A 57019-nucleotide genomic window follows, 5' to 3' on the forward strand; every position below is an offset into this window, starting at 1 on the left:
GTGCCCGCGTACGCCTTCGGCGTCAGGGTGAGCAGGTACCGGCCGGTGGGGTGGGCGGGGGAGGGACGGGCGGCGTGGATGGCGTGGACGGCGGCGAAGGAGTGCCCGAAGCGCAGCAGTTCGGTGGCGGTGACCGCGGCGTCGGTGTCGAACGCCTCGATCCTGATGTACCGCAGCCCCTTGATGTAGCCGAGCAGGCCGGGCCGCTCGGCGTCGCCGGCCGTCAGCGACAGCACCGGCGCGTACAGATCACCGAGTCCGCCGGAGGCCTGGACGTAGAACGCGGCGACCGCCTCGTTGTACGGATCCTTCGGGTCGAACAGCGCCGCGGCGGTTGTGTGGTCCAGGACGACCGCGATCGCCGCCACTACGCGGCCGCCCGCGGACCGTGCGCGGCGGCCCCCAGGCGCTCCAGCAGCGCCCGGGCCTTCGCCTCCGCCTCCGGGCTCGGCGCGCTGCCGAGGGCGGATGCGAGCTCGGCGCGGGCCAGCTCGGCACGCTCGGCGTACTCGGCCTGGGTCGGGGTGCTCCGCGCGAGGTCCTCCACCAGGCTGCGGATGGTGGTGCCGTGCTCGGCCGCCAACTGGGCGAGCCGGTCCCGCGCGGCCGTGCTCACCTTGATGCTCGTCTCGTCTGCTGCCATATATCTCACTCTACCGCGTTCCTCTACCGCTGGTAGAGGAACGCGGCGGGACGGCGACCTGCTTGGCAGCCATGCCCATGCCCGGAAAGCCGCCCTCACAGAGCCAGCAAGCCGTGCGCCGTCCGGGCTGGGCGCCCAGGAGCGCGGCCAGGGCCAGGCCTTCGCCGGCGGCGTGTACGAGGAGCGCGGCCATCACGGCGATCGAGGTGGTCAGGGCGAGGGCTGCTTCTTCGACGAAGCGGTGTACGGCGAGTCCTGCTGCCGCGCCGATGCCGCCTGCACGTTCCCGCCTGCACGGGCAGCCGGTGCGGCCGAGGGCGCCCATGAGGGCGAACGAGGCGAGCGCGGTGAACGGCACCGCCCACGGCGGCATGCCGGCTCGGCGGCCTCGTCCCACGCGTCGGGCAGCAGGTCGAGGACGGCGATGACCAGCAGGATCCCGGACGCGGCGGCCGGCACGAGCACGGTAGGGCCTGGTGCTCGCCGCGCCGCCCAGGCTCCTGCCACCGTGGCCGGAGCCACCAGCGATGCGGCCACCAGCGACGCGGCGGGAGGCAGCTGCCCGGCCGAATTGCCGGCGGGGTGCGTGCCGGCCGCTTCCAAGGCGCACAGCATGGTTTCTGCCTGGTCAGCGGCGGGCGGCGGCCTGGCGCACCGGCGCCGGCCCGGACGTAGTCACCGGCCCTGGGGTCAGCGGCGGTAGCAGTAGGAGTCGGAGGAGGCGTCACCGCCCTGCAGGCGTGTCTGGTGCACGCGCAGGCCGGCGAAGTCCTCGCCGTGGGGGAAGAAGCGGCCGTCCACCGACAGCCCGCCGCGTGAGGTATCGGCGTCCAGCTTGACCATCCACGGCTCGATGCCCGCGGGGTAGAACTGCTCGTCCCAGGCGGCGTACAGCGAGTTGGTCAGGTAGACGCGCTGCCCGTCGCGGCTGACCTCGACCATCTGGGCCCCGCCAGTCAGAGGCACGTCGGGCGCGGCGGGGTGCGGCCGGCGGGCGGTGATGCCGCCGAGCCGCACGGCCGCGGTCCGCCTGGGTTGCCGCGGGTCGCTGACGTCGTACTGGATGAGGTCGCCGGTGCCCCACGCCGAGACGTACAGCCACCGGTCGTCCACCGAGAGGTCGATGTCGGTGATCAGCGGGGGCACGGCGCCGAACGGCTTGAGTGCCGGGGGCAGGTCCTCGGTCGGGGCGGGCTCGGCGGGGAGGGTGATCACCTCGGTGACGTGGAAGTCCTCGCCGTCGCGGTGCCAACGCCACACCGAGGCCGACAGGTCCTCGACGTCGACGACGGTGTTGGTGAATCCCCAGGTGGCCTCGGGGTCGTGCGCGGGACGCAGTTCCAGCACCATCTGGTGGGCGTCGCCCAGGTCGACCTGTTGCAGGTGCCGGCCGGTGTCGAGTTCCCAGAAGTGCAGGCAGTGGCCGTAGCGGCGCTCCAGCAGCAGGTCGGGGACGACACCGTCCTCGATCATGGAAGGGGTTCCCCACTCGCTGGTCACGGCGATGTTCTGGGCCAGGTGCCACCAGATGTCGTAGGCGAGGTACTGCGGCCCGCGCTCGCTTTCCCAGCCGCGCAGCACGTCGAAGCTCTCGTGGTCCAGCAACGCCACCCCGCCGGGGCCGTCCGCGCCGTCCGCGCCGCCCAGGCAGGACAGGAAGACGCCCTCGGGGCCGCAGTGCAGGGTGTGGGGGCGCGAGTAGCCCGCTTTGGCGGCCAGTTCGCCGGGCTCGACCGTCTTGACCAGGCGGGGGCGCGCGGGATCGGGGACGGTGTCGAAGACGTGCAGCCTGGAGGAGCGCAGTCCGGGGACGATGAGATAGCGGCGCGCGGCGTGGTGGTGGCCGGCATGGGCCAGCGCGCTCGAGCAGGCGTTCCAGCCAAAGTGGTGCAGTTCGTTGCCCACGCCGGGCACCTCGGCGTGGGCGACGACCCGGCCGTACGCCGCGGAGCCGGGGTCGGTGCCGACGGTGAACAGCGCGTCCGGGCGCGCTCCGGCCGGGTCGAACCCGACGACGTAGGCGAGTTCCTCCCCAGGCGCGGCGACGGCGTCCGCCGGGGTGCGGTACAGGGTCGGATCCTGATGGCCGTCGTCGTCGTGCGGGTGCTCGGTCGTCGTCATCGTGTGTTCCTCACTCGGCGAACACAGGGCCAGGGACCGGGTGCGCCCCGTCACGGACGGGCCGGCTCTCTCGTCCGCCGTCGACGTGCGGTGAAGGACGGATATGCCACTGTTTCCGAGCGTTTCACAGTCCCCGGGGCTCTGCCACGGCGCCCGCCCGCGACAGCGCTGCCGGCCACCGAAGACCAGGGTCGATGATCCGGGTGCCGGCGCACTCCTGGTGTCGACGCGGCCGCCGGCGGTCCTGCTCGGTGGCGTACGCCAGCGGGCGGTGGCGGAAGATCTTGAAGCGGCCGCGAGCTTCCCCCCGTCTACCCTGGTGGGTGGGTTGCGGCCCCTGCGCGCGGTCCCCCTGCCGCTCGGTCTCACTCACGACCAGCGGCTCCAGCCTGCTGTCACCCACAACCGACAGCAGACCGAAGCCAACCGACACCCGTCAGGCACACCCGCGAACCGGTGCGCAAAACGACTCACGTCGTGCTCGACGAACTCACAACCAGATCACTGGCCGGCTTGCAGCGCGGCGAGGAGTCTGGATCGCAGGAGCTGCACGGCTGGGGAGTGTTGACCTCGGCGGATGATGAGTCCGAGCCGGGCGTGCGTGGTGGCGTCGGTGAGCGGGATGCTCCGCAGACTGGCGCCTTGTGCGGAGGACGCGCTGAGGACGGCAACGCCCGCGCCGCGTTCAGCGAGGCGGAGCAGGGCGACCGGAGAACTGGCGGCGATGTCCACGCGTGGGCTGAGACCGATCCTGCGGCAGGAGTCCTCGTAGGCGGCGCGGATGCCGGTGCCTGGGGAGAGGCAGAGAATCCTCTCGCCCCGTAGGTCGCCGAGGCTCAGTTCCGGCCGGTCGAGGGGGTGCCCGGCAGGGACGGCTGCGGTGATGGGCTCGTCGATGACGATGCTCTCCTCCAGGCCAGGGGCGACGCCGCTCGCGTAACCGATCAGGGCGAGGTCGAGAGAGCCGGCAAGGACCTGGGCCTGGAGCTCGTCGGAGTAGCCCTCGTGAAGGTTGACCTCGATGCCGGGGTGGGTGTGGCCGAGGTCGGCGATGATGTCGAGGAAGGCCGGGATCGAGCACCCCATGATCATGCCGAGACGGACACGGCCGCGGACGGCATCGGCGAACTCGGCGGCGGCGTGCTTGATGGCCTCGAGAGTGGCGAGGACGTTTTTCGCAAGAGGGAGAACGGCCTCGCCGGCCGTGGTGAGGCGGATGTGACGGCCGGAGCGGTCGAGCAGTTGTTGGCCCAGTTCCAGCTCCAACTTGGCCACTTGGGTGCTGATGCCCGACTGGCTGACGTGCAGGCGATGGGCGGCAGCGGTGAACGTGCCCTCGTCCACGATCGCGGCGAAGTAGCGCAGCTGGTGCATCTCCATATCCAACGATGATAGGTGCTATCTGATCCATCTGTTGGACGGATGGGTCAGATGATTGAAGGATGGAGGCATGACGACGAGGGCTGCGCGAGAGCTTGCCGAGACCTACTTCACCGCCTGGGAGGCGGGCGACTTCGATACCTTGCGGGGGGTGCTGGCCGAGAATGTCGACTTCGTCGGAGCGCTGGGAACGGCGTCGGGGGTGGAGGAGGCGCTCGCTGGGCTGAAGGGGCTTGGTCAGGTGCTGGAGAAGATCGACGTGAAGGTGCGGGTGGCGGAAGGTGGTGAAGTGATTACCTGGTTTGACCTGTGCACAAGCGTTGCGCCACCTACCCCGACGGCGAACTGGATGCAGGTGGAGGACGGGAAGGTCACCCGGATCCGGGTGACCTTCGACCCCCGGGCACTCCTGGCGGGATTCGAGGCGCAGAACTGACCGAGGAAGACCCGGGCGCCACGTTGATCAAAACTCGACATGTGCCCCTGCCTCGATCTTTCTTGATGGTCCGCCGACGGAGTCGGCGGACCATCTTGTTGCGGGTGGCGGAGGCTGGGCAGGCTGAGGGCCCGAGTGTCGTCTCGGGGTGGCGCCGGGTTCCACTGCTCCGGGTGTTGAGGTGCTGTCGTAGGGACGGGGAATTCGCTGGTCAGCCGGGGTTCGGCAGGAGCGACTCCGGCGCGATCAGCCTGTCGGGAATCGCGAAGGAACCCGGGCTGAACCGTCGAACGGTCCGAAAGCACCTGTCCGGGCAAGCCCCGGTGGCGCCGCCGCGGCGGGCGGCCAACGGCCGGCCGCGGAAGCGGGTCGTTGACGAGGTCGCCCCGCTGATCGACGCGATGCTGCAGGCAGAGATCACGATCAAGGGCGTTGCCATTCACGAACGGCTGGCCCAGGAGAACGGATTCACCGGTAAGGAGATGAACGCCTCCCGGTCCTTGCGCCCGGCGGCCGGCCGGCGGACCCGGATCTCGGTGCCGTCGATGATCCCGGTCTTCCCACTGGCACCGAGGTGGTCGACGAGTTCCCCACCACACGACCGTGACCAACGATCAGGAGCTCGACGCCTCACCGCCTACCGTGCAAGAGCTCGTTAGCAGCGCAGTAACTGGCCTGCATCTCGGCCCTATTCGAGGCTAGTGGACACCGTTCAGGCTCCGCCCGGTTCAGGCGTGATGGAGGCTCTGCGGGAAGTCCAAGAGGTGGTCGGGGTCGTAGTCCTGAGCGATGGAGCGAAGGCGGCGGAGGTTGGGGCCGTAGTAGGCGGTGGGCCAGTCGGGAAGGTCGGGGTCGATGTAGTTGACGTATCCACCACCGATACCCAGGGCGCCGAGTCCAGCGACGATCTCGGCGACATTGCGGGTGACGTCGGGTTCGGAGGCTGTGGTGGCGGAGGCGTAGATCTGGGCGGTTGCGAAGGCGTCGCGGTGCGGGAAGGCGGTCTGGGCGGTGACGGTGTCTGCGACCGCGCCGCCGAGCGGATCGATGATGAGGCTGGTGCCGGGCCGGCCGGTGAGCAGGCGCGTCACGGCCTGGGGGTCGAAGGTTGGAGTGCTGAGGATGCGGGAGGAGGCGACGAACGACTCGCGAAGGGGCTTGCCGGCGAAGAAGCGCATGCCGTTGAAATAGTCACGGTCCTGGATGTTGCGGCGGGTGGGCACGACGCCCGCGCGGAGTATCAGGTCGTCGAGTAGCGGGTAGCAGGCGGCGCTGGGGCCGACGAAGCAGCCGGCTACCCGACAACTGGGCGGGTTGCCGCCGGAAATGTTGAGGTTGGCCCACATTTCCCTGGAGGCACCGGCGATCCAGGGCTGCCAGGCGGTGAGGATCTCAGTCACCTTGCCCGCGGGGAAGGTGAGGACGAAGACCGTCAGAGCGGGGGCAGGGTCGGTGGCGAAGGTGAAGCGGGTGACGATGGCGAGGTTGCCGCCGCCGCCACCACGCAGGGCCCAGAAGAGATCGGGGGTAGCGGCCGCCGTGGCCGTTAGGATGCGGCCGTCGGTAGTGACGGCCTCCGCGGCAGTCAGATGGTCGCAGGTCAGGCCGAATTTGCGTTGCAGGACCCCGATGCCGCCGCCTAGGGTGACGCCGGCGATGCCGACGGTGAAGCACGATCCTGCGGGCAGGCAGCGGTTGGCCTGCCCCACGACGCTGTAGACAGTCCGCAGCGGTGCGCCAGCCCCGATCGTCACGCTGCCGTCCTCGGCGGCGTCGACCTGGGACATCCGGCGCAGGTCGATGACCAGGCCGTCGTGCGGCGCCGAATAACCGACGTAGGAGTGGCCGCCGCTACGCGCCGCCAGCGGCACCCGGCCGCCCGCGGCCACCACGGCCTCCGCTACATCCGCCGCGGACGCGCACTGCGCCACCGCGGCCGGAACTTGGTCGTCGTGCAGCGGGTTGAAACTTTTGCGGGCGTCGTCGAATCCGACATCGTCCGGCCGGAGTAACGTCCCTTCGAGCCGCCCGCGGAGGCCCTCCCAGTCCACCGCCGCCGGGTCGTAACTCCCGGCGAGTGCCCCGTCCCAAGACGAGGTCTCTGCGCCAGTCGGAGCCGAGGAACCGGCCCGCGGCGCATGGAACACGGAGTCCCGCGCCATGGTCACCATCTCCGCTGCGAAGGAATCAAAACGCCGCGACGCGACGGACGTCATCGACACCCGGAGCGTCGGAAAGCGGTGCCCCAAATCATGCGGACTATTTAACGCTAGTACGGAGTAATCGCCCGCTCCACCGGAGGGAATGCCCCACCGCGACGGGTGGTCGGCAGCGGCCCCCGCCGCAACGTGTGCAGGTGGGAGCCCTCTCTCGCGCAGCCCACCGCTATCGAAAGTGCATGTCCTCGCGCCGCAGGCCCGCAGCGCCTCCAGGCCCAGCAGCGGCACGATGAACCGGGTCCGCGCCTTGCGGCACGCCAGGAACATCCAACGGAACCGCGCGCGTCTTCCGGACCGGCGCTCCTGCCGCACCGATAGGATCGTCGGCATGGAGCCGTTGAGTGTCCAGCGGGTCAGGGTTCTCGCTGACTACTACGGGCTGTGCCTCCAGGATGCCGATGACGCGTGGCTTCCTGCGATGTTCCCGGAGGACTTCACGGCCGGGGACTTCGGTACGGAACGGCCCGGGCGGATCGATTTGACGACGGCAGCGCACACGCAGCACGTTGTGGTCACCGCGGAGGTCTGGGAACACGAGCCTCCGCTGCTTGAGGGCTCCTGGGACAAAACGGCGGCGGCGCGGATCGAGTGTCGGTCCGGTGTGTTGAAGCTGTGGTCGATGGGCGGGCCCGGCCTGGAGGACCTCACGCTGCCGTCCGCTCCGGCGACGTGGAATGCTCGGATCTTTCGTACGGGGCGTCAGGAAGCCGCCGCGGCGAGCAGGGACGGCGTGCCCGACGGGGTGGAGCAGTACGTGGTGCAGTTCTGGCCGGTGAAGAAAGCAGGGTGAGCCCGTTTGGGCTCACCCTGTTTGGTGCTTGTGCTCAGTCGGTGATCTGGACGAGGTAGCCGTCGTCTGGGCCGTCGAGGAGTCGGGACTTCGAGAGGAACTGGCTCCGGAGGTTGCCGGCGTTCCCGTTCTGGGCCGCAGCAGGCACTGCCACGCTTCTCGGGGATCAGCTGGGTTCCGCGGACATCGCCGGGCGCGATGACGATCGCCTCCGGCACACCGTCGGACAGAGCGTAGACAGGTGCGTAGATGCCGCGTGCCTCCGTCTCGCGCGGATCGATCTCGTCCCACATCCGCCACGGCCGGCCCCAGGGTTCCGGGTCCACGGCGAACGTCCCTGCCTCCATGAGCACCGGAAGCTGGACGCCATTTCCGTAACTCTGACGGGCGTGGACCGGAAGGGAGACCTGGGAAAGCGGGGCAGTCAGCTGGGCCCCGCACCTCGCACAGACGAAAACGAACAACAACCCTCCGCGTGGGAAACAGCTGCATCATGGCAGCTAGGCGACGGTCAGCCAACGCATTTTCTCGTCCCTCGTGGCACGGCGCTCGGCATCGTCGGGGAGCATCAACGTCACGCCACGTAGGGCAGTAGACGACGCATCCGTCAGCTCACTACGACCCACCACAAGATCGATTATTGGACAGTGCCAGGGCCCGCCGCCGCTGAAGGCCGCCCGGCCGCCGAGGGCCCGCCAACTGCGACCGGGCATCATGTCTGCCATGATCCCGAACGACCGGCACGCGCCCGAGGCACTCCCGCAACATCCGGACGTCACCGAGGCGATCGTCCGGGAGCGACGCCTCCACGACCCCTCCGTCCGGCTCTCCAGCCCCCTCGCCGAAGCCCTCTTCGACCCCGACTTCATCGAGGTTGGCGCCTCCGGGCGGCGGTGGACGCACGCGGAGATGGTCGCCGCCCTGCCCACGCTCCACGGCGGCGCCGAGAACAGCACCCCCATCACCGCAGAGCACTTCGAGGGCACGGTCCTCGCCTCCGGGATCGTCCACCTCACCTACGAGACCCGCATCGAGGACCGATACGCCCGCCGTTCGTCGATCTGGCGCCGCGACGCCGCCGGGGAGTTCCGGCTCTACTACCACCAGGCCACGCCGGTGCCGGACGGGACGGCCCGGCCGTAGGGTCCGTCGTGGGGGCCTGTCTGCCCCTTCCCGTCGGGCCCGGCCCGCCCGGCCTGATCCGACGCGAATTGTCAGATGGACATCGACAGAGACCTGCACGTCTCGCACACCGAGGACCGCCCGGGAGCCCGGCGCCGACGCGACCGGACCACCCCGGGAGGTCTGCTGCGCTCGCTGCGGTCCGGCGAACTGCGGGGGTGGTGGGGCGGTCGCGTGATCCGAGCAGGAGCTGGTCGTCCGGCCGCTCCGGACGCTGAAGGCACATCGCGAGCTGGGCGAACGATGCGGAACCGGACACTGAGCAAGATCGGCACACAGCTGTTGCGTCTGCGCCACGACTCGACACAGAGCTCACAGGACCGGGCGACACTGGACCTGGCCCAACCGGGTCGCGGAGGAGATGTCGCAGATCAGGGACCACGTCGGTGATCAGCGCGAGCTGATGGCCTGGCTGGATCGGTAGCCCGGCCTGCCGCGGCTGGTGACCCGCCTGTACGTCTTCACGGGCCTCCTCGACAGGTACAGCGCGATGCCCGCGGTCGTGACCGCGCTGCGTGGGTACCGGGAGCGGACACTGTGTCCGCCGGGCCTGGAGCCCCACTTGGTGCCTGCCACCGATGACAACACGCTCGCGAGCATTGCTTTCAAGGGCGGGAAACTGCTCCGCGAGGAGCGGACCCGGGAGGCCGTCGAACGGGCCCTGGCCACTCGGCATGGCTGCAGCAGAGCGCGCCGCGCGCGGGAACTCACTCCTGAGGTCGGCGACCTGAATGAGCTGATGGGGCAGGCTTGACAGGATACCCGGGCGGCAGCACCCGACATCTGAACACGACTGTCGATGGGGCGGTAAACAGCATGACGGTGAAACTGAACGCGAGGGCGTTCAACCACGCAAAGAAACTGACCGAAGCAGGCCGGATCGTCCTGGACGACCGGGACGAGTGGAGCGAGCACCAGCCTTCGGCAGCGGACGAGAATGCCTACCTCGAGGAGCACGGATTCAACGAGTACGCCAGGTGGTACCTGGGCGTCGATGACGAGATGGGAGAGGAGACCAAGGGCCGGTACAAGTTCCCCTACGGCGATTTCGAGCGCGTCCACCGCTGCGGTGTGCTCGCTGCCGAGGTACGCGCCGGACAGCAGAAATACGCGGACATCGAGAACGCCACGGCGCACCTGCACGGACTGCTGGACGGCAGGCGAGCCGGGAACCGGTGACAGCACCGGGGGTGCACCCTCACCCGCTCACCCGGCCCCCGGCCCCCGGCGACGCGTCGTCCAGTGGGGGACTGGGCGGCAGTGACTGTGTCGGCGAAGGCTGTGGACGACCAGCTGATCGACGCTGCCGAGCGCGTAGAGAAGCGTGTCGTAGCCGACGCCGCCGCCGTCGGCGTCGGCCACGGCGACGACCTGGCGCTTCGGGGGCGACGGCGGTGACACGGGCCAGGCGCAGTCGTATCCCCGTGCTCGCGAAGACGTTGTTGAGCTGGGGAGCCTCGCCCTGCCCGGCCGCGAGCTGGTGCAGCCGCAGCCGCTGGGCGAACGTTGACCACGGTGATCTCGGTGTCCGCCGGGGACAGTCGGCGGGCCAGGGTCCCGGCCGCGTAGGCCCCGGCGTAGGCGGTGCCGAGGAGGTCAGGGCGGTCAAGGAGCCAGAGCATACCCGGCATGGCACCGGGCCCACGGACTGTCCGAATCGGCTGCCCGATCGAGCCTGCGCCGTAGGTCAGCGCTGTCGACAGCCCGGGCAACCCGCACGTATGTCCTGGCGCAGGAGGGCGTGCCGCCGGCCCCCACGCCATGGCTCGCCACGGCGGCGGCTCTGTACGCGGTCGCCCTGGCGGTGTGTGCGGCGGCTCTGGTCGTCTGGCCGGGCCAGCCGGGCTAGAGGGCGCCCTCGTAGTCGGGGGCGGGTTCGGGCCAGTCCACCTTCACCACGATCTTGCCCCGGGTGCGCCCCTCCTGGTTCAGCCGCTGCGCTTCCGCCGCCCGCTCCAGCGGGAACGTCTGCGACACGTGCACGGACACCACGCCCTCCTCGGCCAGTTCGGACAGCCGTGTCAGGTCGTCGGTGTCGGGGCGGACGAAGTAGTACAGGCCGCCGTAGCTGACCACCTCCGGGTCGGCGATGGAGACCAGGCGGCCCTCCGGCGTCAGCAGGTCCGCCGAGGTCTTCATGGTCTGGCCGCCGATCGTGTCCAACGCCGCGTCCACGCCCGCGGGCGCGAGCGCCTGGACCCGTTCGGCCAGCCCCTCGCCGTACGTCACCGGTTCGGCGCCGAGCGAGCGCACGTACTCGTGGTTGTACTCGCTCGCCGTACCGATGACCCGAGCGCCCAGGTGCGCGGCGAGCTGGACGGCGATCGAGCCGACCCCGCCCGCGGCCGCGTGCACGAGCACGGTCTCGCCCGCCTTGACCTTCATCACCTTGGTCAGCGCCTGGATGGCGGTGAGCCCGGCGAGCGGCAGCCCGGCCGCCTCCTCGAAGGGCAGGTTGCGCGGCTTGCGGGCCAGCGTGCGCACGGGGGCGGCCACGTACTCGGCGAAGGTGCCCCGGGAGAGGAAGTCCTCGCGCACGTAGCCGATGACCTCGTCGCCGACGGCGAACTCCGTGACCGAGGGGCCCGGCTGCACCACCACCCCGGAGACGTCCCAGCCCGTGACCACCGGGAAGACGGCGTCGAGGACGCTGTCCAGATGGCCCTCGCGGCACTTCCAGTCGACGGGGTTCACCGCCGCGGCCCGCACCTTCACCAAAACCGTGTCGGGTCCGACCTTGGGATCGCGGACCTCGCCGTACTCCAGCACCTCCGGGCCGCCGTACCGGCTGTAGCTGATCGCCTTCATGGCCTCGACCTCCGGAGTATGCGAACGCCACGCAAGCCAGATGCCCCGGTATGAGCTGTATGCGTGGCGGCCTTTCACCAGTCAACACCTCGTACCCCTGAAGGTGAGCACCTGACCCCGCTTCGCCAGGGACACGCCTCCCACGACGTGGCTGTGTGGTTGTGCGGGACACCTCGGATCACCTTTCGAGTCGCCCCCGCAGGCGCGGGGAGCACGCAAGATCGTCTTTGCCATGGAGGCAGCGGTTTCATCCCTGGGCAGCAAGGAGCAGACGGGGGACGCACCTGGCCTGCCCCTTGTACGCGACTGCTCGCTCAAACGGGGGGACGAGTCAGCGCCACGGGACCCCTGTGTCCGTCATAACGTGCCGACCGTCGTGGCTGGCTCTGGTCCACGGGCTTGCCGGCGTCGTCGTCGGTGCGGACGGCGATGTTCTGCGCGAAGGTGTCTCCGGCCGTCGCCGTGAGGCGCCCGACACCCACCAGGGCGTTGCGCACGGCGGTCAGGCTGTCCGCCGCCTGCGGCAGCCGGCCCGCCTCCCGCTCCAGGCGGGCCGGGGTGTGCCGGGCCGAGGCCCGGTCCCATTCCGTCTCCTGAAGCCGAGTTCCTCGAAGTCCCGTGCGAGCCCGCTCAGCGCAGCCGTGGCCAGGGTGCGGGGCGCCTGGGGGCGGCGAAGCCTGCTCTGGTCCATGAAGACGGGCCGGGCGAGGGCTCTGGGGGTGTCGCGGGCAGCGGTGGGGTCAGGCGGCAGCGGGCAGGGCCCGCAGCGCCTCCCCGATGAGGGCGATGCCCTCCTCGATCTCGTGGGCGGCGCTCGCCGCGTAGCCGAGGACCAGGCCGGGCGGGCCGGGGGTGAGGCGGTGCCAGGACAGGGGGTGGGCCTTCACACCCCGGGCGAGCGCGGCCGCGGCGAGGTCGGTGTCGCGGACGCGGCTGCCGGGCTCGTCGGTGAAGGTGACCATGAGGTGCAGTCCGGCGGCCGCCCCGTGGACGCGGGCGCCGGGCAGGTGTGCCTCGACGGCCCGCAGCATCACGTCCCGGCGTCTGCGGTGGCGGCGCCGGACGTGGCGCAGGTGCCGTTCGAGCTCGCCCGAGTCCATGAGCCGGGCCAGGACCAATTGGGTGAGGATGCCGTTGCCGAGGTCGGCGTACCGCTTGGCGGTGACCAGGGCGTCGCGCAGGTGCGGCGGGACCAGGAGCCAGCCGACCCGCAGTGCCGGGGCGAGCAGTTTGGAGACGCTGCCCGCGTAGCAGACCCCGTCGGGCAGCAGCGAGCGCAGTGCCGGTACGGGGGGCCGGTCGTAGCGGTGCTCGGCGTCGTAGTCGTCCTCGATCACGACGCCGCCCTCGGCCGCCCAGCGCAGCAGCTCGCGCCGGCGTTGCCCGTCGAGGACCACGCCGGTGGGGAACTGGTGCGCCGGGGTCATCAGCACGGCCCTGGCCCCGCAGACCCGCAGCGCGTCGACGTCCAGGCCGCCGGCGTCCACGGGGACGGGGACGGTCGTGTGGCCACCGTGCTCCAGCTGCTGGCGCGCGCCGAGCGAGCCGGGGTCCTCGACGGCGACGCGGTCGACGCCGTCGGCACGCAGCAGTTGCCCGAGCAGCCCCAGGGCCTGCGCCACACCGGCGACCACCACGACCTCGTCCGGGTCGGCGAGGATGCCGCGGTTGCGGGCCAGCCAGCCGACGACGGCCCGCCGCAGCGCGGGCGCGCCCTGGGGGCTGCCGTAGCCGAAGTCGGCCGGGGTGACGGCGGCGAGGACGGCACGTTCGGCGCGCAGCCAGGCGGTCCGGGGAAAGGCGGCGAGGTCGGGCACGCCCGGGGAGAGGTCGATCCGGCAGGACAAGCCGCGCAGGGCGTCGACGACGCCGTCGCGGTGGGGGAAGGCGAAGAAGGCGTCGGAAACGGGGGTGGGGGTGCGAGGGCAGGAGGCCCGATGCTCGGCGGCGGGGGGTGACGAGAATGAGGGGCGGCCGGATGCCGAGGAGGCTGCGGGCGGTGCTGAGGGAGACGCCGGGGGCGCCGGGGCGGCGACGACCACCGTACCGCCTCTGCCCCGGCCGGCGATCTGGCCCGACTCGGACAGCCGACGGTAGGCCTCGGTGACCACGCCCCGGGTGACGCGGAGCTCCTCGGCGAGCACGCGGCTGGCGGGGAGCCGCGTCCCGACCGGCAGCCGGCCGTCGGCGATGGCCGACCGCAGCCGGTCGGCGAGCCAGGCGGTCCGCCCGCCCGGGGGCGCGTCGGCGATGTCGAGCTGGAGGAAGTCGGAGCCGAGGCAGGCGCCGGGCCGAGACGGACGGCCGTCGGCCGCGCCGCCGGCCCCGGAAGCCGCACCGGCCGATCTCACCGGTGCGTCCGTTGCGGCGGTTTTGGACCCCGCAACCGACGACTCTCTGGACCTGCCCATGGCGTCCATTGTGCGGCCAGGGTGGAGCCATGGACACCCCTTCCGCATCCTTCGCGCCCCTGGTCCCCGGCATGGTCGGGATGGCGCTGGTCGGCAGCAGCGTCAGCGTGTCGCACGCGCTCGTCGACGCGCCGCTGTTCACCGCCCAGGCCGTGCGCTACGCGGCCGCGACCGCGATCCTGCTGCTCCTCGCCCGGCTCGCCGATACCCGCCCGGTCCGGCCGCGCGGCCGGGAGTGGCTGTGGCTGGCGGGGCTCGCGGTGACGGGGCTGGTGCTGTTCAACGTGGCCGTGGTGCGGGGGGCCGCGCACGCGGAGCCCGCGGTGATCGCGGTCGCGGTGGCGTCGGTGCCGGTGATCCTCGGGGTCCTGGGCCCGCTGCTGGAACGGCGCGCTCCGAGCCGGCAGGTGTTGCTGGCGGCGCCCGTGGTGGTGGCGGGCGCGGTCCTGGTGCAGGGCACGGGCCGTACGGATGCGGCCGGGGTGGCCTGGGCAGCCCTGGCCCTGGGCTGCGAGGCGGCGTTCACGCTGCTGGCGGTACCGGTGCTCGGCCGGCACACGCCGTGGGGGGTGTCGGTGCACGCGTCGTGGCTGGGCGCGGTGCTGTTGGCCGTCCTGGGCGTGACATGCGAAGGCCCCACGGCGGCGGGGGAGTTGACGGGGGCGCAGTGGGCGGCCGTGGGCTACCTGGCGCTGCTGGTCACGGCGGTCGCCTTCGTGCTCTGGTACTCGACCGTACGCACCGTCGGCGCCGGCCGCGCCGGCCTCCTCGCGGGCATCGCCCCGCTCGCGGCGGCGGCGGTCGGCACGGCGACGGGCACGGGAGTGCCGGGATCCTCGGTGTGGCTGGGGATCGCGGTGGTAATCGGGGGGCTGATCGGGGGGCTGCGGGCGTCTCGGGCTCACGGCGCAGCCGCCTCCGTGGACGCCGCGCCCCGGACAGCACCCTCGCCCACGTCGACGCACTCCAGGTAGGCACAGGTCCGACGGCCGACCGGAACTCTCGTGCCACGGTTGCGCGCCGGCGTCCGGCCGTCGAGCAACATGTGTCCGACGTCGGCGACGCCCCGGACAGGCGTCACCGATGGGTCTTTGCACCTGTGGCTGGCCGAGCGCACGCCGGCGCGGCGGTTCGAGGACCACCGGCTGTCGGACGACGTGCGCCACACCTCGCCGCCCAGACCCAGAGCCGGTCGGCGGACGACCCGGTGGCCGTCGCGGCGGCCTTCCCCGGAGGAGCCGCCACCCGCCACTTCGCAGCGCCCCGGCCGTGTTCCGCTTCAAGATCACCGAGCCGGCTACGAGGACCTCAGCGGTGAGCAGATCCGCGGGACGATCGATGCGGCGCCGAGTGCCCGGGACCGTTTCCGGATCGCGCTGCTGGCGTGTACCGGGCTGAGGATCGGCGAGGCCCTGGGACTGCACCGGGGCGACATGCCACCAGCACCCCACCCGCCGGGGCAGTCTCCGCTGATTCCCGACGAAGATCCCGCCGGCCACGCCCCCGGCCAACTGCGTCGTCTCCGCCCGCTCTTGGAACCACTGCGCGCGTGGTGGGATCAACCCGACCTGATGCGGCCAACGCGCCTTCACCCGTGCGGCCGAGTGGAAGTGGATGTGTGTGGGGGGGTGCCCCTATGTCTTTGGTCAAGCTGGTCGGGTGTGGGTTCGGGGCGTCTGGAACGATGTGTCCGTGCATGCTGATGATCAGGTTGGCGAGGGTGTCCCCGCGGAGCTCGCGGCGTTCCTGCGGGAGGCGGTCCACGGCCGTCCGGCGAAGATCGCTGCTTCCGTCTGCGAGGGGTGCGGCGGTCGGGTGTTCTTCGTGCTGGTCAACGCGTCCGGCGCGGAACGAAGGTGTTCGGGCTGCGACAGCCGTGCGTTCATCGCGGACAGCGAGGAGTACTGGAACGAGGAGTCCTGGGAGGACGACGAGCCCGGTGCAGCCGGGCTGCCCGTGCGGGAGCGAGGAGTTCGAGGCCGCGGTCGCGTTCTCGCTCGGCACCGGCGGATCCGTCCGCTGGGTGACCGTAGGCCTGCGGTGCATCAAGGATGGATTCTGCGGCGTCTATGCCGACTGGAAGATCGACTACGAACCGACGGATCACCTCCTGACCATGGTCTAGGTCTGCGGAGCGAGAGCCCGAACGGGCTGCGGTTCGTAGAAGGTTCCGTCGCGGAGCATCGCGAAGAGGACGTCGGCCCGGCGTCTGGCTAAGCAGAGCAGAGCCTGGGTGTGGTGCTTTCCCTGGGCGATCTTCCTGTCGTAGTAGGCACGCGATGCCGGATCGCCCAGGGCGGCGAATGCGGAGAGGAAGAAAGCCCTCTTGAGCTGCTTGTTTCCTCTCCGGGACGGCTGTTCGCCGCGGATTGAGGAGCCCGAGTTCCGGGTGGCCGGGGCGAGACCGGCATAGGCGGCCAGGTGGCCGGCGGTCGGGAAGGTGCTGCCGTCGCCGACCTCGATCAAGATGCGGGCTCCGGTCCTGACGCCGACTCCCGGCATGGACGTCAGGACTTTGGAAAGAGGATGAGCCTCCAGGAGTTCCTCGATCCGCCCAGCCAACAGTTTGCGCTGGTCAAGGACGGCCGTCAGCGAGCTGGCCAGGCGCGGGACGATCAGCGCGGCCGCCTCCGTGCCTGGAACGGTGACGGTCTGCTCGTCCAGCGCGGCGAAGATGTCCTCGACTAGCCGCTCGGCCAACCGCGGGGCCTTCGGCCGTAACAGGGTGACCAGCCGCCGCCGTCCGGCCTTGCGGATCTGGGCCGGCGACCCGAACCGTTCCAGCAGCGTGAGGACGGCCGGGTGCTGCAACCGCGGCCCCAACACCCGCTCCAGTGACGGATGGATCTGCGTCAGCAGGCCATGGAGCCGGTTGGCGACTCGGGTCGCTTCCCCGGCCAGATCGTCGTCGAAGCCGACGACCATCTCCAGCTCGGCGATCGTCTCGTCCTCGCCGTCGATCGCCCGCAGCGTGTGGCTCATCGCCCGGGCCGCGTCCGCGATGATGAACGCGTCCCGCGCGTCGGTCTTGGCCTCGCCGGGGTAGAGGTCGGCGATCCGCCGCATCGTCAGGCCCGGAAGGTAGGCGACCGGACAGCCCATGTCCCTGGCGACCGTCAGCGGCAGGGCGCCGATTGAGGCCGGCTGGTCGACCACGACCAACACGGTTCCGTGCTTGGCCTGGAGTTTCGCGAAGAGCTCGCGGAGCTTGGGTTCGGTGTTGGGCAGGCGCTTGTCGAACGCCTTCTTCCCGGCCGGTGTGACGGCGGTGGCGTGGTGTTCGCCTTTGCCGACGTCCAGGCCGAGGAAGACGTCGATGTCGCCGGTGTCGATCACGTGCAGGCCCCTCCATCACGCTTTCGGCCGGCCTTGCCAGGGCACCGAGCTGCCACATCCACGTTACGGAGAGCTCTTCCGGCTCGGGTGAAGCCGGTGCTCAAGCCCCTCATCAGCGGTCCGTCGATGCCTCCGGGCCCGGTGACACCACCCCCCGGATCATGAACAACAAGGGGGGAAGCCATGCCGGACTCGAAGGCCGGTAGCCCCATTGCGGAGCCACGAAAAAGGTAACGGGGGGGGCCGGGAGGCGGTGGGGCGCTGGAGGTCCTCGGTCACGGGTTGTTCCGTCGCCGACGCCTGTCTGGCCTGCGTCTTCTACGTTGTGGGCGCCTGCGTGTCTTGCGTTGTGGGCGGGTTGGGCTGGAGGGGTAGTGCTGTTGGGGGTGTTTTGTTCGGTGCGGTTGTGTGTGAGTGGTTGGTCGGTGGTGCTGGTGGCATTGGTGGTGCCTGCGGTGAGTGGTGTCTGGTGTGGTGGGGAGTGGAGTTGTTCGTGGGGGCGGCGGTGTTCGGTTTCCTGGCCGGGGTCGGGAAGTGTTCGGGGCTCTATGGGCGGGTCCGCCGAGCCGGGGTCGGTGTCCCGCGGTCGCCTTGGAGGGGGCTGGGGGTGGTGGCGTGGGCGTGTGTCCGGGTTGGTCTCTGCCTCGTCTGTTTCGGGTGGAGCGTGCCTGGTCGGGAGGTCTGGTTTTCCGGGTTTTCGCGTGATGCGACCCACGAGAGGCAGGTCACGTCCTAAGGGGGGTCGTAGAGCCGTAGGGCGGTTTGACGCGCAGAAAAGCCCCACAATGACCGAATTGGGTAGTTTCTACGTCTTTGGGTAGTAGGTCATGTTCTTGCTTTCCGTTTTCGTGGTCGCTAACCATGTCTGTCGTCGCCGCAAGCAGCGGGTCGGGCCGGGCACAGATCGCCGGGGCCGTCCTTGTTTGCCGCGTTGTGCGGGGCCTCGCCCCGACGCCCGACAGGCCGCGACCGGATGATCCGGCCGGCGCCTCAAAGACGTCCTCCAGGAGACCCCCTTGACCGCGATCACCGCTGCGTCCCGCCTTGCCCGTCTGCGCAACCTGGCCGTCACCGGCCTGGTCACCACCGGCGCCGCGGCCGCGGCCCTGACGCTGATGCCGGCCACCGCCCACGCCGCCCAGGCCCCCCAGGCCGCTCCCGCCCTCGCCTCCAAGGCCGCCGCTCCCGCCGGTGCCAAGGGTGGCGCGAACAATCTCGACGGCTGGATCAAGCAGTCTCTGGCCATCATGAAGGCCAAGGGCATCCCGGGCACCTATGAGGGCCTGCACCGCAACATCATGCGCGAGTCCGGCGGCAACCCCAACGCCCAGAACAACTACGACGTCAACGCCAAGAACGGCACCCCTTCCAAGGGTCTGCTCCAGGTCATCGACCCCACGTTCAAGGCGTTCCACGTCGCCGGCACCGCCAACAGCTCCACCGACCCGGTCGCCAACATCACCGCCGCCGCCAATTACGCCGCCCACCGCTACGGTTCCATCGACAACGTCAACTCCGCGTACTGAGCCACCCGGCGTTCGTCACCCGTTTGCACTTCAGTTCCGCGTACAGCATCTCCGGCTTAGTTCCGCGTACAGCGTCTCCGGCAGTTCGCCGCCTGTGGGGTGTGTCCGGGTCGGCGGGAACCTCGTCGCCGGCCCTCGCGCCGAAGGTGGCTTCAGGCCCCTGGCCGGGACGAAGGTGAGGGTTGCTGTCACGGTCACTGCCAGCTTTCCGGCGCCCGGGTTCCCTTAAGACGTCATTTCTTATGGTTCAGGTGAGGGCTTGAGTGGCCTGGGGAAAGCCCAGCTGGTCGAGCAGCGTGCTGAAGAGGTCTTCTGCGAAGGTCTCGTGTGAGCGAAGCAGCTCTTCAATCCTGGCTGTCTCCGGCGTGACGGGGACGCCAGCAGCTGCGGCCCAGGCAACGGCGCCCTCGGCGTCGGTGGGTATCTCGGCGTCGAGTTCGGCGCGCTTATGTCTGACGGCTTCGTGGAACTCTGGCGTGTCCAGCCACAGGAGTTGATCTTCGAGGTCTTCGGGCTCCTCGGCGAGAAGCCTGGCGGCGATGTCCAGGTTGAGCCACGCCTGCCAGCGCTGTCCGGTGGTGTCCAGCCCGGTCACGAGAGCGAGGGAACTGTCGGAGACGTCGGCGACGCAGGCCGGTGCACTGCTCCACTCCACCAGGGCGGGCAGGTCCGCGTCGTCCCATGTCCCGGAATCGATCTGGAGCGTCTGCCAGCCGCCCGACCGTGACTCCCATGTGTGCACGGTTGCCTTGAGTTCTTCGTCGAGGCTGTCGAAGACGGGAGCTTCCAGCAGGGGGCGGTTGCTGCGAGCGAAGACCAGGTGACCCGAGAATCCCATGGCAGTTCCTCCTTCGAGATGGTGAGCGCACCTTATGGGCTGCCGGTGACAACGCGAGCCTGGTCAGCGTCTGCGCGGTGGGCCAGGCTCATCTGCTGAGACGGCGATACCCGATGAGGGCTGCGGCGATGGCAACGAACGCGAGGAAGTGCTCGGCTTTGCGTTCGTAGCGGCGGTGCAAGCGGCGGCAGCCGGCCAGCCAGGACACGGTTCTCTCGACCACCCAGCGGTGGCGGCCCAGCCGCTGGGAGGACTCGTGCCCCTTGCGAGCGATGCGGTGGCGGATACCGCGCCCGCGAAGCCAGCGACGGAGGTGGTCGTAGTCGTAACCCTTGTCGGCGTGCAGTTTCTTGGGCCGGCGGCGCCGGGGCCCACGGCGGGACCGGACGGGCGGGATGCCGCGCACGAGGGGCTCCAGGCCCTGGCTGTCGTGCATGTTCGCGCCGGAGACATCCAGGGACGGCGGCAGCCCGTTCCTGTCCGTGATTAGGTGGATCTTCGATCCCAACTTGCCGCGATCGGTCGGATTCGGTCCCGTCAGTGGCCCCCCTTTGCGGCCCGCAGGCTCACGGAATCGATCGCGCACCGCGACCAGTCCAGCTCGCCTCGCACTCCGAGTTCGTCGAGGATCACGCGGTGGAGCCTCGCCCAGACCCGGTCGCGGTTCCACTGGGCGAACCTTCGGTAGACCGTCTGCCAGCTCGGGCCGAACACCGGTGGAAGCTGCCGCCATGTGCAGCCCGACGTCGCCACGAAGATGATCGCTGCCAGGGCCTCACGGTCACCTGCTCGGCGCCGGCCCCCACCCTGTGGGCCTATCACTTCCGTCGGCGGCACCACTCGGCGAAACAGCACCCACAGCTGGTCCGGCACCAGCCGCTCAACGAGATCCGTCATGCACGGATCAACGACCGATCACGCCATAAGAAACGACGTCTAAGTCACGGTCGCACTCGCCGAGGCGGGCAGCCATCGGCGGGCCCGGGGGGCACGGGCAGGTCAGGCACCGGTGTGGACGGCGCCGCGGACGGGGAGTTCACCGCTGCCACCAAGGGCACGGCCACCGTCCGTGCCACCGCGGTGGACCGGCCCGGTTCCGATCTGGAAGATCTGATCCCCGCGGGGGCAGGGCGCAGCGGATGCTGTCGGCCGGTGACACCGTCACCGTGAGCGGGGGCGCCGCCATCAAGGCCGCCGCCGCCCGGGGGGGGTGGCGATCCACAAGCAGGACTGGGACGGCGCTTCGTCTGGCCGGTGCCGTCTTCTAGCTGACCGAGTTCGGCAGCGGCCGCGTCGTCGGGCGTCGCTGCTGGACATTTACGGGTGGCGGACCGGAGAAGTCGGCGACGGTGTCGCCCTGTTGACCGAACTCGGACGGTGGCCCGGCGGCCGCGGCTTTGTACGAGCCGTGCCCGGGCGGGCCTCGCATGCCGGGTCCGGGTCGGTCCCGTCCAGCGTGGACCAGGTCGACGACCACGTGGTGCGCCGGCCACCGGCCCGCCCCTTCATTCTGCGCCGCTCCCGCGCCGGGCCAGGCGTTGCTGGAGCCGCTCGAACGCGAGCCGGCCGTGCTCCCGCATCGCCAGCTCGCCGTCCAGGGCGGTGTCTGCGGGCAGTTGCTCGATGGCCGCGGTGCGGATCTGGGGAAGCGAGCCGGTCGTGTCGGTGCCCTGCCTGGAGCGCGGTAGCACCCGTCCCCCGGTGTGCACGGCGAGCTGGGCGCGCCAAGCCGTCCCGCGTCGGTTCAGCCGCCCAGCCGGTGGAGGGGGCAGGGCTGTCCACGGCTACGGTCAGCACAGGCTGCGGCAACGGCCACGTCCTGCACCAGGCCTTCCCCACCAGCCACCAGCCGCCAGCCGCCAGCCGCCAGCCGCCAGCCGCCAGTCACCAGCCGCTAGCCGTCAGCCGCTAGCCGCCGGCCGCCGGCCGTCAGCCGGCCGTCCGGTGAGCGGTACTACCTGCGTTGGTGGTGGCCGGCCGGGGCGGCAACAGCTTGTGCGGGCGTGGTGGGGGTGGGGGAGTGGGCCGTCCTGGGAGGCTGCGGCCCGGGGGTTTTGTACCTGCGGATCCGGTCGGTCGGCTGCGCTTCGTCGCTTCGTCGCTTCGTCGGTTCGTCGGTTCGTCGGTTCGTCGGTTTGTGGGCCGGGGGTTGGGGGGTTGGGGTTGGGGCGGGATGTGCAGCTGAAGGTGTGCGCGAACTGCTCAGGGTGTGTGCGCGATCGTGGGAGTGCGAACGTGCCGGCGTTCCTAGGGTGGACGTGGAGTCTTTGAGGAGCAACGCGGTCCGTGGCTGCCGCCGGCTCTGTCCTCACCCCGCCGCGAAGGAACTTTGAGGTGTTTCGATGACCGTCGTTCCTGAAGCAACTGCCGGGCAGGTGGCATCCGCCGTGGCCGGCCTTCGGGCAGTGCTGGGCAAGGCGGCTCAGGTGGTGGGTGCGGACCGGGTCACCTGCCCCGGGGAGGGGACGCACGGCGTTCCGGCCGCCCTGCTGGGTCCGAATGTCGGTCTGTACCGCTCGCGCGCTGTTTTCGGTGTCGTACGTCCGCAGACGGCCGAGGAGGTGCGGTGCGTCGTCGAGTTGTTCGCCGCTGGGGAGACCTGCGCCCGGCTGCACGCCTTCAGCACCGGCGGGAACTGGGGACTGGGCTCGCGTGAGCCCGCGCAGGACGGGGCGGTCGTGCTGGACCTGTCCGGTCTCGACCAGATCCGCGACATCGACGTCGCTCAGGGCTGGGCTGTGGTGGAGCCCGGCGTCACTCAGGCACGGCTCGCCCGGCTCCTCGAGGGCAGCGAGCGCATGCTGAACGTGACGGTCTCCTCGGCGCACACATCCGTCCTCGGCAACGCCCTGGACCGTGGTGTGGGCCTGCGCCAGCAGCGCGTGGAGGATCTGACGGGCCTGGAAGTGGTCCTGCCGAGCGGGGAGCTGATCCGGGTCGGCTGGTGGCCCGATGCAGAGCGCCAGACCCCCATCTACGCCCACGGACTGGGTCCCTCGCTGGTGCAGCTGTTCGTCCAGTCCAACCTCGGCGTGGTCACCGCGGCCACCGTGCGGCTGCTGCCGCGGCCGGAGGCGCTGCGGGTGGTCCGGCTCAGCTTCACCCCCGACAAGGTTCAGGCGGCCACCGCCGAGGTGCGGCGCTGGGTGAGCCAGGGACTGACGCGCGGTGTGGTGAAGATCTACAACGAGGCCGCGGCCAGGGCGTACGGCGGTGAGCCCGGCCAGTACCTGGTCCATGTGTGCGTCGACGGGACCGGGGAGGTCGTGGACGCGCTGAGCGGCATCCTCACCGTCGAGGCCGTCAGGTGCGGACTGTTCACCGCCGTGTCTGACACCGACGCGAGGGATCCGGGCGCGGCCAACCATGACATCGCCGTGCGGGTGGAGCGGGCGTATGCGGGTGACCCCGATCCGACGGACGCGCTGTTCGAGGCCAAAACGGGGCGTCCGGCCGGACGGCTGGACGAGGAGGGCGGTTTTCTGTTCTTCCTGCCGCTGGTGCCGTTCACCGGGGCGGCGCTGGCGCGGGCGGACGAGCTGGTCGAGCAGGTGCGCGCGGAGACGGGGATGCGCTGCGGGGCCACGCTCAACGTGCTCGGCCCGGACGTCGTCGACTGTGTCGTGACGATGAAGTTCGCCCGCGACGGTGAGGAGTGCGAGCGGGCCCACCGGGCGCTGGAGCGGCTCTACGAGCTCTTCGCCGCCGAGGGGTTCATCCCCTACCGCCTCGACATCGAGCACACCGAGTGGGCCGACCGGCTGGCCGCGGGCACCGGGGCGCGGTCCTTCGCCCGGCGCCTGAAGAACGCCGTCGACCCGCACCACGTCATCGCCCCGGGCCGCTACGCGTGAGCACCGCCCGCTGAGCGACCCGCATCGCACGCACCGGACGCTGGGAGAGCGCCGTATGAGCCTGACCGAAGTTCTGGATTCCACCTCCGCCGCACCGGAGATTTCCCTCACCGCCCAGGAGATCCTGGCGCGGGCCCGCGCTGTCGCGCCCCGGCTGCGGGAGCGCGCCGAGGACATGGAGAACGAACGCCAGTTGCCGCACGATGTCGTCGAGCTGCTGCGGGGGACCGGTGTCTTCCGCATGGCCCTGCCCAAGCAGTGGGGCGGTCCCGAACTCGACGCCATGCAGCAGACGGCAGTGATCGAGGCCCTCGCCATCGGGGATGCCTCCGCCGCCTGGTGCGCGATGATCGGGATGGACACCCCGATCTACGCGGGCTTCCTCGCCGAGAACGTGGCACGCCGGCTGCTGGCCGACCCGGACGCCGTCACCGCCGGTGCGATCATGCCGATGGGACGCGCCGAGCGGGTGCCCGGCGGCTACCGGGTGACCGGGCAGTGGCACTTCGGCAGCGGCATCACGCACAGCTCCTGGGTCGTGGGCGGGGTGCTGGTCACCCGTGGCGGCGAACTCGAGCCCGGCCCGGCCGGAGCGCCGGGCAACTGGCGCATCATCATGGCCCCCGTCGAGGACTTCGAGGTCCAGGACACCTGGTACACCACCGGCCTGGCCGGCTCCGGTAGCCGGGACTACAGCACGCAGAACCTGTACGTGCCCGAGGAGTACACGTTCAGCTTCGCCGAGCCGAGGGTCACCGGAGCCGCCGCCACCTGCGACGCGGTGCTGCGCAACATGCCCGGCGTGCCGCTGGGGGTGGCCCGCGCCGCGATCGACCATGTGCGCCAGATGGCCGCGATGCGCATCGACCGCACCACGCAGACGCCCTGGTCGGAGAGCTATCGCGTCCAGACGGCCATCGCCCGGGCCGAGATGGACCTGGCCGCGGCCCGGTACGCCGTCTACGGCAGCCTGCGTGAGCAGTGGGAGATCCTCCAGGCCGGTGAGGTGCCCACGCGGGACGAGCAGGTGGCGACCGCGCTGGCCCGGGTGGGTGCCTTCCGCACCGCCCGTTCCGTCGTGGCCGGCCTCTTCGACCTGGCGGCGACCGCCGCGGTCTACCGGCCCTCCGTGCTCGACCGCTGGCTGCGCGACCTCAACACGATGTGCCAGCACGTCATCGCCCAGGACCAGGTCATCCAGTCCGCGGGCGCCCATCTGCTGGGCGGCGTCCCGCACAACGCCTACAGCGTGGGCGTCCTCCGGTAGCCCCGCGACCGGGGCGGCGCCCCACCGTCGTACGCCCGGCAGCACACCACACCGACAGCGAGGACCGGCTCGCGACGTCAACCGCACCACCCCTCATCAAGTCCTGCGGAGCGCGCCGCAGCGGCAGTACCTGTGGGGGCACTGACCCCGGCCCGCTGTCCGGCGAGGTGGGAGCCGTTATCAGACGGCGCCGGTGGCGAAGTCCTCGGCGAAGCCCGTACCGGGCGTGCAGTCCAGCAGCCGCCACAGCCGGGAGGTGTCGTACCAGTGGTCCACCGTGAGCAGCGACAGGTGCCGCTGCCAGCCGGGGTCGTAGTGTGTGCCGGGCCAGGTGCGGGCCTGTGCGTGCGACACCTCGCCGGCCGGCAGGGGCAGGTTAAGGGCCCGGGCCGCCGCTGTGAACAGCTCGTGCCCGCTGACCGGTTCTGGGCGGCCGACGTGCAGTGCCTGGCTTGTGGGCAGCTCGGGCCGCAGGGCGAAGCCGGTGATCACCCGGGCCAGGTCGTCGACTCCGATCACCGTCATCAGCGCCCGGCCGCCGTCCACCCAGTGCGGCAGCACTGTCATGAACCGGGCCAGAGCCGGCAGCACCCACACGTCGCCGGGGCCGTAGACCAGGTGCGGACGCAGCACCAGTCCGCCTGCCGCCAGCACCCGCTGCTCGCCGGCCAGCCGGGTGATGCTGGTCGGGGAGGCCGGTTCGAGCGGCACCTCTCCTTCCCGCACGCCTACATGACGGCCGTCACGGTACACGGCGGTGGTGCCCAGCTGGATGATCCGCTGTACGCCGCTGCGCTCCGCCTCGGCCAGCAGCGCCCCGGTGCCGGCGTCGTTGACCGCGTGGCACCGCTGCGGGCTGCCGCCGATCTGCGAGGCCAGGTGCAGCACTGTGTCGACGCCGTCGCACAGCCCACGCAGGGACTCGGGGTCGGTGAGGCTGCCCTGGCGGACCTCCACCTGGCCGGTGCGGGGCAGTTGGGGCCGGGAGCGGTGGGCGAGCAGGCGCAGCGCCGGGCGGGGTTGTTGGAGGCTTGCGGACGTGAGGAGCGCGGTCACCCGGGCGCCGATGAAACCGGTGCCTCCGGTCATCAGGATGCGACTCGGTGCCATGTGTTCATCCCTTTCAGTCAGGCGTGGAAGCGGTCCGGCAGGTCCTGGAGAGGTCGGGGAAGGCGGGCGGAGGCTGTGCGGGGCGCCCGTATTCGGCCACGCGCGTCAAGTCGGCGGGCGGGCAGGGGAAGCGGTCCGGTCGCTGAAGCCGGGACGAAGGCCCGGAGAACGGAGGAAGGGATCAGGTCAATTGTTTGCCCGAGCGATAGTGGAAGGTGCTCCTCCGATAACTTGGGAGCATGATGCAGGAGCGCCTTCTCGCAGGTAAATGTGCCTTTATCAGTGGGGCGAGCAGCGGGATCGGCGCTGCGGCCGCACGTGTGTTCTGCCGCGAAGGCGCGGCGGTCATGCTGGTGGCCCGCCGTGAGGAGAAACTGCACGCTCTCACCCGTGAATTGCGCGGCAAGGGCTACGAGGCGCACTACACGACGGCGGATGTCGCGCGCAGCGCCGAGGTGGCCGAGGCGGTGGACCGCACGCTCGAGCGCTTCGGACGGCTGGATGTCGCCTTCAACAACGCCGGCGTCGGCGCCGCCCAGGTCCCCCTGCATGTGATGGCGGACGAGATGTACGACCTGATCATGGACACCAACGTGCGCGGGGTGTGGAACTGTATGCGGCACCAGATCCCCGCGATGCTGCAGCGTGGTGGCGCCATCGTGAACACCAGCAGTACCGCGGGGCTGGTCGCCACCCCAGTGGCGGCCCCCTACGTCGCTTCCAAGCACGCCGTGCTCGGACTGACGAAGGCGGCGGCCGCCGAGTACGCGGCGCGCGGCATTCGCATCAACTCGGTCGCACCGGGCTCGACCCGCAGCGAGATGATCGACGACTGGCTCGAACAGGATCCCGGCGCCGAGGAGTTGCTGCGCGGCGCCGCGCCCCTGCCACGGATCGCGGACCCCGAGGAGATCGCCGAGGCGGCCGCCTGGCTCGTCAGCGATCGGGCTTCGTTCGTCGTCGGCGCCACCGTTCCGGTGGACGGCGGCTGGACGGTCCGTTGACCGAAACGGGCAGCCGTGGTCGTCCGCGTGGTCCCCGGTAGCGGGCGGGCGGCCGTGCGGAGGGGGTAACCGCGGACGAGTCATGGTGTCGACCGGCTCCTTTGACGGGACACGAGAAGACAGGGCGCCGCTCCTTGCGTCGGAGCCCGGTGGACGGCGCCCTGTCTTCGTGGCGCGGTGCTGTACTGAGTGCGGTGCTGTGCTGTGGTGGGCGGGTGATCGGCAGGTGCGTGCCTTCCCGCGTCCGGGCACGGCGAAGTTCGGCCCTGACGCGGGAAGGCGCGACGGCGAAGCCCTCGGGGGGTGCGTTGTGCCGGGGGATCTCCTGCCCCGGCACACGGACGGTGACGAGCCGGCGGGCCGGGTTCACGGATGCCGCACGGACGCAAGCGCCCGGGTACGCACCCTGCGACGGGCCGGCGGCAGGCCGGCAGGCGCCAGGCAACGGCGAGGGCACATCCGAAACGGCAGCTCGTGCACGGACCTGTACGAAGGTGGCGGCTCGGTTTTCGTCGAAGAGCGGGACGGCGGCCCTGCCGGGCGGCCTCGCGCGGGGGAGGCGGCGTGGCGCCGCGATGCCCTAGCGGGCGAACCGGATCACGAAGGCGAGTTGCTCGTCCTGGTGACCGGTGATGCTGACCGAGGTCGTTCCGTCCTCGGCGGTGAAGGGGCGGGCCTCGATCCGGCAGGGGATGCCGAACTCGACGTACCGGCTGAAGTTCATCTCGGAGGACGACGGGCTGAACCGGCCCCGGGGCACGAGCATGTTCGCGGCCTGCTGGGCGGCTTCCACCAGGACCATCGCCGGGATGTGGTCGTTGACCCGGTCGAAGAAGAGCTCGTTGGCCGGATCGGCCCGCAGCTGCCAGCGGCCGGGCTCGTCGGTGTCCGCGAGGACCACGTCGCACTCCCGGGTGTGGTGGACGGTCGGCGGGTCCACCGGATCGGGCAGCGCGTCCGCGAAGGCGGGGTCGTCGGAAGCGGGGACGCTCCCGCGTATTCGTTCGTAGGCCGCGGGCGAGGTGATGTTGAAACGGATGGAGCCGGAGCCGACGGCGTGGCCCGCCATCCGGATCGTCATCTCCATCGCCACGCCGGCCGGCACGGCCCCGCGCCGGCGCAGCTCCGTGACCTCGACATCCAGCGTGACGCCCTCGGGGGCCGTGCCGCGGGCCAGCAGTTCGGCGTCGAGGCGGTGGCACAGCTCCCACATCACGAAGTGGTGCCCCAGGGGAACACCGAGCTGCGCGTGCGAGACCAGAAGCGTGGTCTGCCGGATCGTCTCCAGCACGAGTGAGGCCGTGTAGCGGCCGTCCGACGTCACGAAGAGCCGGTGATCACGCGGCCAGCGTGCGGAAACGGTGAAATGTGTGTCGTCGTGGCGTGTCAGTTGTGTGGGCAGCGCATCGTACAGATGCGCCCGGTGCACGAGTGTCCTGTCCACCGGCAGCACCGGCAGGCTCGGCGGTCCACCCGCCGTGATCTCCGGGAATACGGCGTGGTGCGCCCCTCTGTGCACGTCCCGGATCTTCGAAGCCATAGCGCTCAAGGTCATCGCGTCTTCTCTCCTGGGTGAAGGTGCATGACGCGTGGGGTATGGCTGATCCCCCCCCGCGCTCGGTAAGGTACAGGCATGCGGGTTTGTTTTTCAATGAGTCGGAGAGCGGCCCGCCGGAGCACGCACAGGGAGCCGTCCCCCCGGGCGGCTGGGCACAGATGGGAGGCCGCGTGGCGCGACAGGAGCGTGCGGTCAGGACCAGGAAAGCGATCCTGGATGCAGCCGGGGAGGTCTTCGCCGATCGCGGCTTCGCCGGGGCCACGATCTTCGACGTCTACAGCCGTTGCGGGGTGACGAAGGGAGCCTTCTACTTCCACTTCGCGTCCAAGGTGGAACTTGCCCAGGCAGTGCTGGACGAACAGGTCAGCGGTCAGATCGGCTACCTCGAGGTGCCGCCCGGCGAGCGGACGGTCAAGCTCCAGGACGCCCTCGACGTCGGGCTGCTCGTGGCGCACCGCCTGACCTTCGACCGGATGCTGCAGGGCAGTATCCGGCTGGCGGTGGACCAGGTGCACGAGATCAACCGCCGGGTTCCGTACCAGGCGTGGATCGACGTGCACACCAGGATCCTCGCCGAGGCGCAGGAGCGGGGCGAGCTGCTGCCGGGCGTCGACGTCAACGACGCCGCGCAGATGATCGTAGGCGCGTTCAGCGGGGTGCAGCTGATGTCGGAGGTGATGAGCGACCGCAGTGACCTGGAGGAACGCATAGCGATCCTCTACCGGGGACTGGCGCGCGCGCTCGCGACCCCCGAGACCCTCGAGCAGCTGGACATCACGACCGACCGCGGCAAGCGGCTGATGGCCAGGGTCGAAAGGGCCGCGGAGCGGGCCGGCGCATAGCCGGCCGCAGGCAGGAGCGCGGCGCCGGGTGTGCCGGGGCGGGGGACCCGGCACACGTTGCCGCCGCCTGCCGCTTACCCGGGCGCGAGAGGATCTCGGGCCCGGATCGTCCGTGGGTTCGGACGGTGCCCGGCGTGTGGGGCCGTCGTCGGTGAGGCCGGACGATGCCCGGCGTCCCGGGCCGTCGTGTGCGAGGCCGGACAGTGCCGGGTGTGCCGGGCCGTCGCCGGTGAGGCCGGTGGTGTCGCCGCACTCGGTAGTACCGGATGGCTGCCGGTGAACCCGCTGCCGCCGGTCACTGCGCCGGGTGGCGGGACAGGGCGAGCAGGGCCGCCCGGGTGACCTGTGCCGCGCTGCGGTTCCGGGCGGGTACGGTCATCCGGGCGGCCTCGCGGTCCAGCGGCGCGCGCTGTGCGGGGCGGTTCGCGCAGCCGGGCGGAGGCGTCCCCGGCGAGCAGCGGCCGGGGACGTGACACCCTGGCGGCGGCCCGGCACCTCTTGGACCCCGGCGTCGACACCCGCCACCAAACCGCCCGCGAGCAGCCCGCGGGTGACGGGGTCGACGACGGCACCTCCGCCCGGCGCGAGCACGCCTTCGTGTCCGGCGACGCGATCCGCACCGCCGCCCGCTCCAGCTCACGGAAGCGGCCTTCCCCGTACGCGGCGAAAGACCTGTGTGACGGACCGTCCGGTGCGCTCTTCGACGTCCTCGCCGGTGTCCCGGAAGCCGGCCCCGAGCCGCTCGGCCGTCAGCCGTCCCATCGTGGACTTGCCCGCCCCGGGCGGACCCACGACAGGCGGCGACCGGCCTCATGGGTGCCCGCCCGGCGCCGCGGCCGTCCGCGGCGGCCCGGTGCGGCGCCGGAAAGAGGTCGGGTCAGGGGGAGGAGGGGAGGGCGGCCGGCGGGTGGGGCCGGTGGCCGGTCAAGGCGTCCTCCGCGGGTCGGGGCGGCGGGCCGGACCCTGGGGATGGCCGGTGTCCGCGAGCGTGCCGTGGGGTGCGACCTGACCTGCCGGCGCCCGGTCATCGCAGATCGCCGGGCGGCGGGCCGTGCTCGCGGCCTGCCGGCGCACTCTGCCCGCCCTGTACGCGCATGCCGTGGCCGTGGACGACGTGCCGCGCACCGCCGAAGGGGCCGTACGCGAGGGGGAGTTGCTGGACCGGGTGCTGCCGCAGATCGCCCGGGATCTGATGTCACCGGCCGCGATGGCGGACTGAAGGACCGGCGTGACGGGAGCCGCCGGCCGGGCCCGTGGCCGACCGTACCCTGCACGAGGGGTCAAAAAAACGTGCAAGCTGGTATCTTATTTTTCATGTCGGGGGAACGTGGCCGGAGAAAGGGGCCGTGCCGTGCAGTTCCAGCAGTTACGGGCCTTCAGGGAGGTGGCGGCCGAGCTGAGTTTCACCAGGGCCGCCAAGAACCTCCACTACGCCCAGTCGACCGTGACCGCCCAGATCAAGAACCTCGAAGAGGCTGTCGGGACCGAGCTGTTCGACCGCAGCCGGCGCCAACTGTCCCTGACCGAAGCGGGAGTGCGGCTGCTGCCGCACGCCGAGCGCATCATCGAGATCACCGAGGTCGCCCGGCGTGAAATCGCCCTGGCCACGCAGCAGGCACAGCGCCCGCGCGGCCACCGCGGGCGCCCGGCGCCCCGGCGCGCCCTGCTCTGAGCGGCCCCGCACCCCTCTGTCACCGGCCGGCCCCCGAAGGGGCCGGCCGTCCCGCGTGGTGCGCGCACACTCCGGCGGGTGCGGGGCGGTCGGGCCGGGAAACCGGGGGAGGGGCGTGATTCCGCAAGGGCTCGTGCGCGGGGCGGCAAATGGCAGATCGGGTCCGTTCCTACAGTCGCTGGCAGCGGATCGTTTCGTCACTTTCGGACATCCGCATGCGTCTTTCCTGCGCTCTGCCCTCGGCCCGGCCGCCCCGGTGACACCGACCGCAGACTCCGCGCCGCACGTCCCAAGCCCCGGAGAGGACCCACCATGGGCCAGGCCCCAGCAGCGGATCGGACGACGGGTGCCGTCGACGCCCCGAGCGACCTGCGCGCCGTCATGCGTCACTTCGCGACCGGCGTGTGTGTGGTGAGCACGCACCGCCAGGAACAGCACGGCCGTCGGCACAGCGCGCTCACCGTCAACTCCCTCACCTCCGTGTCGCTCGAGCCGCCCCTGGTGTCGGTCAGCTTCCGCAGCGACTCCGGCTTCCTCACCGACCTGACGGCGGCCAGGGTCTGGGGCATCTCCCTCCTCGGCGGCGGCTCGGAGGGCCTGGCCCGGCTCTTCGCCCGCCCGCGCGCCGAGCGCGACGAGGCGGTGCGCACCCAGCCCGCCGAACTCGGCGTCCGCACCGGCACGTTGCTCTTCGACGCCGCGGGCTGGATGGAGTGCCGCTACCGCGACCACGTGGTGGCCGGCGACCACGTCATGGTGATCGGCGAGGTCGTCGGGCTCGGTGTGCGCGGCGACACCCGCTCCCCGCCGGTCTTCCTGCAGGGCAGTTTCCACCGCTTGGAGCCCCCGCAGGCATGACACCCGCAGGCCCGCCCCTGCGCAGGCACACCTGGTGAGGCCCGTCCGTCCGCACACGGCAGGAGCCGACCACCGCGCCCCGAACCCGCCCGGCGCCGGGCTCCTGCGCCTCCCCGCCCCGAGCCGTCCGCATACCGAGAGGTGACTGACACATGTCCTCTGCAATCTCGATCGGCGTCGTCGGCGGCGGCGCGGCCGCCGTCTGCCTGGTCGACGCCCTGGCCCGCAGCGAGGGCGACCCGGGCACCCTCACCGTGTTCGAGCCGTCGCCCCACCTGTGGCGCGGCCGGGCCTACCAGGCGGACTCCCAGACGCTGCGCGTGAACGCGACCCCCGACGACATGTCGGTACGCGCCGCAGACCTGGGCCACTTCGAACGCTGGCTCGACAGGCGGGACCGCGTCACCGGCGTCTCGCGGGGCGTCGACCCAATCTCCGGGGCCCGGTTCGCCCCCCGCCCGGTCTACGGCGACTACCTGGAGGAGTCCGCTAACGCGGCCCTCGGCGAACTGCGGCGCCAGGGCTGGCGCGTGGACATCATCGGCGAGGCCGTCACCTCAGCCGCCCGGCTGCCCAACCAGGTGCTGCTGCGCACCGGCCCGGGAGCCTCCCGCGCCTTCGACTACGTCGTCCTGTCCGTCGGCGGAGACAGCCCGAAGGACGTCTACGGCCTCGGCGGCACCCCCGGCTTCGTCAGCGACCCCTACCCGGTCTCCGGCACGCTGGAGGACATCGGCGAGGACGAGCACGTGGCCGTCATCGGCAGCGGCCTGACCGCCGTCGACATCGTGCTGTCGCTGGCCGCCCGCGGCCACCAGGGCCCGATCAGCCTGCTGTCCCGGCGCGGTGTGCTGCCCGGCGTGAGGCAGCGTCCCGTCCACTTCGAGCTGCGCCATCTGACGCCGGAGCGGATGCGCACCACGGCCAAGGGGCGGCGCGAGCTGGCCATCGAGGACGTCGCCGCGGTGATGCGGGCCGAGTTCCGCGACGCCGGAGCCGACCTCGACGCCGTCGTCCACGAGATCATCCGCGTCGACCTGGAGGACCCGGTCGACCGGCTGCGCCGCCAGATCGACGAGGTCGACTCGCCGCACATGGGCCTGCGCATCCTGCAGCGCGCCGTGCCGGCCACCGGCCCCGACGTATGGCCGCTGCTGCGCGAGGAGGACAAGGTTCAGGTCCTGCGCGCCCACTACCGCACCCTCATGAGCCTGTGCTGCCCGATGCCGCCGGGCAGCGCCACCGTGCTGCTCGAACTGGTCGAGAGGGGGCAGCTGGAGATGTACTCCGGCCTGCTCGACATCACCCCCGCCGACGACAGCGGCTTCGACGTGCTCACGGCCGACGGCACCGAGTTCCGCGCCGACCGGGTGATCAGCGCCGTCAACGCCTCCGAGGGGCGCATCCCCACCAGCGCGCTGTCCCTGGTCACCTCGCTGATCCGGGCCCGCGCGGCCAGCCGCCACCCGCACGGCGGGCTGCAACTGGCCCGCGCCACCAGCCGGCTCACCAGCAACGGCCGGCCCGACCCGCGCCTGTACGGGCTCGGCAACATCGCCGCCGGAGCCCTGTTCTTCACCTTCGGCATCCCCTCCCTCGTCGACCGCAGCCAGGACATCGTCGCGGCGATCCTCGAGCACTCCGCCACCGTGAACGCCGCCCGCAGCGAGGCCGAACCGGTCGCCGCCTGACGGCACGCCGCCCCGGGCCACCGCCCTCCAGGAAGGACCTACCCGCGCATGAGCACGACCGTCACCGAGCCCCGCCCCGCCCATCTCGCCGACACCGCCACCGGGCTGCCGATCCCCGGCGAGCCGCACTTCGCCACGTACGACGAGGCCCGCCGCCACCGCAAGCAGCGGCTGGCCGCCGCCCTGAGACTGTTCGGCAAGTACGGGTTCGGCGAAGGCATATCCGGCCACATCTCCGTGCGCGACCCCGAACACGAGGACCGCTTCTGGGTCAATCCCTTCGGCGTCTCCTTCAACCAGGTCCGCGTCGCCGACCTGATCTGCGTCGACTCCACCGGACGCGTCGTCAGCGGCCGCCACCCGGTCAACCCCAGCGCCTTCGTGATCCACTCGCAGATCCACGAACTGCACCCCGGCGCCACCGCCGCCGCCCACGCCCACACCCCCCACTCCCGGGCCCTGGGCGTCCTGGGCCGGCTCCTGGAGCCCATCGACCAGGAGTCCGCCGCGTTCTACGGCCGCCAGGTGCTCTACGGCGACTACGAGGGCCCCTCCGTCTCGGTCGCCCAGGGCCGCGACATCGCCGAGAAACTCGGCGACAACCGGGCCATCCTGCTGCGCCACCACGGACTGATCACCGTGGGCGGCTCCCTCGACGAGGCCGTCCACTGGTTCTTCACCTACGACAGCTGCGCCCAGGTGCAGCTGCTCGCACAGGCCGCGGGCACCCCGCAGACCTTCACCCACGAGCAGGCCCTGGCCGCCCGCGAGGGCTTCGGGGACGAGCAGCTGGGCTGGTTCAGCTTCCAGCTGCTGTGGAACGAGATCGCCGCCGAGCAGCCCGACCTGCTCCAGGAGTAGGCGGTGCTCAGGAGAACCGGCGGCCACGCCGCGGCCCGGGCCGGCCGGCCCCTTCCCCGTACGAGATGGAGGCCTCACCCGCATGGATGCTGAGCACACCGAGACGTCCCCGGACTCCTGGCGCCGGCTGCCGGCCGCCCAACAGCCCCACTGGCCCGACCCCGAAGCCCTGCGCGACGTCGTCGCGGAGCTGTCCGCCTGCCCGCCGCTCGTCTTCGCGGGGGAGTGCGACCAACTGCGCGGCCGGCTCGCCCAGGCCGCCCGCGGCGAGGCATTCGTCCTCCAGGGCGGCGACTGCGCGGAGACCTTCGCCGCGGTCACCGCCGGCGCCCCGCCCCGAACCCACAGCCGCCGCGCAAGCCGGCGCGGCGGCGTCGGGCGGGGCCCTGCCGCCGACGTGCCGTTGATGTGCGCGCAGGAACTCGACATCGAGGCGGCGCTGCCCCGGGTGGTCAGGATCCTCGCGCACGCCGACACCGAGCGGCCCAAGCCCGAGATCCAGCACGTGTACCTCGGGGGCGCGGCCGCGCTGCGCCGGGACCTGGCCGCGGCCGCAGGGAGCGCCGGATGATCCGCACCGCCGCGGTGGTGGGCACCGGCCTGATCGGCACTTCCATCGCGCTGGCCCTCACCCGGCACGGGGTGTGCGTGTACCTGGCCGACGCCGAGGAGTCCGCGGCCCGTACCGCCGCGGCGCTCGGCGCCGGCCGGGTCGGCACTCCGCCCGTGCCGGCCGACATCGCCGTACTGGCCGTGCCGCCGGCCCGGATCGGCGCCGTCCTCGCCGAGCAGCAGGCCCGCGGGCTCGCCCACAGCTACACCGACGTCGCGAGCGTGAAGGGCGGACCGGAGCGCGAGGTGGCCGCCCACGGCGGGGATCCGACGGTCTTCATCGGGGGCCACCCCATGGCCGGGCGGGAACGCTCCGGGCCGCTGGCCGCCTGCGCCACCCTGTTCGAGGAGCGCACCTGGGTGCTCAGCCCGTCCCCGCACACCGGGCGCGAGACCCTCAACAAGGCGCTGGAACTGGTCGCGCTGTGCGGTGCGATCCCCGTCCTCATGGACAGCGAGGCGCACGACCGGGCGGTCGCGGTGGTCTCCCACGCCCCGCACGTCGTGGCCGCGCTGGTGGCGGCCCGGCTGCAGCACCTGTCCGCCGACGCGGTGCAACTGGCGGGCCAGGGGCTGCGGGACGTGACCCGGATCGCCGAGGGCGACGTACGGCTGTGGGGCGACATTCTCGAGTCCAACGCGAGGGCGGTCGCCGACGTGCTGACGGAACTCGCCGAGGACCTCGACGTCACCGTGGCGGCGCTGCGGGGGCTGGCCGCCTGCGACGCCGATGAACGCGCCCAGGGCAGCACCCTGCTGGCCGACCTGCTCACCCGGGGGCGCGCCGGCCGCGGCGCCATCGCGGGCAAGCACGGCGTCCCCCATTTCACCTGCGTGCCGGTGCGGATCCTCATCGGGGACCAGCCGGGCGAACTGGCGCGGCTGCTGGGTGCCGCCTGCGAACTCGGCATCAACATCGAGGACATGTCCATCGACCACTCGCCGGGCAACCCCAGCGGTCTGGTCGAGCTGATGGTCGCGCCCACCGCCGCGCTGGGCATGGCACAGCAGCTGAAGGACTGCGGCTGGCAGGTGCAGCGGGCCCCGGACCCGGCCGGCGCCCGCACCTCGGGCCGACTGCACCAGGCCACGGCACGCCGCACGGACACCCGCACGGCGGCGTGACACCCACCCGCCACACCCGGCATCCGGGGTGCGGGCAGCGCGGCGACGCTTCGGACCCGGCATCCGGGGTGCGGATCTCGCGGCGCCGTCCTGCACCTGGGATCGGCGGGACGGGCAGCACGGCGACGCCCCGGACCCGGCGCATCCGGGGTGCGGGCGGCGCGGCGGCCTCGGGCAGCCGGCACCCGCCGTGCGGGGCACCGACGCCCCGCACCCGACCGTCCGCGTCGCACCACCGCCTCACCCGCACCACTGCCCCGCCCGCACCACCGCACCACCTGACCGCCCGCACCACCGCCCCGCCCCGAACCCACAGCCGCCGCGCAGGCCGGCGCGGCGGCGTCCCCCACCCGTCCACCCCGCGCCGACTCCGACGCTCCGCCCCACACCGAAGGAACCGCATTGTCTGCTTTGAGATGGCTCACCGCCGGCGAGTCGCACGGGCCGGCCCTGACCGCTGTGCTCGAGGGGCTGCCGGCCGGTGTACGGACCTCGACCGACCAGGTCGCCGAGGCCCTCGCCCGCCGCCGTCTGGGCCACGGGCGCGGCGCCCGTATGAAGTTCGAACGCGACGACGTGGCCTTCGTCGGCGGGGTACGGCACGGCCGCACCCTCGGCAGCCCCCTCGCCGTCCGCGTCGGCAACAGCGAGTGGCCCAAGTGGGAGACCGCGATGGCCGCCGACGAAGTCCCCGCCGACAAGCTGGCCGGCCAGGCACGCAGCGCACCTCTCACCCGTCCCCGCCCCGGCCACGCCGACCTGGCCGGCATGCAGAAGTACGGGTTCGACGACGCCCGGCCCGTCCTGGAGCGGGCCAGCGCCCGGGAGACCGCAGCCCGGGTCGCCCTGGGCAGCATCGCCGAGGCCTTCCTGCACCAGGCGTACGGGATCGGGCTCGTCAGCCATGTCGTGGCACTCGGCGGACAGCGCTCCGTCTCGAGCGCGCTGCCCGGCCCCGAGGACACCGAGCGGCTCGACGCCGACCCCGTGCGCTGCTTCGACACCGCGGCGTCGGCGGCCATGATCGCCGAGGTCGACCGGGCGCACCGGGCCGGGGACACCCTCGGCGGCGTCGTCGAGGTCCTGGTCCACGGTCTGCCGCCGGGCCTCGGCTCGCACGTGCACTGGGACCGCCGGCTGGACGCGCGCCTGGCCGGCGCCCTCATGGGCATCCAGGCCATCAAGGGCGTCGAGTTCGGGGCGGGCTTCGCGCTCGCCGCGGTCCCCGGCTCCGAGGCGCACGACGAGATCGTCCCCGCCGACGGCGGTGTACGCCGCACCAGTGGCCGCTCCGGCGGTGTCGAGGGCGGCATCTCCACGGGCGAACCGCTGCGGGTGCGCGCCGCGATGAAGCCGATCGCCACCGTGCCGCGGGCCCTGGCCACCGTGGACGTGACCACCGGCGAGCCCACCGTGGCCCATCACCAGCGCTCCGACGTGTGCGCGGTACCGGCCGCCGCGGTGGTCGCCCAGGCGGTGACCGCCCTGGTGATCGCGGATGCCGCGCTGGAGAAGTTCGGCGGCGACAGCCTGCCGGAGACCGCCCGCAACCACCGCGCCTATCTCACCCACCTGGCCATCAAATGAGGCATGACGTGACTCTTCCGACGTATTCGTCCCCTGTGTCCGCCACCCTGCGGGCGGCCGGCCCCACGCCGTACCCCGTCGTCGTCGGCAGTGGTCTGCACGAGCAGGTCGGGCGCATGCTCGGGGAGAAGGTGCTGCGGGTGGCGCTCGTCCACCCGCCGAAACCGGTCGCGGCCGCCCACCGGATCGCCGGCGACCTCGAACGCCACGGCCGCCAGGTGCTGCCGCTGGTGGTGCCGCCCGGCGAGGGGGCCAAGGACGCCGGCGTCCTCGTCCACCTCTGGTCGCAGCTCGCCGAGTCCGGCTTCACCCGCTCCGACGCCGTCGTCGCCCTGGGCGGCGGAGCCACCGCCGACCTCGCCGGCGTCCTCGCCGCCACCTGGCAGGGCGGCATCCGCCTGGTGCTGGCCCCCTCCACCCCGGCCGCCATGGTCGACGCCGCGGTCGGCGGCCGTGCCGCCCTCAACATCCCGCAGGGCAAGAACCTGGTCGGCGTCCTGCACCGGCCGGTCGGCGTGGTGTGCGACCTGGACCTGCTCGCCCGGCTGCCGCGCGCCGACTACACCAGCGGCCTCGCCGAGGTCGTCAAGGCGGGCCTGATCGGCGACCCCGCCCTCCTCGACCTGATCGAAGCCGACCCACGGGCGGCCGCCGACCCGGCGGGCGAGCGGACCCGGGAGCTGATCGAGGGAGCGATGCGCGCGAAGGCCGCCGTGGTCGCGGGGGAGCCGCCCACCGAGGGCACGCGGGAGTTCCTCGACTACGGCCACACCCTCGCCCACGCCGTCGAGCACGCGGAGAACCACCGCATCCGGCACGGCCACGCCGTGTCCATCGGCATGGTGTTCGCCGCCGAACTCGCCCGCGAGGCGGGGCGGCTGGACGCCGGGCACGTGGCGCGGCACCGGGCCGTGCTGGAATCGCTGGGGCTGCCGACGTCCTACCCGCGCTACGCCTGGGAGCGGCTGCGCGCCGCGTTCGCCCTCGACGGCATGACCCGCGGCACCCGGCTCAGGTTCGTCGTCCTGGACGCGCCGGGCCGCCCCGGACTGCTTCAGGACCCTGCCCCCGGGCTGCTGGAAGCGGCCTACGGCCGGATCGGCACATGAGCACCCCCGTCGCCTCGCACCTCTCGCCCCGGCCGGGCGTGCGGCTCAGCGGCGACACCGGCGCCGGGTCCTCTCCCGAGACCGGCCGGCCCCGCCCGGACGGCACCGGGAACCGGCCGGACGGCCTTCCCGATCCCGGTCCCGATGCCGTTGCCGACGCCGATCCGGTCGCCGACCTGTCCCGTCGGGTGCTGCGTCCCCTGGCCCGCCGCGACCAGCGGCGCAGCGGTGAGCTGTACATCCGGGGGCTGCTCGCGGCGACCGGACGCAAGACCATCCGCAACATCGCCTCGCACACCGGCGTGCCGGCCGATGCCCAGCGGCTGCACCACTTCGTCAGCGACTCGACGTGGTGCTGGCGCCCGGTGCGCGACGCCCTCGCCCGCCACATGGGCCGCCTCGCACCGCCCCGGGCCTGGGTCGTGCACACCGCGACCATGCCCCGCACCGGACGCGGCGGCGTGGGGGTCGACTACTTCGCCGACCGGGGCACGGGACGGTCCGTCAACGGGCAGCGGGCCGTCGGGCTGTGGGCCGTCTCGGAGTGGGGCGGCTACCCGGTCGACTGGCACCTGCAGCTCACCTCCCGCTGGCTGGACGACGCCCACCTGCGCGCACAGGCCCGCATCCCCGCCGACACGGTCGCCGTGGACGGCGTCGGGGCCGGTCTCGAGATGGTCCTGGGCACCGCCCCCGCCGTCGGGGCACCCCGCCCCCCGGTCCTGCTGGACGCCCGGCAGGCCTCGGCGGGCCGGGTCGCCGCCCTGCTCGGCGCCGGCGGCTTCCCCTACCTGCTGCGCATCAGCGCCTCGCAGCTGCTGACTCCCCTCACCACCGAGGGCCGCGGCACCGGCCGCGCGGTCACCGCCCGCCAGCTCGCCGGCGGCCTGGCGCCGCGCCGCTTCAGCCGCCTGCGCACCCCTGCTCCCGGGGCGGGCCACCGCGAGGTCGCCCGGGTGCCGTGCCAGACGGCCGACACCCCGCCCGGACCGCGGCGCCGGCAGCTGCTGCTGGCGCAGAAGGACCCGCTCAGCCCGCTGGACACCGCTTTCTGGCTCACCGACCTGACCGCCCTGTCCACCGCCGCCCTGGTCCGGCTGGCTGCCACTGCGGCACAGCTCGCCCAGGACGTGACCGTCACCGGCCGCGGTATCGGTCTGTACGACTTCGAGGGCCGCACCTTCGCCGGCTGGCACCGCCACATCACGCTCGCCTCGGCGGCCCATGCCGCCGCCCTCCTGCTCCGTCCCGGGGCCGGAGCGGGCCCCCCGTGGACCGACCTCACCCGCTGAACGTCCGTCCCGTCCGAGGAGGGAACCATGACCGCAGCGCTCACCGAGTACGACGACGTCCGCCAGGCCCCGGCGGCCTGGACCGACGTCGACCGCCGGTCCGCCGACGCGGCGCGCGCCCGGGCCGCCGACGCGGAGGAGGCGGCCGGTCACGGCCACCCCAGGACGGCGATCAGCCTCGCTCCGGCAGCCCACCTGCTGTTCCCCAAGCTCCTCCGGCACGACCCGGCCGACCCCCGCTGGGCGGGCCGGGACCGCTTCGTGCTGTCCTGCGGGCCACGCCGGCCTGACCCTCTGCGTCCAGCTGCACCTGAGCGGCTACCCGCTCGGCCTCGACGCCCTCGCGGCACTGCGCCGCGAGGGCAGGCGCACGCCCGCGCACCCCGAGTACGGGCACACACCGGGCGTGGAGACGACGACGGGTCCGCTCGGGCAGGGCCTCGCCAACGCCGTCGGCATGGCGATGGCCGCCCGCCGCGAGCGCGGCCTGTCCGACCCCGGGGCCCCGCCCGGCACCTCTGCCTTCGACCACACGATCTGGGTCTTCGCCACCGACGGGGACCTGCAGGAAGGGGTGAGCCATGAGACGAGTTCGCCGGCCGGGCACCAGCAGCTCGGCAACCTGGTTGTGCTCTGGGACGACAACCGGATCTCCATCGAGGACGACACCTCCGTCGCCGTGCCGGAGGACGTCCTGGCCCGCCACCGGGCGTACGGCCGGCATGTGCAGCAGGTGGACCGGGCGGCCGGCGGGGCCTGCACCGAGGACGTCGAGGCACTGCACCGGGCGCTGAGCGAGGCCCGGCAGGAGACGGGCCGGCCCTCCCTGGTCGCCCTGCGCACCGTCATCGGCTGGCCCTCGCCCGGCAAGCAGAACTCCGGCCCCGACGAGGAGCTCGAGGGCGTACGGGCCGCCGCCGCGGCCTAGGGCAAGAGCCTCAAGCAGTACGTGCACGACCTCGGCGTCCGAGAAATGCAGCGCGCACCGGCGCGGCACTCCGAGGATCGCGCCGTCCCGTTTTCGCCCCCTCCCGTGTCGTGGACTGTTCGAACGCGTGTGGGGTTGCGAGCCATCGAACCCTCCGATACAACTGCGATACCAGCATGCGGGTATGTTTTCCTGGTCAAGGTGACGGGACGCCCGCGGGGGTGGCCGGTTTCCGTCCCGGACGCACGGATGGAGGTTGATGCGGTGCTACGCCTCGACGAGCTGAAGCGGACGCACATCACTGCCGGACCCGCTCCCGCCGGCCGCGGCGGGGTGCAGATCGTCAGGGAGCACGACGAACCGCTCGACGGGACCACCAGGACCCACCAGTTCGGCGGGGTACGGGTGTCACTGGTCAAGGGCGACGGCCCCAGGGAACTGATCCGGCCGGGCCGCCAGATCGACCCGAGCACGGCCGGCTGCCTGCGCGTCGTACGTCCGCTGACCGGATCCGTCTGGGTGTTCCAGGACGGCCGGCACGGGACCGTACGCGCCCCGCAGCTCGTCTGCTTCGACAGCACCCGCCCCTACAAGGTGGTCATGCCCGAGAACTTCCGCCTGGTCGACATCATGGTCACGCACCGCCTGGTGGGCCTGACCGCACCCGAGGCCGAGCCCCTGACGGCCCGGCCCTGGTCCGGCGCCGAAGGGCTGGCCGCCCTGCTGTCCTCCCTGCTCGACGGGCTCGGCCGGCACGGCAGGGAGGTGGAGACGGCGGTCGACCTGCTCGGCGGCAGCGTCGTGGGACTGACCGCGGCGCTCTTCACGGAGCGCATGCGCGAGGTCGCCGAGGACCCGCAGATCGCCCGGCAGACGCTGATGCTGCACATCCAGGCCTACGTCCGTGACCGGCTGGCCGAGCCCGCTCTGAGCCCGGTGACGATCGCCCGCGAGCACAACATCTCGTTGCGCTACCTGCAGAAGATCTTCCAGGAGCACGGCATCAGCCCCGCCCGCTGGATCCGCGACGAGCGGCTTGCCCGCTGCCGTACCGAACTCGCCGACCCCTCCCTGGGCCACCTGCCCGTCGCGCTGATCGGGGAGCGAGCCGGACTGTACGGGGCGTCCCACTTCAGCCGGCTCTTCCGCGACCGCTACGGCATCACGCCCCGCGACTACCGCAGGGAGCGTGGTGGCTCATGACCGGCACAGGTCTGGCGCTGCTGGACGGCGGGCCCGCCCCGCACCCGGAGTGCGGCACGCTCGGCAACGCACTGGTGCGGTCCGCGCTCGCCCCCGGCGCCGAGGGCCTGTGCTTCGTCGGCGCCGACGGCGGCGAGACGCGGTGGAGCTACGCGCGGCTCCTCACGGAGGCCGCCCGGACGCTCGCCGGGATGCGTGAGGCCGGGGTGCGTCCCAGGGAACGGGTCGTCCTGCACATCGCCGAGGAAACCGAGCTGCTGGCCGTGTTCTGGGCCTGCGTGCGGGGCGGGTTCGTCCCGCTGCTCGTCGGCACCGGCACCACCCCCGCCGCCCGCGAGGCCGCGCCCGGCCTGCTCGAGGCGGTGTGGAAGCGCTACGGCCGTCCCCGCGTCGTCACCGGCCGGGGACAGCAGGTCCTCGCGGTCACCCGGGCGCACCCCGGCTGGGGCAGGTCCTGGCTCGGCCACCCGCACCGGCTGCGCGCCGCCGTCCCCGACCACCACCGCCACCCGGCCCGCCCCGACGACCTCGCGGCTCTGCTGCTCACCTCCGGCTCCACCGCAGTGCCGAAGGCCGTGATGCTCACCCACCGCAACATCCTCAGCCGCGCCGCCGCCACGGCCCGCGCCAACGGGCTCAGCGAGGCGACCCGCACCGTCAACTGGATGCCGCTGGACCACGCCGGCGGACTGCTGCTGTTCCACGTGCGGGACGTCTGCCTCGGCGCCTACCAGGTGCACGCCCGCACGGACTGGGTCCTCGCCGACCCGCTGCGCTGGCTCGCCCTCGCCGACCGGCACCGGGCCTGCACCACCTGGGCGCCCGACTTCGCCTTCTCCCTCGTCAACGACCAGGCGCACCGGCTCGCCGGCCAGGACTGGGACCTGAGCCGCCTGCGCCACATCATGAACGGCGGGGAGGCGGTGCACGCCTCGGTGGTCCGGCGCTTCATGGAACTGCTCGCCCCGTTCCGGCTGCCCGGGGACGCGATGTTCCCCGGCTGGGGCATGACCGAGACGGCGGCCGGCGTCGTCGACTGCCGGCTGTCCGACCCGGACACCGGGGAGGGGCGCTACGTCCCCGCCGGGCGGCCCCACCCGGGCACCGCCGTGCGCTGCGTCGACGACCGCGGCGAGCTCGTGCCCGCCGGCACCGTGGGACACCTCCAGGTGAGCGGGCCCTCGATCACCCGCGGCTACCTCGACGACGCCGAGCACACCCGCCGTGCCTTCACCGCGGACGGCTGGTTGCGCACCGCAGACCTGGCGTTCGTCGAGGACGGCGTCCTCACCGTCACCGGCCGCGCCGACGACCTCGTCGAGTGCGGCGGCGTGCGCTGCCACAGCCACGAGATCGAGGCCGCGGTGGAGGAACTGCACTTCGTCACCCCGTCCCACACCGTGGCCTGCCCGGTCGCCGGCGCCGACGGCGAGGAGCTCGCCGTCTTCTACCACCCGCGCCCCGGCACCGCGCAGGACGGGGCGGCTGCCGCCATCCGCGCACACGTCGCCGGCCGAATCGGCCTGCACATCGCCCGCGTCGTCCCGGTGAGCACCGGGGACGTCCCCAGGACCGGCATCGGAAAGCTCCGCCGCTCCCGGATGCGGCAGTGGTACGAAACGCGGGGCGGCCGGGGCGCGAGCCGCCGCCCGCGCCCCGGGCAGTCCCAGGGGCGGACCGACGGGACACGTCCCGGCCCGCCCGCCGGGGCCGCCGTACGCGAGAGGCCCGCCGCGCGGGCAGGGAAGGGAGAGGACGTCATGAACGACATGAACGACATGAACGACACCGCACGGGCCGCCGCGGACGGCGGTGCGCTGCGGATCGGGGTGCTCGGCCCCCTGGAGATCCGCGCGCAGGGGGAGGACCGCACACCCACCGCGCCGATGGCCCGGCGCGCCCTGGCGGCACTGCTGCTCAACGCCAACCGCCTGGTGTCCACCTCGGCCCTGATCGAGGAGCTGTGGGAGGCCGACCCGCCGCGGCTGGCGCGCAAGACCGTGCAGACGTACGTCTACCAGATACGCAAGGCGCTGCACTGCCCGGTGGACGGGAGCGAGCGCGTGCGGACCGGCCCCAATGGCTACCGGATCGCTCTCCAGCCGGGCGAACTGGACCTGTGGGAGTTCGAGCACCAGGTCGCGCGCGCCCGCACCGCGCTGAGCGAGGGCGATCCGCGCACCGCCGCGGCCCTGCTGCGCCAGGCGCTCGCGCTGTGGCGCGGCGAGCCCTTCGCCGGGCTGGAGACCGGACCGCTGCTCGCCGCGCAGATCGCGCAGATGGCCGACTCCCGGCTCGGCGCGCTGGAGCTGCGCATCACCGCGGACCTGCAACTCGGCCGCCACCGCGGGCTGGTGGGGGAGCTGCAGCAACTCACCGCGGACCACCCGCTCAACGAGGAGTTCGCCGCGCAGCTGATGCGCGCCGCGCACCGGTCCGGGCAGCGTGTCACGGCCTTGGAGGCGTTCGCGATGCTGCGCCGCCGGCTCGTCGACGAACTGGGCATCGAACCGTCCGAGCCACTGCAGAGGCTGCAGCAGGACGTGCTGAACGAGGCGCTGCCCCAGCCGGCGACGGTGCCGGCGGGCGCACCCGCCGAGGCGGTGACCGCTCCCCTCGCGGGCGAACCCGCCGCGGCGCCCGCACGGACCGTTCGCGGGCGACTGCCCCTGGACATCCCGGACTTCACCGGCCGCACCCGGCAACTGGCCGAGTTGACCGCGCTCGCGGGTGAGGACACGGACGGGACGCGGCCGGACGGCGGGGCGCAAGGCGAGGGCCCGCGTGTCGTCGTACTGCTGGGCCCGGCCGGGGTGGGCAAGACCGCGCTCGCCGTGCACGGGGCGCACCGGCTGGCCGGGCGGTTCCCGGACGGGACGCTGCACGCCCGGCTGCACGACGGCGACGACCGTCCCCGTCCGGCGGCCGCCGTGCTGCGCGGGCTGCTGCGGGACTGCGGTGAGGACCCGGCGGCGCTGCCCGAGGACACCGGCGAACTCGCCGGGATGTTCCGCGCGTTCGCCGCCGGACGGTCGCTGCTGGTGCTCCTGGACGACGCCGCGAGCACCGACCAGGTGCTGCCGCTGCTGCCGGCCGGCGGCGCGAGCCTGGTGCTGGTGACCTCCCGGGTCCGGCTGCCCGGCCTGCCCGGCGCCCGGCCCCTGTCGCTGGGGCCGCTGTCGGCCCGGGACGCGGCGGACTTCTTCGCGCGCGTCGCCGGGCCCGAGCGCATCGCCGGCGAGCCGGGCGCGCTCGGTGAGGTGACGGAGCTGATGGACCACTACCCGCTCACCCTGCGCGCCGTGGGTGAGAAGTTCGCGGCCCGCCCGATGTGGACGCTTCCCGACCTGGCTCTCGGGCTGATGGACGACGGGCATCTGGCGGCGGAACTCCACGACGAGGCCTGCGACGTGCTGGCCCGGGCGGCCGGTGCCGTCGCCCGGCTGCCCGGGCCGCTGCGCCGGGCGCTGGCCCTGCTGGCGGCGGCCGGGCCGGCCTCCTTCGACACAGCACGGGCCCGGCGGCTGCTGGCCGGCGACACCTGGTCGGTCCAGTCCCTGCTGGGCCAACTGCTCGACCACCACGTGGTGGTGAGAGTGGACCAGCCCGACCCGTCCGCTCTCGCGTTCCGGTTACCGGACCTGATCCGGCTGGTGCTGCCCTCCCCCCACGACGCGGAACTCCACGTCCTGCCCGGCGCCGACCGCGAACTCGGCGGCCGCTCTGTCTCGGGGGTACTGACCGCTTCGGGGTGAGCGTCTCGGGGGTGCTGATTGCCTCCGGCCGTGCCGTGCCGACGGGGGCTGCGCCGTCCGGTGGGTGGTGTGCTCCGGTTGGGGTGCCGGCCGTCCCGGGGCGCTGATTGCCTCGAAGTGACCGCCTCGGGGTGAGTGCTTCGGCGCGAGTGCCGTGGGGGGCGGGGCGCATCCCGGCGGGTGGTGCGTTCCGCTCGGGACGCCGGCTGCCGTGGGTGAGTGTCGCGCGGGCGGGGGCGCGCCTTTCGACGGGCGGTGCGTTTTCCGGCTGGGTGCTGACTGCCGTGGTGTGAGTGCTTCGGGTGCGGGGGCCTTCGACGCGTGGCGCGGTTCCACGGCCGGTGCGGTTGCACGGCCGGTGCGGTTGCACGGGCGGTGCCAGGCCGTTGGTCGGGGCTTCACCCTGCCTGGACCGGCCGGGCCGACGCTGGTCGTGGCGGTCCGGCCGGATCCGCCGGTACGGCACGGCCGAGGCGGAGGAGGCGGTATGCGGCGCGAAGACCACGAGGGGGCACCGGCCCGGTGGCTGATGGTGCCCGCGGGAGTGGAGATAGACCTCGACCCGCCGTGCTGGGCCGTCCGGCCTGCGGGGCGGCGCCCCGGCGAGGAGTACACCGCACGGCACGCGTCCGTCTGCCGTCGCTGCGGCGCACGGCAGACGGACGGCGCGGCGCCGCGACACCACGGCACCCAACAGCCGTACTCCGGCTCCTGAGGTCTGTTGCCCCGCTCCCGGTCCACGTTCCGGCCCCCTTCCCCGAGGCCCGTGCCTCAGGTGGCGGAGACCGCCGGTGCCGGTTCGTGCGCCTCGTGTGCCGGGAAGTGGGGCAGGACGTACTCGGCGAGCTCCTGCAGCACCTCGTCGGCCGCGACGTCCATCCGGGCCACCGGGCCGCCGTACGACTCCAGCGGGAAGAACACGCCCAGGGTCAGCGCACCGGGGCGGAACATGCGCGCGTATCGGGCCCACCCGCTCCCGGATCCCGCCCACCACCTCGGGCCTGCCCCCTCCCGCAGGCCCGCCCGCTTCCGCTCCGCCTCCCGGGCCTGCGCGTTTCCCGTGCCTTGGTCTGCCCTTGGACGGCCGGTTCGAGGCTGCCGGAGCAGGCATCGGGACCGACTGGCGAGGTGGGATGGGATGCAGAGCAGGCTGCACAGGCGCATCATGCAGGGCGAGTTGTTCCCCTCGGCGCGGGAGACGTCCCAGGAGAGCGTGCTGGAGGAGCTGAGCTCGGTGCTCTTCGAGTCCCTGCCGCGCAGCGACCAGCGGCGCAGGGGCGTGGAGTACGTGCAGGGCCTGCTCGGTGTCGAGGGCCGCAAGTCGATACGGAACATCTCCTCGCTGTTCGGCGGGGAGGCGGCCGAGCAGAGCCTGCATCACTTCATCAGCGGCTCCACCTGGGACTGGAGCCCCGTGCGCCGTGCCCTCGCCCGCCACCTCGAGGAGCTCTCCCCGGCCCGCGCCTACGTACTGCGGCCGATGGTGATACCCAAGGCCGGCGACAGCTCGGTGGGCGTGGACCGCCGCTTCGACCCCGGCCGCGGCCAGATGATGAACGCCCAGCAGGCCGTGGGCGTGTGGGCGGTGTCCGAGGAGCACAGCACCCCCGTCAACTGGCGCCTGCACCTGCCCGAGACCTGGTTGGACGACGCCACCCGGCGCCGGCAGGCCTCGATCCCGGAGAGCGCCTCGCCCGAGACCATGGACCAGTGCAGCGTGGAGGCCTACCTCAACATCACCCGGAACTGGGGCCTGCCGGCGCGCCCGGCCGTCATGGACGCGCGCGAGGCCGACGTCACGGGCATCGTGCGCCGGCTGCAGGCCGCGGGCGGCGCGCCGATGCTGCTGCGCGTCCGCGCCGACCTGCGGCTGTCCGCGACCGACCCGGGCCTGCCCCGCAGCACCGCCGAGACGGAAGTGACGGCACATCAGCTGATGCTGACGGCCCGCCCGCTGCGCCAGCCGGTCATCCAGCGCAGGACCGGCCCGGCCGGCGGCGCCGTGCACGCCGGCCTGACCGCGGCCGTCCGGGTGCAGCTGCCCCGGCGCAGCTCCCGCCGCCCCTCCTGGTCCCGCGACCTGGTGCTGCTCGGCATCGGCGACAACGGCCGGCGCTGGCCGGGCGAACTGTGGCTGACCGACATCACCGACCTGCACCCCGCCCAGTTGCTGCGGCTGAGCCGGCTGACCCGGCGCGTGGAGCAGGACTTCGCCCAGATCGCCGAACGGGTGGGCATCCGGGACTTCTCCGGCCGCTCCTTCAGCGGCTGGCACCGCCACGCCACCCTCGCCTCGGCCGCCCACGCCGTCGCGGTCCTGTCCGGCTCGGCCGAACCGCTCACGGAGGTGGCCCGGGCAACCGCGTGAGCGCCGAGGGCGGCGCAGTGTACGGACGCGGAAGGGGCCTGTCAGGCGCCTCACCGCCCGTTGTGTCAGCTCCGTGGCCGGCCCGGCCGGTGAGCTGACGGACTCTGTTCGGCAGCTGACGGATTGCCAGGGCTTCCTTTGGTGACCCCCGAACCGGCGGCACACGATCGGCGGACCAGTCCGTCCGAGTGCCCGAGGAGTTCACCATGGCCAGCCAGCCGCAGGCCGCAGGCAAGCGGTGGAGCGCGTCCGCCGTCGTCACGGACCCGCCCCGCCCCCGCGCCGCGACCGCGTCCCGGGTCGTGGTGCGCACATCGGGCGGGCTGGTGGCCGGCGAACGCGCCGGCCGCGTCGCCGCCTTCCGCGGCGTGCCCTACGCCCGCCCGCCGCTGGGTGCCCTGCGTTTCGCCTCCCCACGGCCGCCCGAGCCCTGGGACGGTGTGCGCGAGGCCGTGCGCTTCACCGATGTCTCCTTCCAGAGCGTCATTCCCAACCGGCCGGTACCGCCCAGCAGCGAGGACTCGCTGTACGCCAACGTCTGGACACCGGACCCCGGCGGCAGCCGGCCCGTCCTGGTCTACCTTCACGGCGGCGGCTGGCAGGCCGGGGCGGGCAGCCTGCCCGCGTACGACGGAGCCCGGCTCGCGCAGCGCGGCGGCCTGGTCGTCGTCACCTTCAACTACCGGCTCGGTGCTCTCGGGTTCGGCCTGCACGAGGACCTCGCCGACCCGGACACCGGACACTTCGCCAACTGGGGGCTGCAGGACCAAAAGGCGCTGCTGCACTGGGTGCACGCCAACGCCGCCGCCTTCGGCGGGGACCCCGGGAACATCACCGTGTGCGGCACCTCCGCGGGCGGCGCCACGGCCTGGCAGCTCGCGCTGCTTCCCGGCCTGCGCGGCCTGATCCGGCGCATCGTGTCCATCAGCCCCAGCCATGTCACCCCGCCCGCGACCTCCCTGACGCCCGAGGACTCCCGTACTGCGTACCAGGCCGTCGCCCGCCGGCTGGGCACCACCGTCGCCGGACTGCGCGAGGTGCCGGCCGCCGCGCTCGCCGGGGCCTGGGAGGAGATCTTCGCCCCGCGCCCGGAGGACCGGATCGTCGCAAGCGGACGCTGGTACCGCGGCCCGGTCGTCGACGGGCGCACCATGCCCGCGTACGACCACCTGCTGCCGACGCCCGACGTGCCCGTACTGTCGATCCACACCAGCACCGAGGGCTCCTTCTACACCGGCCCCGCCTCCCCGCAGCCCACCCCCGCCCCGCGCGACGACGCCGAGCTGCGGCGGGCCGTGCACGACGTGCTGCGCCTGGGGGAACCGGACGCCGACGGCGCTCTCGCGGACGCCTGCGCCGCCGCCTACCGGGCCGCGGCCCGGGACACCGGACTGCCCGGCGACCCGCGGTCGCTGTGGACCGAGATCTGGGGTGATGCGTTCTTCCGGCACCAGATCGTCCGGTTCGCCGAGCGCCACGCCCGGCACGGCACCACCCCGCTCTACGCGATGGAGTTCGCCCACCCGGCGCTGCCGCCGCACTTCGGCACCCCGCACGAGGCGACCTCACCGTTCCTGTTCGGCACCCACCGGCTGCCGCAGTTCGCCCCGGTCCTCGGCGACGGGCCCGTCGAGCGGCTGCTGTCCGACATCCTCATCGACGCCGTGGCCGCGTTCGCCCGTACGTCCGCTCCGCACACCCCGAACACGCCCGACTGGCCGCCGTTCACACCCGACGCCCCCAGCACCCTCGTCCTCGGCGGACCCGGCATCGCCGAGGTCGCCCACACCCCGAAGCTCGCCCAGCTCGGCTTCTGGGACGCGGTGGGCTGGGCACCCCGCCTCTGACCCGCCGCCCCTCGCACGGCCCTGCCGCGCCGGACCCCTGCTCCGGCCGGCTCCCCACCTTCCACCCGCGCCCGTACCCGTTGGCCGCGGCCGCGTGCCGCGCGCCCGCCGTTTGTGTCTGGAGACATCCGTGGACGATTCCCTGCTCGACATCGAACTGAAGATCGCCCCCCAGCAGCCGGAGTGGGACGACCCGGCCCAGGTGCGCCGCGTCCGGTCGGACCTCGGGAGCCGGCCCGCGCTGGTGCGCGCCGAGGACGTACGCACCCTGCGCCGCCAGCTCGCTCGGGTGGCGGCCGGCGAGGCCCTGGTGGTGCAGGCCGGGGACTGCGCCGAGGACCCCGACGAGTGCACCGCCGGGCACGTCGCCCGCAAGGCGGCCCTGCTCGACCTGCTGGCCGGGGCGCTGCGACTGGTCACCGGCAAGCCCGTGATCCGCGTGGGTCGCATCGCGGGACAGTTCACCAAGCCGCGCTCGCAGTCCACCGAGCACGTCGGCGGCCTCGAACTGCCCGTCTACCGCGGCCACATGGTCAACGACCCCGACCCCACGCCCGAGGGCCGCCGCCCCGACCCGCTGCGTCTGCTGACCGGTTACATGGCGGCCGACGAGACCATGCGTCACCTCGGCTGGTCCCGGTTGTCCGGGCCGGACCGCATCGACCCGGCGGTGTGGACCAGCCACGAGGCGCTGCTGCTCGACTACGAGGTCCCGCTGCTGCGGCACGAGGACGACGGGATGCTGCTGGCCTCGACGCACTGGCCCTGGATCGGTGAGCGCACCCGGCAGCCCGAGGGCGCCCACGTCGCCCTGCTGGCCGGCGTGACCAACCCGGTGTCCTGCAAGGTCGGCCCGCGCACCACCCCCGACGAACTCCTGGAGCTGTGCCGGCGCCTGGACCCGCGGCGCGAGCCGGGACGGCTCACCCTCATCGCGCGCATGGGCGCCGACACGGTCGCCGACGTGCTGCCTCCGCTGGTCGAGGCGGTCCGCGCGGCCGGACACCCGGTGATCTGGCTCACCGACCCGCTGCACGCCAACACCGTCACCACCCCCGGGGGGTTCAAGACCCGCTACGTGGAGGCCGCCGAGCGTGAGGTCGCCGCCTTCCAGCAGGCGGTCGTACGCCACGGCGGCATCGCCGGCGGCCTGCACCTGGAGGCGACACCCGACGCCGTCCTGGAGTGCGTGCCCGACGAGCGGATGGCCGACCAGGTCGGCGACGCCTACGAGAGCTTCTGCGACCCGCGGCTCAACGCCGGCCAGGCCATCTCCGTGGTGTCGGCCTGGCACCTGTGAGCCGCTCCTGACGTGACAGTCCCTGCCCGCACGGCATGTGAAGGAGAAGGCACGACATGCACAGCGCAAGCCAAAGCAAACTGGCCCTGGTCACCGGCGCCGCCGGCGGCATAGGCGCGGCCGTCGCCCGCGTCCTGGGCGAACGGGGCGTCGCGGTGGCCGCCGTCGACCGTGACGCCGCACAGCTCGACGAGGTGATCGGCAAACTGGGCGCGGACGCCTTGCCGGTGGCGCCGTTCGCCGCGGACGTGACCGACAGCGCCGCGGTCGAGAGCGTCGTCGCCGAGATCGAACAGCGCCTCGGCCCCATCGACTACCTCGTCAACGCGGCCGGCGTGCTGCGCCTCGGCGAGGTGAGCACCTTCAGCGACGACGACTGGAACAGCACCTTCGCCGTCAACACCACCGGCGTCTTCCACCTCTCGCGCGCCGTGGTGGGCCGCATGGTGCCACGTGGCCGCGGAGCCGTCGTCACCGTCGCCTCCAACGCGGCCACGACCCCCCGTACCGGGATGGCCGCCTACGCCGCCTCCAAGGCGGCCGCGGAGATGTTCACCAAGAGCCTCGGCCTGGAGGTCGCCCGGCACGGCATCCGCTGCAACATCGTCGCGCCCGGCTCCACCGACACCCCGATGCTCAGCTCGATGTGGCACGACGACTCCGGCCCGCGCGCCACCCTCGCCGGAAACCTCGAGGCGTTCCGGGTCGGCATCCCCCTCGGCAAGCTCGCGGCGCCCGCCGACGTCGCGCACGCCGTCGCCTTCCTGCTGTCCGACCAGGCGTCCCACATCACGCTGCACACCCTGACCGTCGACGGCGGCGCCGCACTGGGCGCATAACGCTCCGAGGCGCCGTCGCGGCCGGCCGCGCCCACGCGCCGAGCCGCACACGGACACAGCCCCGCGCCCCTTCGGGGCGCGCTTCCCGCACCGTCGAGAAAGGACTTCGAGTCCGTCATGGCCGGTCTCCCGCCCCTTGAGTCGTATCCCTTGCCGACCCCGTCCGAGCTGCCGGCGAACACCGCCCCCTGGACCCCCGACCCCGACCGCGCGGTGCTGCTCGTCCACGACATGCAGCGCTACTTCCTCAAGCCGTTCCCCGAGCCGCTGCGCGGTCAACTCGTGCAGAACGCGACCCACTTGCGTGAGCGCTGCGCCGATCTCGCGATCCCCGTCGCCTACACGGCCCAGCCCGGCGGCATGAGTGCCCACCAGCGGGGTCTGCTCAAGGACTTCTGGGGCCCGGGTATGCGTCCGGCGCCCGCGGACCGCGCCGTGGTCGACGCGCTCGCCCCCCGCGAGGGGGACTGGTTGATCACCAAGTGGCGCTACAGCGCCTTCCACCACACCGACCTGCTCACCCGGATGCGTTTCCACCAGCGCGACCAGCTCATCGTCTGCGGGGTCTACGCCCACGTCGGCGTGCTGATCACCGCCGTGGAGGCGTTCAGCCACGACATCGAGACGTTCCTGGTCGCCGACGCCGTCGCCGACTTCGACGAGAGCCACCACCGGATGGCCGTCGAGTACGCGGCCGCGCGCTGCGCGGTCGTCACCACCGCCAAGGAGGTCTTCGCATGACCGGCACCCGCGCCGGACGCCCCCACAAGGGCGGTCTGCTCGACGAGATACTCGGCCCCACGCCGCCGCCGTTCGCCCTGCTGCACCGCCCCGAGGCCACCGGCCCCGGTGTGCTCGACGTCATCGTGGGCGAGGTGTCGCACCCCGCGACCCTGGCCGGCCTCCCGCTGCCCGAGCCGTCCGGGGCGACCGGCGCCCCCCGGCACGAGGTGCTCGCCCTCGTCCCCTACCGGCAGATCGCCGAGCGGGGCTTTTCCCGCCACGACGACGGCACCCCCCTGGTGGCGCTGAGTGTCACCCGGCAGGAGACCGCACCGCTGGCCGCCGTACTGCAAAGGCTGCCCGACGAACCCATCCGCACCACCGGAGCCCGCTTCGACGTCGACGACGACGCCTACGCCGACACCGTCCGCCGGATCATCGCCGACGAGATCGGCACCGGCGAGGGCGCGAACTTCGTCATCAAGCGGACCTTCACCGTCGACATCTCCGACTACACCCCGCGCAGCGCCCTGACCTTCTTCAAACGGCTCCTGGAGCGTGAGAAGGGCGCGTACTGGACGTTCGTCGTGCACACCGGCGAGCGCACCCTGGTCGGCGCCACACCCGAGCGGCACATCAGTGTGCACGGCGGCACCGCGGTGATGAACCCGATCTCCGGCACCTACCGCTACCCGGCCTCCGGCCCCACCCTGCCGGAGGTGATGGACTTCCTCGCCGACCGCAAGGAGGCCGACGAGCTGTACATGGTCGTCGACGAGGAACTGAAGATGATGGCCCGGATCTGCCCCGGTGGCGGCCGGGTGACGGGCCCCTTCCTCAAGGAGATGGCCCGGCTCGCGCACACCGAGTACTTCATCGAGGGACAGACCGCCAGCGACCCGCGCGAGGTGCTGCGCGAGACGCTGTTCGCGCCGACGGTCACCGGCTCGCCGCTGGAGAGCGCCTGCCGGGTCATCGGCCGCTACGAGCAGGAGGGCCGCGGCTACTACAGCGGCGTCGTCGCCCTGATGGGCCGTGACGCCGAGGGCCGCTCGGCCCTGGACTCCGCGATCTGCATCCGCACCGCCGACATCGACGGGGCCGGAACCGTGCGCATCGGCGTCGGGGCCACCCTGGTGCGCCACTCCGACCCGCTGTCCGAGGTGGCCGAGACCCGCGCCAAGGCCGCCGGGCTGCTCGCCGCCCTGGAGGGGGAGGGCTCGGCCCGGTTCGCGGCCCACCCCGAGGTGCGCCGGGCGCTGGAGAGACGCAACGAGACCATCGCCGGGTTCTGGCTTGCCGACGGTGCGCGGCCCCTCGGACGGACGCTGCCGCCGCCGGGCCGCTCGGCCCTGGTGGTGGACGCCGAGGACACCTTCACCTCGATGATCGGGCACCAACTGCACTCCCTCGGCCTGGAGGTGACGGTCAAACGGTTCGACGAGCCCTATCGCCTCGCCGGCCACGACCTGGTGGTGATGGGTCCCGGCCCCGGCGACCCGCGCGACCTGTCCCACCCCAAGATCGCCCACCTGGACGCCACGATCGCGCGGCTGCTCGAGGAGCAGCGGCCGTTCCTGGCGATCTGCCTCAGCCACCAGGTGCTCAGCCGCCGTCTCGGCCTCGACCTGGCGCGCCGGGCCGTGCCCAACCAGGGCGCCCAGCGGGACATCGACCTGTTCGGGCGCCGCGAACGCGTCGGCTTCTACAACACGTTCGCGGCCGTGAGCGCCGAGGACAAGACGGAGGCGCACGGAGCCGGCGTCGTCGAGATCGCCCGCGATCCCGACAGCCAGGAGGTCCACGCGCTGCGCGGCACGCACTTCGCGTCGATGCAGTTCCACCCCGAGTCCGTGCTCACCCAGAACGGGGTCGCCATCACCGGCGACCTGGTGCGCGGCCTGCTGACCGGCACTCCGCTGGCACCGGCCGCGTGACACCCCGGGCGGCCGGCCCGGCACCCCTCCGGCCGGGCCGGCCGCCATCTGACGTACTCCCCGGCGACCTGACGGGTTCGGCCTCCGGCCTTTGCCCGGGGCCGAGCGGCCTCGGGAGCATCTGCCTGCACGGGGAGGCCCGAACTCTCATGGAAGGGTCACACAATGATCACCACGGGTACGGCCCGGTCCGGCCGGAGGAGTGCAGGTATCGCGATCCTGGGGACGGGATCCTGCCTGCCCTCCCACGTGGTCGGCAACGACGAGGTGGCGGCCGCCGCCGGCGTCACCGACGAGTGGATCCGGCTCAAGACCGGGATACGCAGCAGGCGCCGGGCCAAACCGGACGAGGCCACCTCGGACCTGGCGATCGCCGCGGGCCGGGCCGCGATGGAGGCCGCCGGCATCGGTGCCGCGGACCTCTCGCTGATCGTCGTCGCGACGTCGACGCCCGACCAGCCGCAGCCGCCCACCGCCAGCATCGTCGCCGACGGCCTCGGCGCGGGCCACGGCACCGCCGCCTTCGACGTCAACGCCGTCTGCAGCGGCTTCGTGTTCGCGCTGAACGCCGCCCAGCACGTCCTCGCGGGCTCCGACTCGCCGTACGCGCTGGTCATCGGCGCGGACGTCTACTCCCGCATCCTCGACCCCGCCGACCGGCGCACCGCCATCCTCTTCGGCGACGGCGCCGGAGCGGTGGTGCTCGGCCCGGCCCGGCCCGGGCGCGGTCTGCTCGCCGGACGGCTGGCCGGATTCGGCGCCGAACGCGACCTGATCGAGGTGCCGGCCGGCGGCAGCCGCCTGCCCGCCAGCGCCGAGACCCTCGCCGAGGGCCGGCACTACTTCACCATGAACGGGCGCGGGGTGCGCGACTTCGTCAACACCACGGTCGCCCCGGCCATCACCGCCTTCGTCGAGGAGGCGGGCTTCACCGCGGGCGCCGTCGACCACTTCGTGCCGCACCAGGCCAACGGGCGGATGCTCCAGGACCTTTCGGACACGCTCGGCCTCCCGGCCGGCCGCACCCGCGTCACCTACGAGGACTTCGGCAACACCGGAGCCGCCTCGGTCCCCGTCACCCTGGACCGGGCGGCCCGCTCGGGGCAGCTCGCCGACGGGGACCTCCTGCTTCTGGCCGGCTTCGGCGGCGGCATGGCGATGGGCCTGTCGCTGCTGCGCTGGCAGCGCACCCAACCCTCACCCAGCACCACCTACGCCTAAGGAGACGGCGATGTCGAACGGCATCATGGACGACTACCTGCGCCGGATCGGAGCGACCCGGCCCGAGCGCGCGGACCTCGAAGGACTCCGCCACCTGATGGAGCGTCACCTTCTGTCGGTCCCCTTCGAGAACCTCGGCTACCACCTCGACGAGGACATCTTCATGGACGAACGCGCCCTGGAGAAGATCGTCCGCCACAACCGCGGCGGCGGCTGCTACGAGGTCAACCCCGCCCTCTCGTTCCTGCTGACCTCACTCGGCTACGAGGTCGACATCCTGCCGGGCTGGGTGCACCGCCCCGGCGGGGTCCTCGGCCCCTTCCTCGGCCACCTGGCGCTGCGCGTCAAGGCCGACGGCGAGGACTGGCTGGTCGACGTCGGCTTCGGCCGCAACAGCCGCTTCCCGCTGAACCTGGCCTCGCGCGAGGTGCAGCACGACCCGCACGGCGACTACCAGCTGCACGACGTGGGCGACGGCGTCGTCGACGTCTACCTCGGCGGCAAGCCCCTGTACCGGGTCGCCGACCGGCCGGTGACCATCGCCGACTTCGCCCCCACGCTGTGGTGGTACCGCACCTCGCCCGACTCGTCGTTCCTGCAGGGCCTGTTCTGCTCCATCCGCACCCCCGACGGCCTGGTCACCCTCAAGGCCAACCAGCAGGTCAGCATGGTCGCCGGCGAGGAGCGCTCCAAGCGCGCGCTGGGAAGCGAGGCGGAGGCCCTCGAGGCGTACAAGGAGTACTTCGGCATCAGCCTGGACCGGCTG

48 protein-coding genes and 4 pseudogenes (2 of these 52 cut by a window edge) are annotated in these 57019 nt (G+C 72.6%); 34 read left to right on the top strand and 18 right to left on the bottom strand.

Translation table 11 applies throughout. The features are described 5' to 3' along the window. The 5 genes from ABZ920_RS00885 to ABZ920_RS00905 form a co-directional block, all read right to left on the bottom strand. Positions 1–368, bottom strand: the 5' portion of a protein-coding gene (locus tag ABZ920_RS00885) for a hypothetical protein (RefSeq protein WP_361497051.1). 31 nt of this gene lie to the left of the window's left edge; the window shows 368 of its 399 coding nt (coding positions 1–368); its start codon is at positions 366–368; the stop codon falls past the left edge of the window. Then, the gene (locus ABZ920_RS00890) at positions 368–643 is read right to left on the bottom strand and encodes a hypothetical protein (protein WP_361497054.1); all 276 of its coding nucleotides are present in this window, start codon (positions 641–643) and stop codon (positions 368–370) included. Before ABZ920_RS00890 ends, ABZ920_RS00885 begins: the two co-directional genes overlap by 1 nt. 10 nt (positions 644–653) lie before the next feature. Beyond that, positions 654–1016 (bottom strand): hypothetical protein, encoded by a 363-nt coding sequence (locus ABZ920_RS00895; protein WP_361497057.1) that lies wholly within the window; start codon positions 1014–1016, stop codon positions 654–656. A gap of 317 nt (positions 1017–1333) precedes the next feature. Next, positions 1334–2764: a selenium-binding protein SBP56-related protein gene (locus tag ABZ920_RS00900; RefSeq protein ID WP_361497060.1), complete on the bottom strand. Its 1431-nt coding sequence runs from the start codon at positions 2762–2764 to the stop codon at positions 1334–1336. 501 nt (positions 2765–3265) lie between these two features. Beyond that, positions 3266–4144: a LysR family transcriptional regulator gene (locus tag ABZ920_RS00905; RefSeq protein ID WP_361497063.1), complete on the bottom strand. Its 879-nt coding sequence runs from the start codon at positions 4142–4144 to the stop codon at positions 3266–3268. Between the two features lie 70 nt (positions 4145–4214). Here ABZ920_RS00905 and ABZ920_RS00910 point away from each other — a divergent pair, with 70 nt between their 5' ends. Beyond that, positions 4215–4580 (top strand): nuclear transport factor 2 family protein, encoded by a 366-nt coding sequence (locus ABZ920_RS00910; protein WP_361497066.1) that lies wholly within the window; start codon positions 4215–4217, stop codon positions 4578–4580. 176 nt (positions 4581–4756) lie between these two features. Further along, positions 4757–5056, top strand: a pseudogene (locus tag ABZ920_RS00915) (hypothetical protein); the annotation flags it as partial. 252 nt (positions 5057–5308) lie between these two features. Here the strand turns inward: ABZ920_RS00915 and ABZ920_RS00920 are convergent. Next, entirely contained in the window at positions 5309–6796 is a 1488-nt protein-coding gene (locus ABZ920_RS00920) for an FAD-binding oxidoreductase (RefSeq protein WP_361497069.1), read from the bottom strand. Between the two features lie 331 nt (positions 6797–7127). On the opposite strand from ABZ920_RS00920, the gene ABZ920_RS00925 reads away from it, so the two are divergent. Beyond that, complete coding sequence (locus ABZ920_RS00925; RefSeq protein WP_361497072.1) at positions 7128–7589, top strand: hypothetical protein; 462 nt, start codon at positions 7128–7130, stop codon at positions 7587–7589. A gap of 137 nt (positions 7590–7726) precedes the next feature. Here ABZ920_RS00925 and ABZ920_RS00930 read toward each other — a convergent pair. Further along, positions 7727–8053, bottom strand: a pseudogene (locus ABZ920_RS00930) (hypothetical protein); the annotation flags it as partial. Positions 8054–8312: 259 nt separating this feature from the next. Here ABZ920_RS00930 and ABZ920_RS00935 point away from each other — a divergent pair. The 3 genes from ABZ920_RS00935 to ABZ920_RS00945 all read left to right on the top strand — a co-directional run bounded on the left by ABZ920_RS00935 (position 8313) and on the right by ABZ920_RS00945 (position 9950). Then, complete coding sequence (locus tag ABZ920_RS00935) at positions 8313–8732, top strand: DUF4440 domain-containing protein (RefSeq protein ID WP_361497075.1); 420 nt, start codon at positions 8313–8315, stop codon at positions 8730–8732. A gap of 481 nt (positions 8733–9213) precedes the next feature. Continuing rightward, positions 9214–9525 carry a hypothetical protein gene (locus tag ABZ920_RS00940; protein WP_361497078.1) on the top strand — a complete coding sequence of 104 codons (312 nt, stop codon included), beginning with the start codon at positions 9214–9216 and terminating at the stop codon, positions 9523–9525. A gap of 62 nt (positions 9526–9587) precedes the next feature. Continuing rightward, on the top strand, positions 9588–9950 hold the full coding sequence (locus ABZ920_RS00945; protein ID WP_361497081.1) for a hypothetical protein: 363 nt from the start codon (positions 9588–9590) through the stop codon (positions 9948–9950). Positions 9951–10073: 123 nt separating this feature from the next. On the opposite strand, the pseudogene ABZ920_RS00950 reads toward ABZ920_RS00945, so the two are convergent. From ABZ920_RS00950 to ABZ920_RS00960, 3 genes and pseudogenes are all read right to left on the bottom strand, one after another. Continuing rightward, positions 10074–10393 (bottom strand): annotated as a pseudogene (locus tag ABZ920_RS00950) (oxidoreductase); the annotation flags it as partial. A 223-nt stretch (positions 10394–10616) separates the two neighbouring features. Beyond that, positions 10617–11579, bottom strand: coding sequence for an NADP-dependent oxidoreductase (locus tag ABZ920_RS00955; RefSeq protein ID WP_361497084.1), 963 nt, complete (start codon positions 11577–11579; stop codon positions 10617–10619). 740 nt (positions 11580–12319) lie between these two features. Then, positions 12320–13999, bottom strand: a complete 1680-nt coding sequence (locus tag ABZ920_RS00960) for a PLP-dependent aminotransferase family protein (protein ID WP_361497088.1) — start codon at positions 13997–13999, stop codon at positions 12320–12322. A 20-nt stretch (positions 14000–14019) separates the two neighbouring features. Here ABZ920_RS00960 and ABZ920_RS00965 point away from each other — a divergent pair, with 20 nt between their 5' ends. Then, positions 14020–14964: an EamA family transporter gene (locus ABZ920_RS00965; protein ID WP_361497091.1), complete on the top strand. Its 945-nt coding sequence runs from the start codon at positions 14020–14022 to the stop codon at positions 14962–14964. Positions 14965–15929: 965 nt separating this feature from the next. Continuing rightward, entirely contained in the window at positions 15930–16115 is a 186-nt protein-coding gene (locus ABZ920_RS00970) for a hypothetical protein (RefSeq protein WP_361497094.1), read from the top strand. On the opposite strand, the gene ABZ920_RS00975 is transcribed toward ABZ920_RS00970, so the two are convergent. Next, positions 16112–17323: an IS110 family transposase gene (locus tag ABZ920_RS00975; protein ID WP_361497592.1), complete on the bottom strand. Its 1212-nt coding sequence runs from the start codon at positions 17321–17323 to the stop codon at positions 16112–16114. The two genes, ABZ920_RS00970 and ABZ920_RS00975, sit on opposite strands and share 4 nt — an antisense overlap. Before the next feature lie 1019 nt (positions 17324–18342). Here ABZ920_RS00975 and ABZ920_RS00980 point away from each other — a divergent pair. After that, on the top strand, positions 18343–18852 hold the full coding sequence (locus ABZ920_RS00980; protein WP_361497097.1) for a transglycosylase SLT domain-containing protein: 510 nt from the start codon (positions 18343–18345) through the stop codon (positions 18850–18852). A 247-nt stretch (positions 18853–19099) separates the two neighbouring features. Here the strand turns inward: ABZ920_RS00980 and ABZ920_RS00985 are convergent, their stop codons facing one another. The 3 genes from ABZ920_RS00985 to ABZ920_RS00995 form a co-directional block, all read right to left on the bottom strand. After that, positions 19100–19690, bottom strand: a complete 591-nt coding sequence (locus ABZ920_RS00985; RefSeq protein ID WP_361497100.1) for a hypothetical protein — start codon at positions 19688–19690, stop codon at positions 19100–19102. A gap of 88 nt (positions 19691–19778) precedes the next feature. Beyond that, a protein-coding gene (locus tag ABZ920_RS00990; RefSeq protein WP_361497103.1) for an IS5 family transposase occupies positions 19779–20587 on the bottom strand; the annotation gives its coding sequence in 2 pieces (ribosomal slippage) (positions 19779–20237 and positions 20240–20587; 807 coding nt in all). Between the two features lie 608 nt (positions 20588–21195). Continuing rightward, positions 21196–21381: a hypothetical protein gene (locus tag ABZ920_RS00995; RefSeq protein ID WP_361497622.1), complete on the bottom strand. Its 186-nt coding sequence runs from the start codon at positions 21379–21381 to the stop codon at positions 21196–21198. Positions 21382–22032: 651 nt separating this feature from the next. On the opposite strand from ABZ920_RS00995, the gene ABZ920_RS01000 reads away from it, so the two are divergent. After that, complete coding sequence (locus tag ABZ920_RS01000; protein WP_361497105.1) at positions 22033–23544, top strand: FAD-binding oxidoreductase; 1512 nt, start codon at positions 22033–22035, stop codon at positions 23542–23544. A 55-nt stretch (positions 23545–23599) separates the two neighbouring features. Next, a complete protein-coding gene (locus ABZ920_RS01005; RefSeq protein WP_361497108.1) occupies positions 23600–24811 on the top strand; it encodes an acyl-CoA dehydrogenase family protein in 1212 nt (403 codons plus the stop codon). Between the two features lie 180 nt (positions 24812–24991). Here ABZ920_RS01005 and ABZ920_RS01010 read toward each other — a convergent pair whose 3' ends face one another. Further along, positions 24992–25921 carry an NAD(P)-dependent oxidoreductase gene (locus ABZ920_RS01010; protein ID WP_361497111.1) on the bottom strand — a complete coding sequence of 310 codons (930 nt, stop codon included), beginning with the start codon at positions 25919–25921 and terminating at the stop codon, positions 24992–24994. Between the two features lie 242 nt (positions 25922–26163). Here ABZ920_RS01010 and ABZ920_RS01015 point away from each other — a divergent pair, with 242 nt between their 5' ends. Continuing rightward, positions 26164–26925 (top strand): glucose 1-dehydrogenase, encoded by a 762-nt coding sequence (locus ABZ920_RS01015; protein ID WP_361497595.1) that lies wholly within the window; start codon positions 26164–26166, stop codon positions 26923–26925. A 580-nt stretch (positions 26926–27505) separates the two neighbouring features. On the opposite strand, the gene ABZ920_RS01020 is transcribed toward ABZ920_RS01015, so the two are convergent. Further along, positions 27506–28465 (bottom strand): ScbA/BarX family gamma-butyrolactone biosynthesis protein, encoded by a 960-nt coding sequence (locus ABZ920_RS01020; RefSeq protein WP_361497114.1) that lies wholly within the window; start codon positions 28463–28465, stop codon positions 27506–27508. A gap of 188 nt (positions 28466–28653) precedes the next feature. Here ABZ920_RS01020 and ABZ920_RS01025 point away from each other — a divergent pair, with 188 nt between their 5' ends. Further along, positions 28654–29325 (top strand): ScbR family autoregulator-binding transcription factor, encoded by a 672-nt coding sequence (locus tag ABZ920_RS01025; RefSeq protein ID WP_361497117.1) that lies wholly within the window; start codon positions 28654–28656, stop codon positions 29323–29325. A 636-nt stretch (positions 29326–29961) separates the two neighbouring features. On the opposite strand, the gene ABZ920_RS01030 is transcribed toward ABZ920_RS01025, so the two are convergent. Continuing rightward, positions 29962–30117 carry a shikimate kinase gene (locus ABZ920_RS01030; protein ID WP_361497120.1) on the bottom strand — a complete coding sequence of 52 codons (156 nt, stop codon included), beginning with the start codon at positions 30115–30117 and terminating at the stop codon, positions 29962–29964. Between the two features lie 559 nt (positions 30118–30676). Here ABZ920_RS01030 and ABZ920_RS01035 point away from each other — a divergent pair. From ABZ920_RS01035 to ABZ920_RS01095, 13 genes and pseudogenes are all read left to right on the top strand, one after another. Continuing rightward, positions 30677–30997 carry a LysR family transcriptional regulator gene (locus ABZ920_RS01035; protein ID WP_361497123.1) on the top strand — a complete coding sequence of 107 codons (321 nt, stop codon included), beginning with the start codon at positions 30677–30679 and terminating at the stop codon, positions 30995–30997. Between the two features lie 312 nt (positions 30998–31309). Continuing rightward, the gene (locus ABZ920_RS01040; protein ID WP_361497126.1) at positions 31310–31855 is read left to right on the top strand and encodes a flavin reductase family protein; all 546 of its coding nucleotides are present in this window, start codon (positions 31310–31312) and stop codon (positions 31853–31855) included. A gap of 152 nt (positions 31856–32007) precedes the next feature. Then, a complete protein-coding gene (locus ABZ920_RS01045) occupies positions 32008–33546 on the top strand; it encodes an FAD/NAD(P)-binding protein (RefSeq protein WP_361497129.1) in 1539 nt (512 codons plus the stop codon). A gap of 48 nt (positions 33547–33594) precedes the next feature. Beyond that, positions 33595–34407, top strand: a complete 813-nt coding sequence (locus tag ABZ920_RS01050; RefSeq protein ID WP_361497132.1) for a class II aldolase/adducin family protein — start codon at positions 33595–33597, stop codon at positions 34405–34407. An 82-nt stretch (positions 34408–34489) separates the two neighbouring features. Further along, entirely contained in the window at positions 34490–34978 is a 489-nt protein-coding gene (locus ABZ920_RS01055) for a chorismate mutase (protein WP_361497134.1), read from the top strand. After that, a complete protein-coding gene (locus tag ABZ920_RS01060; RefSeq protein ID WP_361497598.1) occupies positions 34978–36144 on the top strand; it encodes a prephenate dehydrogenase in 1167 nt (388 codons plus the stop codon). The genes ABZ920_RS01055 and ABZ920_RS01060 overlap by 1 nt, the downstream gene beginning before the upstream one ends. Before the next feature lie 402 nt (positions 36145–36546). Next, positions 36547–37731: a chorismate synthase gene (gene aroC / locus ABZ920_RS01065; protein WP_361497137.1), complete on the top strand. Its 1185-nt coding sequence runs from the start codon at positions 36547–36549 to the stop codon at positions 37729–37731. Between the two features lie 35 nt (positions 37732–37766). Then, positions 37767–38840 (top strand): 3-dehydroquinate synthase family protein, encoded by a 1074-nt coding sequence (locus tag ABZ920_RS01070; protein WP_361497140.1) that lies wholly within the window; start codon positions 37767–37769, stop codon positions 38838–38840. Beyond that, positions 38837–40132, top strand: a complete 1296-nt coding sequence (locus tag ABZ920_RS01075; RefSeq protein WP_361497143.1) for a transposase — start codon at positions 38837–38839, stop codon at positions 40130–40132. Before ABZ920_RS01070 ends, ABZ920_RS01075 begins: the two co-directional genes overlap by 4 nt. 27 nt (positions 40133–40159) lie before the next feature. After that, a pseudogene (locus ABZ920_RS01080) lies at positions 40160–41012 on the top strand (transketolase); the annotation flags it as partial. Between the two features lie 297 nt (positions 41013–41309). Further along, positions 41310–42263 carry a helix-turn-helix domain-containing protein gene (locus ABZ920_RS01085; protein ID WP_361497146.1) on the top strand — a complete coding sequence of 318 codons (954 nt, stop codon included), beginning with the start codon at positions 41310–41312 and terminating at the stop codon, positions 42261–42263. Then, positions 42260–46018 carry an AMP-binding protein gene (locus ABZ920_RS01090; protein ID WP_361497149.1) on the top strand — a complete coding sequence of 1253 codons (3759 nt, stop codon included), beginning with the start codon at positions 42260–42262 and terminating at the stop codon, positions 46016–46018. Before ABZ920_RS01085 ends, ABZ920_RS01090 begins: the two co-directional genes overlap by 4 nt. 487 nt (positions 46019–46505) lie before the next feature. Continuing rightward, positions 46506–46733, top strand: coding sequence for a hypothetical protein (locus ABZ920_RS01095; protein WP_361497152.1), 228 nt, complete (start codon positions 46506–46508; stop codon positions 46731–46733). A gap of 56 nt (positions 46734–46789) precedes the next feature. On the opposite strand, the gene ABZ920_RS01100 is transcribed toward ABZ920_RS01095, so the two are convergent. Continuing rightward, positions 46790–46969: a hypothetical protein gene (locus ABZ920_RS01100; protein WP_361497155.1), complete on the bottom strand. Its 180-nt coding sequence runs from the start codon at positions 46967–46969 to the stop codon at positions 46790–46792. Between the two features lie 187 nt (positions 46970–47156). Here ABZ920_RS01100 and ABZ920_RS01105 point away from each other — a divergent pair, with 187 nt between their 5' ends. From ABZ920_RS01105 to ABZ920_RS01140, 8 genes are all read left to right on the top strand, one after another. Next, on the top strand, positions 47157–48386 hold the full coding sequence (locus tag ABZ920_RS01105; protein ID WP_361497158.1) for a transposase: 1230 nt from the start codon (positions 47157–47159) through the stop codon (positions 48384–48386). A gap of 206 nt (positions 48387–48592) precedes the next feature. Next, a complete protein-coding gene (locus ABZ920_RS01110; protein ID WP_361497161.1) occupies positions 48593–50233 on the top strand; it encodes a carboxylesterase family protein in 1641 nt (546 codons plus the stop codon). Positions 50234–50363: 130 nt separating this feature from the next. Then, positions 50364–51533: a 3-deoxy-7-phosphoheptulonate synthase gene (locus ABZ920_RS01115; RefSeq protein ID WP_361497164.1), complete on the top strand. Its 1170-nt coding sequence runs from the start codon at positions 50364–50366 to the stop codon at positions 51531–51533. Between the two features lie 56 nt (positions 51534–51589). Further along, a complete protein-coding gene (locus tag ABZ920_RS01120; protein WP_361497167.1) occupies positions 51590–52372 on the top strand; it encodes a 2,3-dihydro-2,3-dihydroxybenzoate dehydrogenase in 783 nt (260 codons plus the stop codon). A gap of 117 nt (positions 52373–52489) precedes the next feature. Then, the gene (locus ABZ920_RS01125) at positions 52490–53113 is read left to right on the top strand and encodes an isochorismatase family protein (RefSeq protein ID WP_361497170.1); all 624 of its coding nucleotides are present in this window, start codon (positions 52490–52492) and stop codon (positions 53111–53113) included. After that, positions 53110–55032: an anthranilate synthase family protein gene (locus ABZ920_RS01130; RefSeq protein WP_361497173.1), complete on the top strand. Its 1923-nt coding sequence runs from the start codon at positions 53110–53112 to the stop codon at positions 55030–55032. The genes ABZ920_RS01125 and ABZ920_RS01130 overlap by 4 nt, the downstream gene beginning before the upstream one ends. Before the next feature lie 165 nt (positions 55033–55197). Then, a complete protein-coding gene (locus ABZ920_RS01135) occupies positions 55198–56253 on the top strand; it encodes a ketoacyl-ACP synthase III (protein ID WP_361497176.1) in 1056 nt (351 codons plus the stop codon). Positions 56254–56263: 10 nt separating this feature from the next. Then, positions 56264–57019 carry the 5' portion of an arylamine N-acetyltransferase gene (locus ABZ920_RS01140; RefSeq protein WP_361497179.1) on the top strand. Its footprint extends 48 nt past the window's final position, so 756 of the gene's 804 nt are visible here — the first part of the coding sequence; its start codon is at positions 56264–56266; the stop codon falls past the right edge of the window.

This window comes from Streptomyces sp. NPDC046831 (assembly GCF_040645305.1).
Classification (GTDB): Bacteria; Actinomycetota; Actinomycetes; order Streptomycetales; family Streptomycetaceae; genus Streptomyces.

Excerpts from the sequence above, each read along its gene's own strand:
- ABZ920_RS01005 (WP_361497108.1), top strand. The coding sequence starts at position 23,600 with ATGAGCCTGACCGAAGTTCTGGATTCCACCTCCGCCGCACCGGAGATT.
- ABZ920_RS01010 (WP_361497111.1), bottom strand. The coding sequence starts at position 25,921 with ATGGCACCGAGTCGCATCCTGATGACCGGAGGCACCGGTTTCATCGGC.
- ABZ920_RS00925 (WP_361497072.1), top strand. The coding sequence starts at position 7,128 with ATGGAGCCGTTGAGTGTCCAGCGGGTCAGGGTTCTCGCTGACTACTAC.
- ABZ920_RS01095 (WP_361497152.1), top strand. The coding sequence starts at position 46,506 with ATGCGGCGCGAAGACCACGAGGGGGCACCGGCCCGGTGGCTGATGGTG.
- ABZ920_RS01045 (WP_361497129.1), top strand. The coding sequence starts at position 32,008 with ATGTCCTCTGCAATCTCGATCGGCGTCGTCGGCGGCGGCGCGGCCGCC.
- ABZ920_RS01110 (WP_361497161.1), top strand. The coding sequence starts at position 48,593 with ATGGCCAGCCAGCCGCAGGCCGCAGGCAAGCGGTGGAGCGCGTCCGCC.
- ABZ920_RS01020 (WP_361497114.1), bottom strand. The coding sequence starts at position 28,465 with ATGGCTTCGAAGATCCGGGACGTGCACAGAGGGGCGCACCACGCCGTA.
- ABZ920_RS00945 (WP_361497081.1), top strand. The coding sequence starts at position 9,588 with ATGACGGTGAAACTGAACGCGAGGGCGTTCAACCACGCAAAGAAACTG.
- ABZ920_RS00905 (WP_361497063.1), bottom strand. The coding sequence starts at position 4,144 with ATGGAGATGCACCAGCTGCGCTACTTCGCCGCGATCGTGGACGAGGGC.
- ABZ920_RS01040 (WP_361497126.1), top strand. The coding sequence starts at position 31,310 with ATGGGCCAGGCCCCAGCAGCGGATCGGACGACGGGTGCCGTCGACGCC.
- ABZ920_RS00935 (WP_361497075.1), top strand. The coding sequence starts at position 8,313 with ATGATCCCGAACGACCGGCACGCGCCCGAGGCACTCCCGCAACATCCG.
- ABZ920_RS01055 (WP_361497134.1), top strand. The coding sequence starts at position 34,490 with ATGGATGCTGAGCACACCGAGACGTCCCCGGACTCCTGGCGCCGGCTG.
- ABZ920_RS01090 (WP_361497149.1), top strand. The coding sequence starts at position 42,260 with ATGACCGGCACAGGTCTGGCGCTGCTGGACGGCGGGCCCGCCCCGCAC.
- ABZ920_RS00965 (WP_361497091.1), top strand. The coding sequence starts at position 14,020 with ATGGACACCCCTTCCGCATCCTTCGCGCCCCTGGTCCCCGGCATGGTC.
- ABZ920_RS00910 (WP_361497066.1), top strand. The coding sequence starts at position 4,215 with ATGACGACGAGGGCTGCGCGAGAGCTTGCCGAGACCTACTTCACCGCC.
- ABZ920_RS01000 (WP_361497105.1), top strand. The coding sequence starts at position 22,033 with ATGACCGTCGTTCCTGAAGCAACTGCCGGGCAGGTGGCATCCGCCGTG.
- ABZ920_RS00890 (WP_361497054.1), bottom strand. The coding sequence starts at position 643 with ATGGCAGCAGACGAGACGAGCATCAAGGTGAGCACGGCCGCGCGGGAC.
- ABZ920_RS00895 (WP_361497057.1), bottom strand. The coding sequence starts at position 1,016 with ATGCCGCCGTGGGCGGTGCCGTTCACCGCGCTCGCCTCGTTCGCCCTC.
- ABZ920_RS00985 (WP_361497100.1), bottom strand. The coding sequence starts at position 19,690 with ATGGGATTCTCGGGTCACCTGGTCTTCGCTCGCAGCAACCGCCCCCTG.
- ABZ920_RS00920 (WP_361497069.1), bottom strand. The coding sequence starts at position 6,796 with ATGACGTCCGTCGCGTCGCGGCGTTTTGATTCCTTCGCAGCGGAGATG.
- ABZ920_RS01135 (WP_361497176.1), top strand. The coding sequence starts at position 55,198 with ATGATCACCACGGGTACGGCCCGGTCCGGCCGGAGGAGTGCAGGTATC.
- ABZ920_RS01125 (WP_361497170.1), top strand. The coding sequence starts at position 52,490 with ATGGCCGGTCTCCCGCCCCTTGAGTCGTATCCCTTGCCGACCCCGTCC.
- ABZ920_RS00955 (WP_361497084.1), bottom strand. The coding sequence starts at position 11,579 with ATGAAGGCGATCAGCTACAGCCGGTACGGCGGCCCGGAGGTGCTGGAG.
- ABZ920_RS00900 (WP_361497060.1), bottom strand. The coding sequence starts at position 2,764 with ATGACGACGACCGAGCACCCGCACGACGACGACGGCCATCAGGATCCG.
- ABZ920_RS01105 (WP_361497158.1), top strand. The coding sequence starts at position 47,157 with ATGCAGAGCAGGCTGCACAGGCGCATCATGCAGGGCGAGTTGTTCCCC.
- ABZ920_RS01015 (WP_361497595.1), top strand. The coding sequence starts at position 26,164 with ATGCAGGAGCGCCTTCTCGCAGGTAAATGTGCCTTTATCAGTGGGGCG.
- ABZ920_RS01120 (WP_361497167.1), top strand. The coding sequence starts at position 51,590 with ATGCACAGCGCAAGCCAAAGCAAACTGGCCCTGGTCACCGGCGCCGCC.
- ABZ920_RS01130 (WP_361497173.1), top strand. The coding sequence starts at position 53,110 with ATGACCGGCACCCGCGCCGGACGCCCCCACAAGGGCGGTCTGCTCGAC.
- ABZ920_RS01100 (WP_361497155.1), bottom strand. The coding sequence starts at position 46,969 with ATGTTCCGCCCCGGTGCGCTGACCCTGGGCGTGTTCTTCCCGCTGGAG.
- ABZ920_RS01085 (WP_361497146.1), top strand. The coding sequence starts at position 41,310 with ATGGAGGTTGATGCGGTGCTACGCCTCGACGAGCTGAAGCGGACGCAC.
- ABZ920_RS01050 (WP_361497132.1), top strand. The coding sequence starts at position 33,595 with ATGAGCACGACCGTCACCGAGCCCCGCCCCGCCCATCTCGCCGACACC.
- ABZ920_RS00960 (WP_361497088.1), bottom strand. The coding sequence starts at position 13,999 with ATGGACGCCATGGGCAGGTCCAGAGAGTCGTCGGTTGCGGGGTCCAAA.
- ABZ920_RS01075 (WP_361497143.1), top strand. The coding sequence starts at position 38,837 with ATGAGCACCCCCGTCGCCTCGCACCTCTCGCCCCGGCCGGGCGTGCGG.